Origin of the sequence: Butyricicoccus sp. AF18-9LB (genome assembly GCF_027684505.1) — a bacterium.
GTDB lineage: Bacteria > Bacillota > Clostridia > Oscillospirales > Butyricicoccaceae > Agathobaculum > Agathobaculum butyriciproducens.
In genome coordinates, this window is the sequence record NZ_JAQCWA010000014.1 from 1 (window position 1) to 57671 (window position 57671).

Annotated in this window: 38 protein-coding genes, 1 pseudogene and 1 riboswitch (1 of these 40 running past the window's edge); of the genes and pseudogenes, 5 read left to right on the forward strand and 34 right to left on the reverse strand. The window is 48.2% G+C overall.

Going from position 1 to position 57671, the window contains the following annotated elements; genetic code table 11:
* Positions 1 to 509: 509 nt before the first annotated feature.
* Together PGY33_RS09265 and mtaB are read right to left on the reverse strand one after the other, a co-directional pair.
* Complete coding sequence (locus tag PGY33_RS09265) at positions 510 to 680, reverse strand: hypothetical protein (RefSeq protein WP_199667396.1); 171 nt, start codon at positions 678 to 680, stop codon at positions 510 to 512.
* Between the two features lie 83 nt (positions 681 to 763).
* Positions 764 to 2041: a tRNA (N(6)-L-threonylcarbamoyladenosine(37)-C(2))-methylthiotransferase MtaB gene (gene mtaB, locus PGY33_RS09270; RefSeq protein ID WP_118479303.1), complete on the reverse strand. Its 1278-nt coding sequence runs from the start codon at positions 2039 to 2041 to the stop codon at positions 764 to 766.
* 486 nt (positions 2042 to 2527) lie between these two features.
* On the opposite strand from mtaB, the gene PGY33_RS09275 reads away from it, so the two are divergent.
* The gene (locus PGY33_RS09275) at positions 2528 to 2824 is read left to right on the forward strand and encodes a hypothetical protein (RefSeq protein WP_110437114.1); all 297 of its coding nucleotides are present in this window, start codon (positions 2528 to 2530) and stop codon (positions 2822 to 2824) included.
* A 71-nt stretch (positions 2825 to 2895) separates the two neighbouring features.
* Positions 2896 to 4254, forward strand: coding sequence for a C40 family peptidase (locus tag PGY33_RS09280; RefSeq protein WP_118479301.1), 1359 nt, complete (start codon positions 2896 to 2898; stop codon positions 4252 to 4254).
* 63 nt (positions 4255 to 4317) lie between these two features.
* Here the strand turns inward: PGY33_RS09280 and PGY33_RS09285 are convergent, their stop codons facing one another.
* The 21 genes and pseudogenes from PGY33_RS09285 to PGY33_RS09380 form a co-directional block, all read right to left on the reverse strand.
* Positions 4318 to 4869 carry a hypothetical protein gene (locus PGY33_RS09285; RefSeq protein WP_118479299.1) on the reverse strand — a complete coding sequence of 184 codons (552 nt, stop codon included), beginning with the start codon at positions 4867 to 4869 and terminating at the stop codon, positions 4318 to 4320.
* A 529-nt stretch (positions 4870 to 5398) separates the two neighbouring features.
* Positions 5399 to 6766, reverse strand: a complete 1368-nt coding sequence (locus PGY33_RS09290; protein ID WP_118479297.1) for a sodium-dependent transporter — start codon at positions 6764 to 6766, stop codon at positions 5399 to 5401.
* Between the two features lie 92 nt (positions 6767 to 6858).
* The gene (gene tadA / locus PGY33_RS09295) at positions 6859 to 7359 is read right to left on the reverse strand and encodes a tRNA adenosine(34) deaminase TadA (protein ID WP_270478366.1); all 501 of its coding nucleotides are present in this window, start codon (positions 7357 to 7359) and stop codon (positions 6859 to 6861) included.
* Between the two features lie 7 nt (positions 7360 to 7366).
* The gene (locus tag PGY33_RS09300) at positions 7367 to 8320 is read right to left on the reverse strand and encodes an SHOCT domain-containing protein (RefSeq protein ID WP_270478368.1); all 954 of its coding nucleotides are present in this window, start codon (positions 8318 to 8320) and stop codon (positions 7367 to 7369) included.
* A 221-nt stretch (positions 8321 to 8541) separates the two neighbouring features.
* A complete protein-coding gene (locus PGY33_RS09305; RefSeq protein WP_110437242.1) occupies positions 8542 to 9576 on the reverse strand; it encodes a rod shape-determining protein in 1035 nt (344 codons plus the stop codon).
* 153 nt (positions 9577 to 9729) lie between these two features.
* Positions 9730 to 10647 carry a type II secretion system protein gene (locus PGY33_RS09310; RefSeq protein ID WP_270478371.1) on the reverse strand — a complete coding sequence of 306 codons (918 nt, stop codon included), beginning with the start codon at positions 10645 to 10647 and terminating at the stop codon, positions 9730 to 9732.
* Positions 10648 to 10802: 155 nt separating this feature from the next.
* Positions 10803 to 11024: pseudogene (locus tag PGY33_RS14505) on the reverse strand (zinc-ribbon domain-containing protein); the annotation flags it as partial.
* Between the two features lie 337 nt (positions 11025 to 11361).
* Positions 11362 to 14061 (reverse strand): transporter substrate-binding domain-containing protein, encoded by a 2700-nt coding sequence (locus PGY33_RS09315; protein ID WP_243022889.1) that lies wholly within the window; start codon positions 14059 to 14061, stop codon positions 11362 to 11364.
* Positions 14062 to 14917: 856 nt separating this feature from the next.
* Positions 14918 to 17605, reverse strand: a complete 2688-nt coding sequence (locus PGY33_RS09320) for a zinc-ribbon domain-containing protein (RefSeq protein WP_270478374.1) — start codon at positions 17603 to 17605, stop codon at positions 14918 to 14920.
* Positions 17606 to 17797: 192 nt separating this feature from the next.
* Entirely contained in the window at positions 17798 to 18280 is a 483-nt protein-coding gene (locus PGY33_RS09325; protein ID WP_270478375.1) for a zinc-ribbon domain-containing protein, read from the reverse strand.
* Between the two features lie 94 nt (positions 18281 to 18374).
* Entirely contained in the window at positions 18375 to 19055 is a 681-nt protein-coding gene (locus PGY33_RS09330) for a hypothetical protein (RefSeq protein ID WP_118479285.1), read from the reverse strand.
* Between the two features lie 320 nt (positions 19056 to 19375).
* Positions 19376 to 20710 (reverse strand): hypothetical protein, encoded by a 1335-nt coding sequence (locus tag PGY33_RS09335; protein ID WP_118479281.1) that lies wholly within the window; start codon positions 20708 to 20710, stop codon positions 19376 to 19378.
* Positions 20679 to 22574 carry a hypothetical protein gene (locus PGY33_RS09340; RefSeq protein WP_118479279.1) on the reverse strand — a complete coding sequence of 632 codons (1896 nt, stop codon included), beginning with the start codon at positions 22572 to 22574 and terminating at the stop codon, positions 20679 to 20681. Before PGY33_RS09340 ends, PGY33_RS09335 begins: the two co-directional genes overlap by 32 nt.
* On the reverse strand, positions 22567 to 23883 hold the full coding sequence (locus PGY33_RS09345; protein WP_118753382.1) for a site-specific integrase: 1317 nt from the start codon (positions 23881 to 23883) through the stop codon (positions 22567 to 22569). The genes PGY33_RS09340 and PGY33_RS09345 overlap by 8 nt, the downstream gene beginning before the upstream one ends.
* 74 nt (positions 23884 to 23957) lie before the next feature.
* On the reverse strand, positions 23958 to 25544 hold the full coding sequence (locus PGY33_RS09350) for a hypothetical protein (RefSeq protein WP_118479275.1): 1587 nt from the start codon (positions 25542 to 25544) through the stop codon (positions 23958 to 23960).
* Between the two features lies 1 nt (position 25545).
* Positions 25546 to 28641, reverse strand: a complete 3096-nt coding sequence (locus PGY33_RS09355; RefSeq protein WP_118479273.1) for a type I restriction endonuclease subunit R — start codon at positions 28639 to 28641, stop codon at positions 25546 to 25548.
* A gap of 2 nt (positions 28642 to 28643) precedes the next feature.
* Entirely contained in the window at positions 28644 to 29531 is an 888-nt protein-coding gene (locus tag PGY33_RS09360; RefSeq protein ID WP_118479271.1) for a hypothetical protein, read from the reverse strand.
* Between the two features lie 43 nt (positions 29532 to 29574).
* Entirely contained in the window at positions 29575 to 30558 is a 984-nt protein-coding gene (locus PGY33_RS09365; protein ID WP_270478379.1) for a restriction endonuclease subunit S, read from the reverse strand.
* Positions 30555 to 30758, reverse strand: coding sequence for a hypothetical protein (locus tag PGY33_RS09370; RefSeq protein ID WP_147356958.1), 204 nt, complete (start codon positions 30756 to 30758; stop codon positions 30555 to 30557). Before PGY33_RS09370 ends, PGY33_RS09365 begins: the two co-directional genes overlap by 4 nt.
* Before the next feature lie 11 nt (positions 30759 to 30769).
* On the reverse strand, positions 30770 to 31753 hold the full coding sequence (gene xerA / locus PGY33_RS09375) for a site-specific tyrosine recombinase/integron integrase (RefSeq protein WP_118481401.1): 984 nt from the start codon (positions 31751 to 31753) through the stop codon (positions 30770 to 30772).
* 85 nt (positions 31754 to 31838) lie between these two features.
* Complete coding sequence (locus tag PGY33_RS09380; protein WP_118481400.1) at positions 31839 to 32750, reverse strand: helix-turn-helix transcriptional regulator; 912 nt, start codon at positions 32748 to 32750, stop codon at positions 31839 to 31841.
* Between the two features lie 60 nt (positions 32751 to 32810).
* Between PGY33_RS09380 and PGY33_RS09385 the strand changes: the two genes are divergently transcribed.
* Positions 32811 to 33551: a restriction endonuclease subunit S gene (locus tag PGY33_RS09385; RefSeq protein WP_270478380.1), complete on the forward strand. Its 741-nt coding sequence runs from the start codon at positions 32811 to 32813 to the stop codon at positions 33549 to 33551.
* On the opposite strand, the gene PGY33_RS09390 is transcribed toward PGY33_RS09385, so the two are convergent.
* The 4 genes from PGY33_RS09390 to PGY33_RS09405 form a co-directional block, all read right to left on the reverse strand.
* The gene (locus PGY33_RS09390) at positions 33548 to 34093 is read right to left on the reverse strand and encodes a restriction endonuclease subunit S (RefSeq protein ID WP_199679682.1); all 546 of its coding nucleotides are present in this window, start codon (positions 34091 to 34093) and stop codon (positions 33548 to 33550) included. The genes PGY33_RS09385 and PGY33_RS09390 overlap by 4 nt on opposite strands.
* Positions 34083 to 35585 carry a class I SAM-dependent DNA methyltransferase gene (locus PGY33_RS09395; RefSeq protein ID WP_118480522.1) on the reverse strand — a complete coding sequence of 501 codons (1503 nt, stop codon included), beginning with the start codon at positions 35583 to 35585 and terminating at the stop codon, positions 34083 to 34085. The genes PGY33_RS09390 and PGY33_RS09395 overlap by 11 nt, the downstream gene beginning before the upstream one ends.
* A gap of 462 nt (positions 35586 to 36047) precedes the next feature.
* Entirely contained in the window at positions 36048 to 38327 is a 2280-nt protein-coding gene (gene recD2 / locus PGY33_RS09400; protein WP_270478381.1) for an SF1B family DNA helicase RecD2, read from the reverse strand.
* Positions 38328 to 38347: 20 nt separating this feature from the next.
* Positions 38348 to 38647 carry a hypothetical protein gene (locus PGY33_RS09405; RefSeq protein WP_118480518.1) on the reverse strand — a complete coding sequence of 100 codons (300 nt, stop codon included), beginning with the start codon at positions 38645 to 38647 and terminating at the stop codon, positions 38348 to 38350.
* 1008 nt (positions 38648 to 39655) lie between these two features.
* Here PGY33_RS09405 and PGY33_RS09410 point away from each other — a divergent pair.
* On the forward strand, positions 39656 to 41020 hold the full coding sequence (locus tag PGY33_RS09410; RefSeq protein WP_118480516.1) for a replication initiation factor domain-containing protein: 1365 nt from the start codon (positions 39656 to 39658) through the stop codon (positions 41018 to 41020).
* 55 nt (positions 41021 to 41075) lie between these two features.
* Here the strand turns inward: PGY33_RS09410 and PGY33_RS09415 are convergent, their stop codons facing one another.
* The 4 genes from PGY33_RS09415 to PGY33_RS09430 all read right to left on the reverse strand — a co-directional run bounded on the left by PGY33_RS09415 (position 41076) and on the right by PGY33_RS09430 (position 51882).
* Positions 41076 to 42584: an ankyrin repeat domain-containing protein gene (locus tag PGY33_RS09415; RefSeq protein WP_158575175.1), complete on the reverse strand. Its 1509-nt coding sequence runs from the start codon at positions 42582 to 42584 to the stop codon at positions 41076 to 41078.
* 51 nt (positions 42585 to 42635) lie between these two features.
* Complete coding sequence (locus PGY33_RS09420; protein WP_118480512.1) at positions 42636 to 43058, reverse strand: hypothetical protein; 423 nt, start codon at positions 43056 to 43058, stop codon at positions 42636 to 42638.
* Between the two features lie 66 nt (positions 43059 to 43124).
* Positions 43125 to 49811: an RHS repeat-associated core domain-containing protein gene (locus tag PGY33_RS09425; protein WP_270478382.1), complete on the reverse strand. Its 6687-nt coding sequence runs from the start codon at positions 49809 to 49811 to the stop codon at positions 43125 to 43127.
* Between the two features lie 49 nt (positions 49812 to 49860).
* Positions 49861 to 51882 carry an S-layer homology domain-containing protein gene (locus tag PGY33_RS09430; protein ID WP_270478383.1) on the reverse strand — a complete coding sequence of 674 codons (2022 nt, stop codon included), beginning with the start codon at positions 51880 to 51882 and terminating at the stop codon, positions 49861 to 49863.
* A gap of 109 nt (positions 51883 to 51991) precedes the next feature.
* A riboswitch (cyclic di-GMP riboswitch) is annotated at positions 51992 to 52083 on the reverse strand.
* A 1054-nt stretch (positions 52084 to 53137) separates the two neighbouring features.
* Between PGY33_RS09430 and PGY33_RS09435 the strand changes: the two genes are divergently transcribed.
* Entirely contained in the window at positions 53138 to 54313 is a 1176-nt protein-coding gene (locus PGY33_RS09435; protein WP_118480506.1) for a tyrosine-type recombinase/integrase, read from the forward strand.
* 147 nt (positions 54314 to 54460) lie between these two features.
* On the opposite strand, the gene PGY33_RS09440 is transcribed toward PGY33_RS09435, so the two are convergent.
* The 3 genes from PGY33_RS09440 to fusA form a co-directional block, all read right to left on the reverse strand.
* Positions 54461 to 54679, reverse strand: a complete 219-nt coding sequence (locus PGY33_RS09440; protein WP_118480504.1) for a hypothetical protein — start codon at positions 54677 to 54679, stop codon at positions 54461 to 54463.
* 115 nt (positions 54680 to 54794) lie between these two features.
* Positions 54795 to 55997 (reverse strand): elongation factor Tu, encoded by a 1203-nt coding sequence (gene tuf / locus PGY33_RS09445; protein WP_270478384.1) that lies wholly within the window; start codon positions 55995 to 55997, stop codon positions 54795 to 54797.
* 91 nt (positions 55998 to 56088) lie between these two features.
* Positions 56089 to 57671: the 3' portion of an elongation factor G gene (fusA, locus tag PGY33_RS09450; protein WP_118360477.1), read on the reverse strand. The gene runs 523 nt beyond the window's last position; only the last 1583 of its 2106 coding nucleotides appear in the window; the start codon falls outside the window, past its right edge; it ends in the stop codon at positions 56089 to 56091.

Consider the following 57671-nt stretch of genomic DNA (forward strand, 5'->3'; position numbering starts at 1 on the left):
GGATAAATTGTACCAAACGCTTAATTCGTAGGTGCCGTGCGTTACAACGTGCCAAGGATTTGCGCGACACGGGTATGTCGCGCCTGCGTAGATGAACCCACATATGTAGCAGTAATTTATCTGACGCTGCGAATATGTCGGGACATGGGAGCACACTGTGCTCCCCTACGGTAAAAAAAATCCTCTGCCGTTCCCCTATTTTCGCAGCGGTCACATGTCGGCAATCTGCGCCAGACTCTCCAAGGGAAAGGGGAAATTCACAAGAGGGTGGAAACCGCAGGTGTCTACCCTCTTGTGCCCCCGCCGGGTAGGCGCACTCCCCGCTGAGGTTCAGCGAAAACCTCCCCGCCCGTTAGGGGCGAACACGCTTACGCAGTTCGCGTCCCCCGGTCAGCCGGTGCCGAAAAGACCGCCTGCGCGGTTCGCATCCCCCCGGTTGCCCTATACCGCGAAAACGAAAAAGGCACCGCTCACGCGGTGCCTCTCCCTTCTGCGGATATGTCGGCTGCTCAGCAGCAGCAGTTGCCGCAATTACCGCAGCCGCCGCAGGTATTATCACCACAGGTACCGCAGGAACCGCAGCCGCCGCTGCCCTGACCGCAGCATACCCAGATCAAGATGATCAGGATGATGATCCACCACCAGGAATTTTCGCCCCAGAAGCCGTTAGAAGAACACATACTGTCATTTCCTCCTATCAAAGATTTCATTACATTCTATGGTAAGAGGCCGAAAGTGGTTACACATTCTCCATTCTCAATTTTCAATTCTCAATTTTCGCCAATACGCCGTCCTTGTGCAGACCGATAACCTTTACGGTGACCGGATGATTTTTCTCCGCCTTATCCTCTATATATACAGGAAAGCCGTAGCGTCCGTGCGCCGCCCACAGGCCGCCGGTCGGGTGCTCAGGCAGCGCGTACAGCGTGCGGCCGACAAACTGCTTTCGATAGGCAATGCTGAGCGTTTCTGCCACCTGTTTTGCCCGCTCGGCGCGGGCGGTTTTGGTCTGCTGATCGAGCTGACACGGCATGGCGGCCGCCTTTGTGCCCTCGCGCACAGAATACGGGAATACATGCACGGACGCGAACGCGCATCTCTCCAGAAAGGCCAGCGTCTGCGTAAACTCGTCCTCAGTCTCGCCCGGAAAGCCGACAATCAAATCGGTCGTAACCGAGCAGTCCGGAAACGCACGTCTCAGCCGCTCGACACACTGGTAAAATTCCTCACTCGTGTAGTGGCGGTTCATGCGCCGGAGAACGGTATCGCAGCCGCTCTGCATAGACAAATGAAAATGTCGTGCGAGATTGGCAAAGCCGGCAAGCCGTTCACAAAACGCATCGTCCACCGCCCGCGGGTCGAGGGAGCCGAGCCGGAACTGCACGTTCGGCTGCGCGGTCAGCAGCTTCTCTAACAGTTCGGTGAGCGGCACCTGCGGCTTGAAGTCTTTGCCGTAGGACGCGATCTCGATGCCGGTCAGCACGATCTCGTGCACACCTGCGTCAGCCAGCCGCGCCGTCTGCTCGAGCGCCTGCTCAACCGGCAGAGAGCGCACCCGCCCTCTCGCATACGGAATGATGCAGTAGGTGCAGAAGTTGTTGCAGCCGTCCTCGATCTTGAGCAGCGCGCGCGTGCGGCCGTGCGGAATACCGGCAGGCAGAGTTTCAAAGCCGCTGTCCTCGCTCTCATGCACCTGTACGGCCTGTCCGCTGACGGCCTGCTCGCACAGGTCGATCACCTGCGCCCTGTCCCTGGTACCGCAGATGAGGTCGATCTCACCGGTGGCGCGGACACGCTCCGGGTCGGTCTGTGCAAAGCAGCCGCACGCCGCGATAACTGCGTTCGGATTGTCTCTCCGCAGCTTGTGGAACGCGCGGATATTCTTATGGTCGGACACCGATGTTACCGTACAGGTGTTGACGATTACGGCGTCCGCGTCCTTATCAACAATCTCGTGTCCGCGCGCCTGCGCCAGCTGACTGAGCGCCTGCGTCTCAAATAAATTAACCTTGCAGCCCAAGGTGAAAAAAGCAAATTTCACAAATGTACATTCCTTTGCTCTCAGCGGCCCGACACGCGCTCTGTGAACGCCTATATATAATAGGTAACACCGCATAATTGAACAAGAGCGATTTGCGAGGAATTTTGCGTACTAACGAGGCGTAGTTTTGCGGTAATACTTGATGTATTACCGTGAAATTACAACGAAGTTAGGACACAAAATTACCGCAAAGCGCCGCGGCAGTGCGACCGGAGCCTGCACAAGAAGCCGCAGCTTTAATTGTGGGGTGTTGCCTATGGTGTTTGATTGGGTTACAGCGTCTGTAACCTTACTCTCGTGCGCGTGCGGCCGCTGTGGATTTTCGCTGTCGATTCCTGCGTTTTTTTCGCGTTTGACAGGCTCTATTTTATCACAAAAATGCGAAATTTCAAAACAATGTTTGACAAACCTGTTCAAGCATGCTATACTGTAACCGTAATGTAACTTTGGAATGTAACCATTTTGTAACTATAAGGAGTGCAGATAATGCCTACCACCAAGAAGAATAACCTTCTGGAATACAAGGGTCACCCGCTGATGCGTAAGGAAAACATCATCTATTACGGCTCGATGAGTGACTCTCACATCATTATGATGCAGATCCTCGAATCTAGTGATTACAAGGGTCTGCCGGTTGCAAAGCGTGTATCCGTACAGCTTCAGCAGACCGATCCCAACGTACGTATGAAAGAGCGTATCGTCAAGAAAACCGAGAAGAACAGCATGTGGGCAGCGATGGATATTGCATCCATCTGGCTCGGCAGAGCACTGCACACGAAGTAAGACTTCCCCGCAGCTTGCTGCGGCAGTGTAAAGGCTGTTTTCTCCCATTTTGAAACGGAGGCTTCAATTTCATGTCTTTTTCTAAAAAACTCGCTCGCTTCGCACTTTCCGGTGCACTTGCGATGTCGATGGTCCTGCCGAACTCGCTGGCAGTATTTCAGGCCAAGGTAAACGCAGATTCGCTTTACCTGCGTCAGTCCCCCGGCGGTGCAGTGATCACGACCCTCTCCAAGGGTACCACGGTTGCGGTACTGAATAACAGCTCCAGCTGGTACAAGGTATCCGTAAACGGCAAGGAAGGCTACGTCAGCGGCGAGTACCTGACCGGCACCACCGCAACCGACGTTGCACTCGGCACCGGCACTGTAAAGTGCTCGAGCAGTGTAAATTTCCGTTCGGCGCCGAACACCTCGTCCACCTCTTACGGTGAGCTGAAGAACGGCACCAAGGTAAATGTAGTCGGCGTAAGCAGCGGCTGGTACAAGGTTACATACAATGGCAAGACCGGCTATATCCATCCGGATTATATCACGCTCGCAAGCAGCTCCGCCGGCACCGCCATCGCTCCGTCGAACACCGTTACCTCTACGACCGGCACCGCCGGTACGGTGAAGTGTTCCTCGAGTGTAAACCTGCGTTCCGAGGCCAATACTTCCTCTTCCATTCTGGCAGAGCTGAAGAACGGCACTGCAGTTACCGTTGTCAGCACCGCAAACGGTTGGTGCAAGGTAAACTGCTCCGGCAAGACCGGCTACATCAAGCAGGATTATGTATCGACCACCGGTTCGGCATCCAATAACACGTCCGCGTCCACCGGTACGGCAGCAGTAGTTAAGTGCTCCTCTACCGTAAACTTCCGCTCTGCGGCAAGCACCTCTTCCACCGTTCTCGGTGAGCTGAAGAACGGCACCGCTATTACCGTGCTGAGCACCTCGAACGGCTGGAGCAAGGTATCCTACGCAGGCACGACCGGCTACATCAGTGCGGACTACCTCGTAACTGCTTCGTCCGGTACGGCGATCACCCCGTCGAACACCGCAGCTTCTGTCTCGATCAGCGCAAAGCGCCAGAGCGTGCTGAACTATGCTGCACAGTTCCTCGGTGTTCCGTATGTATACGGCGGCAGCACGCCGAGCGGCTTTGACTGCTCCGGCTTGACCTCTTATGTATTCAAGAACACGGTCGGCTCCATCCCGCGTGTCGCTCAGGCTCAGTATGATGCAACCACCCGTGTTTCCCGCGACGATCTTCTGCCGGGCGATCTGGTATTCTTCGGCAGCAGCACCTCGTCCATCAGCCATGTAGGCATTTATGTCGGCAGTAACCAGTTTATTCACGCACCCAGCACGGGCGATGTGGTTAAGTACTCGTCGCTGACTGGCAGCTATGCGACCCGCTATCAGGGCGCAGGCCGCGTAATTTTTGAGTAAGGTTACATACCAGAAATCCCTTCGGTTTTCCGAAGGGATTTTTCTTTTGCCTGTTGAGAGCAGTTATCCCAGCAGCACCGCTTCCCCGTCCTGCCACTGTATGGTCTGCGGCGTGAAGTCCCGCTGTTCCATGCGGATATTCCACTGTGCGGCGAACGCATCGGAGAGTGCCTGAGCGGTCTGCTCGGGCAAGGTGAAGCCTTCCAGCTTGATGGTCCGGCAGGTAAGGCTGAGTTTGCCGTTTGAAACAGCTGCGCTCCACGCGCCGTACAGCTTGCAGCGCTCCGGCAGAAACAGCAGCGCCGTGCGCAGCTTGCCGGGTACCAGATTGCTTTCCGTCAGTGCTTGACGGGTTACGGCTGCCGTCACGGCAATCGTGCCGTCACGGCTGATTTTGACCGCCGTGTCCTCGACCGGAAACGGCAGCGCTTCGGTCAGCACAGACGCGATATCGTCCTCCGTGATGTGAAATTCCATTGCATCGCCCTCCTCAGGTGCGGCAGGCGCCGTTCCGGTATCCGCCCTGCCCATCAGCATATTTCCCAACATCAGCAGGCACAGGAGCAGGCATACGCCTAAGATTACGGTATAGACTGCGCTTTTTTCCTCCTGCATGGCGGGTGCCTCCTTTTTTTGCTTCTTGCAACAGCTTATGCGGGATTGGGGTTTATATGCGTGCTATCGGATACGGAATTGGAGCCAACCTTTGGCTATGAGGTTCGCCGCACCCGCGGCACAAGGCAAATTGCCCTAAGGGCAAGAGAGGCCACACTGGGGTGCCCCGCCGTGCAACCCATCTGAACATTGCTTTACCGCAGGGTCAATCTCCATTTTCAATTCTCAATCACTGCTCCGGATACGAAAAAAGCACCGCTTTCGCGGTGCTTTCAGCTTGTCGAAAAAGCAATATTCGATTTTTATGCTTCGTGCGGCAGCACGCATTCAATCGAATTTGCTTTGCAAATTCATAAATTCCGGGAGCATGTATCTCGGAATTTATACAAGGGAAGAAAAAATGTGTCCGCAGGACGCGGTTTTTCTTCGAGATTCGCTCGAAAGCGTGGTTTCAATCGAGAGGCTGTTCGGAAAACAAAGTTTTTCGACAGCCTCAAAGCACCGCTTTCGCGGTGCTTTTCGCATTTCTTTAGAAGAACTTATCCTTAATGCCGAGTGCAAAGATGATGAGCACGATAATCGGCAGGATATAGCTTACATAGAAGCGGATATTATCCTTGACCTTGAATCCGCCGCCTTCGTTGGCCTCCTCCTTGAAGTTCTTCCAGCCCCAACCGTAGCGGGAGGTGCAGAACAGCAGGTAAAACAGCGAGCCGAGCGGCAGCCAGATGTTGGACACGAGGAAGTCCTCGAGGTCGAGCACATTCGAGCCTGCGCCGAACGGCTGGAAGCCGGACCAGACATTGAAGCCGAGCACGCACGGCAGCGACAGCAGGATCATCAGCACGATGTTGATGGCTGCAGTCTTTTTACGGCTCCAGCCGGTCAGATCCATGCAGCAGGACATGATGTTCTCGAACACGGCGAGGACGGTCGAGAAGGCCGCAAACGCCATGAAAACGAAGAACAGGCTGCCCCACAGGCGGCCGAGCGCCATATGGTTAAAGATATTCGGCAGCGTAACGAAGATCAGGTTCGGACCGCTGTCCGGTGCCACACCGAAGGCAAAGCACGCCGGGAAGATGATCAGACCGGCAGTAAATGCTACGAACGTATCCAGAATCGCAACATTGACGGCCTCGCCGAGCAGCGCACGGCCCTTGCCGATATAGCTGCCGAAGATAGCCATCGCGCCGATGCCGAGCGACAGCGTGAAGAACGCCTGATTCATCGCGGCAACGATGACATTGGCGATGCCGCACTCCTGCATACGGCCGAGATCTGGAATCAGATAGAAGCGCAGGCCCTCGCCCGAGCCTTCGGTCATGATGCTGTTGATTGCCAGAACGACCATGATGGCCAGCAGAATGATCATCATCACCTTGGTAACGCGCTCCAGGCCGCCCTGCAGACCGAACGAGTTGATCATAAAGCCGATGACAACAACCGCAACCATGCAGACCGTCATAACCACCGGCTTGCCGAGCATTTCCGGGAAGGCTGCCTGCACCTGCTCACCGGTCGCGCCGACAAATCGGCCGCTGACCGTCAGGTAGAAGTAGTACAGCATCCAACCGCACACGGTGGTGTAGAACATCATCAGCAGATAGTTGCCGATCATCGCCAGATAGCCGTGGATATGCCACTTGCTGCCCGGCTTCTCGAGCGCCTGATACGCCCGCACCGGACTTTTCTGGCTCGCACGGCCGATGGCAAATTCCATCGTCATGATCGGCAGACCGAGGATGAGCAGGAACAGCACATAGCACACGACGAACGCGCCGCCGCCGTACTGACCGACCATCCACGGGAACTTCCATACGTTGCCCACGCCGATGGCGCAGCCTGCGGAAAGCAGGATGAAGCCGAGGCGCGAGCCGAGTCTTTCTCTTTGCATTGCTTGTTTTTACCCCTTTTAATTTACATACTATATCAAGCGTCCGAGACGCATGACTTACTCTCGTATAGCAATTTAGACAATTATTGCTATCATTCCGCGTCCGAGACTGCGGATTTTTCGATTTTGCGGATTTCTTTCCGTTTTTTACGCAGCTCGCGGAAGAAATTCCGCAGAATGTCCGCGCATTCCTGCTCCAGCACGCCGCTCACCAACACAGGCTGATGATTGTACGGCAGTGCGAACAGGTTTATCATCGAGCCGCACGAACCGGCTTTCGGGTCGGGTGCGCCGTAGTACACGGTTTTCATGCGCGAGTTGATAAGCGCACCTGCGCACATCGGGCACGGCTCGAGCGTAACGTACAGGTCACAGCGGTGCAGCCGCCAGCCGCCCAGCTTTTTGCACGCCTTCTCGATGGCCTCGATTTCTGCATGGTGCAGTGCGTTTTTCTTTGTTTCCCGTCGGTTGCGTCCGCGTCCGACAATTTTGCCGTCGCAAACAACCACCGCGCCGACCGGCACTTCGCCTTCGTCCGCCGCCTTTTGCGCCAGTTTGAGCGCGGCCTTCATGTATTTTTCCTGTTCGGTCATAAATTCCTCAGATTTTCCCGAGCAGACGCGCCTTCGCCTGCTCAAATTCTTCGCGCGTGACAAAGCCGCGGTCGCACAGTCCGGCGAGGATATCAAGCTGCTCGACCGGCGTCGGTGTGCGGTCGCTCAGCGCCACCTCGTCAAATTCCTTTTCCGGAATGAGCGCGTCAAACGCCGCAAGGCTGTCCGGCGAAAACTGCAGGTCCACGCGCCGGTTTTCCCACTGCACCCGAAGCTGCACATAGCGTTCATCGTGCTGCACCTGCTCGGTGCGGACCGGTTCGGACTGCACCGCCGCTTCGATGGCGCGTCCATGCGGATTGAACGAAAACGGATGTTCCCAGCCTGCCCAGTATGCCGCCGAGCGGTCAACGGTCACGCCGCCGCCGGATACGCGCGTTTCCGTGCGCATGCCGCCGCACAGACGGTAAAACCGGATTGCCTGCACCGGCAGTTCGCCGCTGTACAGGTTGTCCTTGCCCGTGTAAAGGTTTCTGTCCCGCCGGAAAAAGCACAGCGTATCGCCTTCGCGCCAGACCTCCAGCTTGCCCTTTGACAGCAGTTCACCGCCGTCCGCCACCCTCACCAGAAAGGACTTTTCGGGCGGGTTCTTCGGCTCTCCGGCACTGCGGCAGTCCAGTCCCCATTCCTGCAGCACCGCAAGGTTTTCCGCACGGTACGGCACGGAAAGCGCCGCCTTTGTGCCGCGCACATCGGTCAGCGTCAGCGCGATCGGACGCACCTTGTACACGCGGAGCAGACCCTGTATTTCGTCCGGCTCGGTCGGTGCCGCGTCCGCAGTAAGCGTGTACGCGCCCTTGTCCAGCGTGAGCGGCAGCTGCCCGCTGCCCTCGTCGGTCGGCATCAGCGTCCACGCCGCCGGCTCGGAAAATAAGTAATAGCGTCCCGCCGGTACGAACGGTGCGTCCTCTCGAATGGTTGCAACTACGTTTTTACTCATCAAGATTCACCTGCCCCACAATAAAGCCCATCTTAAAAATTTCAATTTGCTTGCAAATTGCATACGATCGGACGCTTTTGCGTCCGTAAAAGTCGGGATATGCGCCTGACTTTTTATGCCTCGACTCAGCTGCCCTTGGGCAGCATCCGGGGGTATCGACAGACAGTTTCTTCCGGAACTGCCTGCCGTATATAAGGGGTATGGATACCCCCTATAAAGCGTCAGCGCGCTTTCATTTGTCTTTGCCGCGAAAGATTCATCGTGCCGTCCTGCATTTTCGACAGGTTTTCCAGACAGTTGCCCGTGCCGTATGCCACGCAGGAGACCGCTTCGTCCGCTACGCGCGTCGGAATGCCGGTCTTGGAGGCGATCAGCTTATCAAAGCCCCAGATCAGCGAACCGCCGCCTGTCATGGTGATGCCGTTGGCGGAAATGTCGCCGGTCAGCTCGGGAGGTGTGCGCTCGAGTACCCAGTGCACCGCCTCGACAATCGCTGAGGAGACCTCCTCGAGTGCATCGAGAATCTCACTCGAGCTTACGGTAAACGTGCGCGGCAGACCGGTCATCAGACAGCGTCCCCTGACCTCCATGATCGCTTCCTCGCTGCGCGGATACACACAGCCGACCGTGCGCTTGATCTCCTCTGCCGTGCGGTCGCCGATCAGCGCATTGTGCTTACGGCGGACGTACTTGACAATGGCCTCGTCGAATTTATCGCCCGCGACCTTGATGGACGTGGACTCGACAATGCCGCCGAGCGAAATAACCGCCACGTCGGTCGTGCCGCCGCCAATATCGACCACCAGATTGCCGTTGGCCCTGTTGATGTTGATGCCCGCGCCGATGGCCGCCGCGACCGGCTCCTCGACCAGAAAAACGCGCTTTGCGCCCGCCTGCGTGCCCGCATCAATGACGGCACGCTCCTCCACCTCGGTGATGATGGACGGCACGCAAATGACCACATTCGGCTTGAACAGGTGGATGCCCTGCACCTTTGCGATGAATTCCTTGATCATGCGCTCGGTCATCTCGTAATCCGAAATAACGCCCTCGCGCAGCGGACGGATGGCGACAATGTTGCCCGGTGTACGGCCAAGCATGCTCTGCGCTTCCTCGCCCACGGCAAGGATTTTGCCGGAAACCTTGTCCACCGCCACAACGGACGGCTCGTTAAGTACAACGCCCTTGCCCTTGACATAGACCAGCACGGTTGCCGTGCCGAGGTCGATGCCGATATCGCTTGAAAAAAGCGACATCTTTTTCGCGATTCTTTGCAGAAAAGAAGCCATATTTCATTCCTTTCTCCGCGCTCTGTTCGCGTGGATTGACAGTATTACCATTATACAGATTTTGTGCGCCATTTGCAAGACTCCGGGGCAAATACCGAAAATTCGACAGAGAAAACGGCATCACTCCGGCAGCGTGTTCTTATACTGCTGGAATCTTACATCGTCTTCCACCTGTTTTTTATAGGCTGCATACGCCTCCGCCAGCGTGTCATATTTCGTTCCTGTGGTATAATCCTTAAAGGTGTTGAAACTGTTGATATGGTCCGCAATCGCAACATAGCTTTTGTCCTTGTTGCTCCGAGCCGCGGTAATCGTTTCGGAGATGTAAAAGCCGCCGCTCGCCCGGCTGACAATGACCGGTATCTGCTTGCCCGCACCGACGGTATCTGTATCGACCGATGTCCAGAACAAATAGCGGTTGCTCTCGTTCGTGGAACTGCCGAGAAACGCCCATGTACCCCTGTTTAGCAGGCTGTCGCTTCCGATCTCTTTCTTCACCTGGGGCACCATACTGGAATTAGGACACTTCGAGTCGATCTCAAAATACTGATTATAGTTCAGTTTCGACAAAATGCCGGTCTTATCGAGTATGCCGTGCAGCTTCTCGTCCCAGTTGATCGTGCTGCCCGCTGTGCTCTTGCCTTGCCAGTCAAACACAATCACAGCCGCTTTGCTGTCATAGTACACTTTGCATTCTCCGCCCGCGGCAGGGGTTCCTTTCCAGTTCGCGGTATCTCCTTGTGTCTTATAATGGGTAACGCCTGCAATTGTAATGGGATCTCTCGACTGCCAGTCATCCTGCTTCTGCTTCAGCCTGACCGTCTTTCTCATGTTGTCGCTGTCCTGCTCCGTAACCGCAGTCAGCACATCGATATACGCCGCCCGCACCTCGATGAGGTCGGATGCCTCCAGACTTCTCTCGATGTACTGTATCAGCGCCGGTATCATAAATGCCGCAAGGATCGCCAGAATGACCAGCACAACGATCAATTCCACCAGCGTAAATCCCTTGCAGGTATTTTTCTCTTTCTTCTGCATTTTATCAGCACCTTTACTGCAACTCGGCAACTCCGGAAAAATATGAACTTTTCGCTAAAACCCCCGAAAAGCTATATACCGTCTATGTTTTTTCGTTTCGTCCATTGCTTTTCAAAATGAACGTTTCATCTATTTTGAACGTTTCATTCCGTTCATTATAACATGCCTTTGCCGTATTCTTCAAGCGCTATGCCAATCTGCTGATTAGAAAAAATGAATCTTTTCCGGCCCTGGCAGTATGGGCACGAATCATCTCCCACTTTTCGTTCTGCAATCGAATACCTGTATTCTCCGTTACATTTAGGGCATCTCCATAACGCATCCATCTTTGTAGTTTCCATAACACTGTTGGTTGCTCTGGTGTTATCGGGAGACCATTCCGCTGCTAATTCTGGATTGCCTGTTTTAACTGTATATAACTCTGCTCTTCAAGGAACTTTAATGCAAATCTCCGAATCAGTGCTTCGCTGTGAAGGCGCCCCAAGACATCTTCATAGTTTCCTCCAATAGCTTCATAGCACTCTCACATTGTCAAACTTTAGTCCTCCTGTCAATTTTATTCCACTAATTCATGAACCTCTGCTAATCAATTATATACATACCTTAAAATTGTTTTTATAACTTCATCAATCACAATCGGCTTTGACAAATGTGCGTTCATTCCTGCATCCAGTGATGCCTGAACATCTTCTGTAAATGAATTAGCTGTCATTGCTATAATAGGAATGTTTTTCCATCCGGTCTGTCATTCATTGTCCTGATTGCTTTTGTCGCTTCATAACCATTCATTTCAGGCATCATGACATCCATCAGGATTACATCAAATGTGCCTTTCGGATGATTTCTGAAAATCTCAACAGCATTCTTTCCATCCACAGCTCTTTCTACATTCATCCCGAGCTCTTCCAATTGCACGGCAGCAATCTCTGCATTCAGTTCATTATCCTCTGCAAGAAGGACATTCACACCTGTAAGATCTACCTTTTCAGAACAACCTGTGTCTGACTTATTACATTCCTGATCTGTAATTTCCAACGGAATATCCACAGTAAATGTGGTTCCCTCATGCTTTTTACTCTGCACGGAAATGGTTCCACCCATCATATCCACATACTTCTTTACGATAGCCATCCCCAGTCCAACTCCGTGGTACTGCGTTCTCACATCGGAATCTTCCTGTGCAAATTCCTCAAAAACTTCTTTTGTAAATTCCTCACTCATGCCAATACCAGTATCCGAAATGCGGTAACGCATATTTATATATCCATCCCCGCCCTTTTCCTGACACCGGGCTTCAAATGTAATCGTCCCTCCATCCGGAGTGTATTTTACGGCATTGCTCAGAATATTGACCAGCACATCGCGCAGGCGTGCAGGATCCGCAAGTACATTTGGAATCTTTGCTTCTTCACGCTGAATCTTAAAGTTGATATCCCTGTTCGTAAGAAAGCCTGTTATAATATCCAATGCAGAATCTGTAATGTTTTTCACATCCGCCGGTACCGGATTGTATTTCACTTTTCCACTTTCGATGCGGGTCAGATCTAATACATCATTGATCAGCGACAGTAAATACGCTGAGCTTTCGTCAATCTTTTCCAGACAATTTTTCACTTCGTCTGACGGATTGTTTTTCATTGCAATACCGGTAAATCCTATGATTGCATTCATCGGTGTCCTCATATCATGGGACATATGTGACAAAAATGCTGTTTTTGCCTTGTTTGCAGCCTGTGCATGCTCTGCCAGTTCCGCCATTTCCTCAGCTTTCTCCTGGGCCGCCTTCTGAGCTTTTCTTCTTGCACTGAGACGCACCATTATCACAGCCATAGCAGTCAGCAGCCATCCAAAAATAAAAAGAACCGAAACAGTCACAACAGGATGCAGACGGATCCAGTCAACAAATGTCAGCTCTGTTGCTTTGTGTGTAGTATACTGTGCTGCAAGATCTTCAATAAGATATTGTGGCATGGCATACATTGCTTTCGTCAGAATACCGGCCAGCGCATGGTTCTCAGTTGATGAAATTACCATGCGGTAGGTGAATGTAGGCTGTTCCAGCAGAGTATATGTCATGGTGCCCGTAGTGTCACTATTCACAAACGCCTGTGCCATGTAATAGTAGACGAAGGCAGCATCTGCTTTACCCTTACGGACAGCTTCCATCATTTCCTGTCGGGTACTGCACATCAGCTTTTCTGCACCGGGTGCCATTGCATCTTCAATTGACTTTGATGCTGTCTGGTCAACAGTAGCAACAACATTAATTTTTCCATCAAAGTCACGCCGTGTCACCCTTGCCAACTGCATCGTAATGAAAGGTGCAGTAATCCCCCATTTTTTCGTTTCAGCATAGTTATCTGTTTCCAGGCGTGCATCGATGCTCATATCTGTGGTTTCCGTATTTTTCTGATAAGCAATATACTCATCTCTGGTGGCAGGTGTAAGAAACTCATAGGAAATCCCGGCATAGTCTGCAATTTTCCGGAAGTAATCCGGGATAATACCCTTCATCTCACCATTTTCATTATAAGAATATGGATAACGGGTCGGATCACACAGAACATGAAGCGGGTTGTCCTTGGAATACTGTGAAATAATACTTTTTTCTTTCTCCGTATATTCCAGATTCTTAGTTTCGATGCTTTCATAATTTTTATTATAAAGTGTCGTTTTCCAGTCACCCTCAACTGCATTCATCTGATCGATTGCATAATTGATCTCATTCAGCAATTCTGTATTACCTTTTTTAACAATGACATAGAAATCGCTGCTGCCAAATTTATCCACGATTCGCTCATTGTTTGTTTTTCTCAGAGAACTGGTAACAATCGCATCAACTTTTTCGTTCTGAAGGGCTTCCTTCATTTCTGCGGTCGTATCAAAATAAGATGGAACATATGTAAATCCTTTGTTGTCTGCAAAATCCGCAAACTCTTCATTCCGGGTGTTTCCGTTCAAAAGCGCCACACGCATACCGTTGTAAGTGCTGTAATTGCCGTCCACAATCGTGCTGTTGTCACTGCGGACGGTCAGCATCCCATAATTGGTTCCGATGGGACGTGAAAAATCAAACTTTTCTTCTCTTTCCGGTGTTTTGCGGGCAGATGTTACCATGTCGATCTCGCCATCTTCAAGCATCTGCTGCATATCATCCCAGCTCTGATCGTATCCGACATATTCGTAATCTACATCCCAATAACGGGCCATCAGACGAAGAAAATCATAGCCATAACCGCTGCGGTTGCCCTTTTCGTCCATCTCGTGATAGCCGTCCATGGCAAAGAAACCGACTTTGACGGTTTCATGCTGCGAACTGTCCTCGGCTGCATATGCAGTCTGGGGAGAAAATATCATACACACGCATACAAAAGCCAGTAATACTGCCACATATTTCTTTGCTCTCGAAATCATATTAAATCTCCTGTCATCTTCTGTTGATAAGTCATTCCTCAAAAAAACACTCTCAGACAGACAGTGCACCTCATTTTACGCAACTGGCTGTCATTTTAAAGGCCCTGTAGCTTTGCATCCCATATCTGTTTTTCAAATCCAATATTTGATGTATTCTTTTCTGCCATACTCTTAACCTCACATGATGTTATTCTTAAAATTTACTGTCCCCAAAACGTACTAAACGACGATAAGTATTACGTATTGGTCATATCTCGTTCTATATCCATAAATTTCTTCGCATCTGCAAGCAGATCTCTATTAGAGAGGAAATCTTATAACCTCTTATTAGTCATTATACACAAAACAAGCATTCAAAGCAATGACTCCGAAGGAGATTTATAGCATATTATGGTAATTACTCTATATATTTTTAAAGATATTGTCTCCGAGAGAAATCCTGCCAGCAAAGTAACAGCCGCAATCTGACACAATATATTTTCTCTATACATTTCTTCTCATCGAAAAATTTGCTCCACGCCCTTACTACATCAATTATTTTCAAATAAATAAGAGGCTGCATTTTCTCTTATTATAAGAAAATGTAGCCTCTAAAACTCGTTATTTTTATCAGTCGCTTTTACGCACTAAATTTGTGAATCATCCATTTTATCGTTCATTCGGTGAAAAATTTTTTCCGGAACTCCGGAAAAATATGAACTTTTCGCTAAAAGCCCCGAAAAGCTATATACCGTCTATGTTTTTTCGTTTCGTCCATTGCTTTTCAAAATGAACGTTTCATCTATTTTGAACGTTTCACTTTGTTCATTATAACATGCCTTCGCTGTATTCTTCAAGCGCTATGCCAATCCGCTGATTAGAAAAAATGAATCTCTTTTATGCGCCTGCCATTGCAATAGGTGCATGCCGTGAAGCCGCGTTTCTGCTTCATCAATCTGTCCTTGATTGACATATAATACTTATGATTGCAGTCTGGACATTTCCACCATACCTTGAACATATTCGTGTCCAGCACAGCATTAGGGCGAATTCCAAGAAGCGTATTCTCCACAACTGACCATTCTGACAGCAAATCGGGATGCAAGGTCGCAAAGTCATTATATCCCTCTAAGGTTCTTGTTCCTCTGCAATAGGGGCATGCATTATCTCCTACTTCTCGGTTGCGAATTCGTTCGCTATATTCGCCACCACAGCGTGGACAAATCCACAGTGCATCAACACTCATCATACGCAAATAACAGTCTGGTGATAGCAGATTATTGCTCGACCATTCTGCTGCCAGTTCCGGATTAGTCGTTGTAAGGTCATTAAACCCTCTCAATGCTTTCTTTCCCCTGCAGTATGGACACGCATCATCACCTACTTCTCGGTCTCGAATCTGGGCACGATAATCTCCACCACATTCAAAGCAATGCCACAAAACATATGCAGTTGCCGATTTATAATATTTATCTGCCGAATCCTCATTTTTCTCAGACCACTCTGCTGCTAAGTCAGGATGTGTCGTTATAAGATCGTTAAATCCCTTCCATACATGCAAGCCATTGCAATACGGGCACACATCATCTCCAACTTGACGATTTTGTATTTTGGCACTATATTCACCTTTGCAGCGTGGACATATCCACAAAGCATAATCACCAGATATCTTTTGATGCAAGTCAGCTGTATCGCTATTGTTCGGTGACCATTCCTTAGCCAGTTCAGGGTCTGTTGTAGTAAGATCGTTCACACCTTTCCGTACCCACAGACCGCGACAATATGGGCATGCACTTACGCCTTCCTCTCTATCACGAATCTTTGCACCGTACTCCTGATGGCATTCAGGACAAATCCAGAGTTTCCGATAGATATCCGTCTTTTTATAACATTCGGGGGAGTCTTCGTTTCCGGGTGACCACTCTGCTGCCAGTCTCGGATGTGTCGTTGCCAAATCATTAAAGCCTTTTAATGTACGCCATCCTCTGCAGTAAGGACAGGAGTTATCCCCAATCTCTCGACTCTTGATTTCCGAGCTGTATTCGCCGTGACAGTTCGGGCAAATCCAAAGAGCATAGTCATGCGAACTTTTCATATAGTTCTCTGGACCAAGTTTGTTATTAGGTGACCACTCTTTCAGCAGATTGGGATGTGTAGCTGTGAGATCATTAAATCCTGCTAATCTTCGCTCACCTCGACAATAGGGGCAGGCCTTATCGCCGGCCTTTCGCCCCCGAATCATTGCACTGTATTCACCATGGCACTCAGGACATATCCAACGAGCATATTCACCCGATGTATTCCGATATTCTGTCGGCGAAGTGGTATTATTAGGCGACCATTCTTTTACCAATTCCGGATCAGTCACTGTCAAATCATTATATCCCACTAATCTTTTCCGGCCCTGGCAGTATGGGCACGAATCATCACCCACTTTTCGTTCTGCAATCGAATACCTGTATTCTCCGTTACATTTAGGACATCTCCATAGCACATCCATTTTTGTAGTTTCCATAACACTGTTGGCTGCTCTGGTGTTATTGGGAGACCATTCCGCTACTAATTCTGGATTTGTATTTTGTAAAGAGATTTCTTCAAAGAACTTTACTCCCTTGCATATAAGACACTGATAATCATTGTCGATCATTTGCTGCACTGAGGCAGAAAAACGGTGACCTTTATCACATGCAAAGCAGTAATACTTACTGCGTGCATCAAAGCAACCCTCCATCGGGCCATTTGCTTCAGCATCCCATAGCTTCTCCAATTCAGGAACCTGAGATTTTAAATCGTTGTCTCCTACGCTCAATACATGGCGCGAACAGATAGGACAGACATTCTTCCACTTGATTTGCATTGCAGGACTGCGACTATACGAATGACCATATTCGCACTTCCAAAATACTTTTTTTAATACATTTTTAGGTGAAATCTGGTTTACGGGCACTTCGTTCCGTTCTGTATCATACATAGCCACAGCTTCCGGATACAATGTTTGCAGATCATTAACTCCGGGCTTAATAATTCTGCCTTCACATATCGGACAGTCGAACCTAACTCTTTGATTGATATTAAAAAAACTATCTTCAAATTCATGCTGCTTGGCTAAACAACGCCACTTTACTTTTGTCTGATCCCTAGCTGTGAATTCTTCAAACGGAATTTCATTTTTCTCACTGTACCAAGCCTTCAATTCCGGGTGCACTTCCGCAAAATAACGTTGATTTTTATTTAACGGCTTGCATTTTCTGCAAAATCCATACCCATATATTCGGGTATAAATTCGAGCATACCATTTATGACCTGCCGCACACTGCCACAACATTTCTTTCTGAGAACCAACTGACACTTCATACGGACTAACATCATTTTCATCAGCCCATTCTTTTGCAAGTTCCGGATAACGGACAGCAAAACTATCTTCTTTTCGCACCTTGGTGCCATGGCAGTATGGACATCCAATATTCCCTTTGCCTTTCTTCAAAGCGCCATATACTTGCATAAATGATGCCGTAAATTCGCCATGCGTCGGACATTTCCAAATCGATTTTTCCTTTTGGTGCAAACGCACTTCGGATAACGGAATTTTATTGTTCTCTGAATAGATTTCTGCTAGCTGCGGTAAATCCTTTTCATAACTTTCTACTCGCTTGTTTCCTGCGCAAACAGGACATTTGGCAATGTATCGTTCCGGCTTGTTCTTACGAATACGTCCGTAAACCGGAGCTGTCCATTCGTATCCGCAGACATGACATCTCTAGTTTAATCGCTCATGCGAGCCAATACCGATACGCTTCGCATCCACACCCGGATTCAGTTCCTGCACATAGTCCAGTCCCAATTCCGGATATACGGTCGCAAAATCGTTTACACCACCCCAGACTGCCAGTCCCGCATCGCAGCATGGACAAACATCATCTTTTCGGCTGGCAACAACAGCCTGCCATTCATATCCACAGTTAGGGCATTTCCAGTATACCGGATTCATAGACTTTGCCATTACATATGCCGGATCTTCTATATTGCGTTCGTAGTCCCAGAACTTCATCATATGAGCTTTGCCATACACGGTCGCTTTTAATCTCTGACACTCTACACAATGTACCCGTCCTTTATAGTGGAAACGTATCGGTGCCGCCTGGAAATGATGTCCCTTATCGCACACCCAGTTTACCGTTACCTTTGAAGTAGCCGAAGTAATTTCTTCCGGTTTGCATGTATTCTGCTCATAATCCCACATCTCTTCCGCTCCCGGCAGCTTTTGAAACAGGAGCGGTCTCTCCTCGGTCTGCAGTACTTGATGCGGTTTATGTTCTATCCATTTAAAACGTTCATCATTCATCGAAATCACTCAACAGTTCATTGACTGCATTAGACCGAAATGTCTTAATTTCCTGATCTGCAGTCATCATGTGGGCATCTATTGCTTCCGGCATAATGAGTTTATTGACTGATTCAAAGATGCCTTCCTTTTGCAGAATCAAGTTTGCCATTTCCGGATATACACGGCTATAGATAATCTCTCTCAGCTTGCGAATCAATTCATTTTTCGTCTGAATCTCTGCATCTCGGTCATGGTTTCTCTTTACAGCTAAATCTTGCTGCGCCTTCTCCAGTTCTTTTTTCAACTGGTTGTTTTCCTGCTCCAGCTTCTCATTTTTCTTTTTCAGCTCTGAAGCATTATTTGCAATTTTCTCATAATATGCATCACGCTTCGTAAGCGCCTCTTTTAGCGCCTGTGGAGAACTGTTTTTCGCCAGAAACGCATCTATATCCAAGCCATGAAATACAATCACAGCATCAATGTTTCTCTGCACAATCGCCTGATTATAAGCCTCAATATGCTCTCGGACTTCTTTATTTCTCCGAATCAGATAATCCTCAACCGCATATCCCTGACTGCGCACATACTCGCCAAAGGCTGGAATTGTAATTTTCATTCCCGCAACGATTTGCTGATAATCAAGTGCCAGCCTGCACAGATCCTCAGAGGTTATTTTCTTTGCTCTCGGCACTATGCTTCTCCTCCCATTTTATCTTTTCCTGGAGATATTGATGGTACGAATATTCAGAACTCTGCAGCTTCAGCAATACCTGAATAATATCTTCCGGCGATCCATTATTCTTTCTTACCTGTGTAATGACCTTATGCAGATTCTCACATTCCAAAACAATTCGATTTCGATACAAATCTTCCGAACCGACAAACTGCCTGTCTTCCGTTCGATAGTAGGTGCAACTTGGACAAAACCCGATTTCACCCGCTGGTCCACTGACCTTATAGCATTCACTTAAATCGCCCTCCAAAAAGCGTTTTGAGTAACATCTGCCGCCGTTATCCAGCCGTGTAAATTTTTCCTACCTCTAAAGTCGGCACATACTGACTGATGGTATACTCCTGTTTGCCTTTAATCAGACGTTTGTACTGATGATACGTTTTGCACTCAATCCAGTTCGTAATATTGCTGAAATAATGTGCGGACATCACCGGATTATCATGTCCTGCCAGCTCCATCGCGATCATCGGCGTTGCTCCCTCGGCAATCAAATTGATCAATGCAAGATGCCGCGTATCGCCAAGATTCATATATTGGATTTCGCCATCCTTCAATGCAGTAGAATCCTTTTCATACAGAACCTTGTATCCGTACCGTTCACATATAATCTGATTGTAAAAATAGCGTAGGCAAGTATTTAAATTTATATAGGTAAAATACCGGCTGTTATATGGCCGGCAGCGTTCCCATTTCATGTAGTGCACATCCGCAGCAAACAGCGTATCAATATCGTTCACCGAGCAGTCCTTGATATGATCCTGATACCACTGAATTGTCTTTCCCAACGTTTCCGGAATAACATAGCTTCGTTCTTCGTAATCGTCCCGAATATGGTAGGATACCCTTTTACGCAATCCTTTTATTCGGTTTCTTCGAATGGTAAGTTTCCATTCTCCATTGACATGATGCAGGCAATTCTTCGGCGTTAAGACAAACTCGCGCGGCCGCAGTGGAAGTACGCCAGAAACCTTCCACCAAAGATAAATCGGGAAGTAAAACAGCTTTTCACTTTCGTCCTCAGTTTCCTTCCAGAACCGGTCGACAATATCTCCGAACCGGAAATATGTATCAAATGATGCCAGCTTTCTCTGTCCGCCATTAGAATACATTCGTGTGGCATCGTCAACCGATTGCAGAGCGTCCTCGATTTCCGCGATTTCATTTTCCCGTTTTTCCGGCGGCAACAGCGCGAAAAAATCAAGCAGATGGGAAGCATTCATGATACTTTCTTTTTCATGGATATGCGCCAGTTCCCGTATCGGGCAGCGAATGACTTTCTTTACGCTGTATATGAACTCCTGCAGCGACAGCAGTGCCAGTTCACCCATACGGAACATTACATACGTTTTCCAGTAATCAATAAACTCGGCAAGAGTCATCTTCAAATAGGCAGCGTACTCTCCGAATTCATCGACTGTTATCCGAAAATCGAAGTTATATCTGCTGTACTCATCACACAGGTGCCAGACATCATCTTCAAATACGCAGTTTTCAATGACCCGTTCTTCTCGATACCCTCGGAAGATCTTCTTTGCCGAGACAACCGAACGCATATCCATATCCGGAATAGACAAAATCGATTCAAACTTGCTGATTTTTTCGACTGTATTCATCGTTCACCTCCCGAATGATCTGTTCAAAATCGTTTTTCACCTTTGTGCCATAAGTCTCATCTATGCAGTACAGTATTTCATCCAAAGTAGGAAGAATAATCTCTTTTAGGATAGCAATATACTTTTTCTTCTGCTGAATATTTCCTGTCTTCTTATATAGTGCTTTCAGACGGTTGACTTCACTGATCATCAGCCACATCGTAGACTTCGTGCTGATTTCATATTGACAGCTAATACAGTTCGTTCTGTCCGTATATGGGCAAACTTTTCCGCAGGCCGTGATCAGACAAAGCGTTTCATCCTGTTTAGATACCGCTTCACCTGCACCAATACGATGTAATACCAGGAGAATATCCTTTGATGAAACTGCAGTATAAAGCTCGCGCGCAGTCTTTACGGCACGTTCCATAGTCATTTGGGCCAGACCCACAGACCGTTCTACTTCCGATGGTGTCAAATTCAGTTCTTGAATCAGCTTTGTCTGCGTATGGAGAGACAGCTTCTGGTACTCTTTTCCCGCCAGTATCTTCAGCAGCGTTGAAGGTATAAACGACAGCACACCGCGTTCAAACAACTCTCTCGCTACAAACTCCGGAGAAAATCCAGACATCTTTGCGTCTCGCAGATAAACGCTGGTCGTCTTTGCAAATTCGCCATATGAACCCTTATGAGAACGCGCCAGAGCAGCCAGCATATATCCTTTGACAGAAAACTGGTCATCATTTTTCAGAATATCATCTGTCAGTACATAGATCATCTGCATGAATGCTTTGTTGGCCGAGCGTGACCGGAAATTAGACTCCAGAAAAAGCTCACCGATTTCTTCTCCCATATAGCGCGAAATCTGTTCATACGTCGCAATCGTCCGAATCAGCGGCTTGTCCTCAGGCAATCCACTAATTTGATGGAATGCCTCTGCGACAGCAAACAGCTTGCCAAAGTGTACTTCTACGCTTTCCGGCACATGGAACTTGATACTCGCCACACCAGTAGTCCCTTGTGTTTTGCTCGGCGTAAGTTGAAGCACAGATAGGCGATATAAAATAGAGTACAGTGTCAGCCGGGCATCAACATCTTCAAACGAGCCATCCTGTACTCGTTCCAGTACCTCTTCCGGCGTCATCGTAAGTTTTGGGTGCGGAATTCGCACAATATCCGTATTCCGTATCACGCTGATGAAATGTACCGAAATAAAAAGCCATGTATCAACAAAGTTTTTTGACGTCGCAGCCTTGGTATACATATCGTTTTCTGCAATATAATTCTCATTGAACATATGGAAAATAATTTTCAGATAATCGTCTGGATCATAGGCTTCTGCATTTTTAGAATTTGTACTGTATGGATTCATAAAATAGTCCCGATAGTAAAGTGTCTTGCAGTGTACCCGAGTCCAGTTGATAAAATCTGCCAGAATATCACCGAAAATCTTTGGAAGATGATCGAAACCGTCTGACATGAGTGAGGCGATCTCCTGATCTGTTGAAGTTTCCAGTTCTCCCGGCAGAAAATACAGAAGGAAATCCAGTACCTTATTGGCTGCCTCTGTTTCCAGTCCCACATCTTTGCAATACCGTCTGAATGCTGCTTCTGTCGCTGGCAACTGCTGTTTTAATTTTTTTATCAGTTTCTTGTTTTTTTCTTCTTCATTACAGTCATAATGCTGACAGAATTCCTCCAATGATTTACGGCACCGCTCAAACTGCGCATCCTCCATCAGGATCCTGCCGTTTTCCGTAACTTCAGGCTGCGTTCCAAACCACTGGTTGCTAACGAAAAACGTGGAAACATCAAACATAAATTCGGTATTGATAATATGATATTCTGTTTTAAGTTTTTCAATTTGGTCAGACAAATCAATCATGCATACCTTCCTTTAGCGCCATTTGCTGCTTCTCCGATTTCCAAAGCGAATAATTAAAAATCTCGCTGCTGACTTTCTCATACTGCCGCTCCAGATCACTTTTATTGTTGATATAAGTAAGCGCCGACTCCGGCGATTTATCTCCGCGCCAGTACATCAAGCCTTCTACGCCTTCTCCATATAAGGTCAGTTTCACTGAGAACCAGTGCCGAAAGATATGCGGACTAATCTGTTTTTCCATCAGCAACTGTCCATAGGTCACTACCTCAAAATCATCACTTGCCAGCATTTCCGGAATACACGCCTCTACAACATCATGGAATGCCTTGCGGTAGCTGTCATAAGCGAAAGCCTTGCCATCTCTGGTTAACGTCAGTGCGCCATATTTTGCCTCGTACTTACGGCCTTGTATGTAACTCATATATCTCTGATAGCAGGCATAGAACACCTCAAGGAATGCCGGATACACGCGCTGTTCGCGTTCCTTTTTGATCTTACCCACACTGACCAGATCTGAGCGCAGCACCAATTCTTTTTTCAAGTCAATAAAGATATTCTTAATGTTACCGTCTGCCATCTCAAAGCGAATACCTGCGCCAAGCGGTGAATCTGTTCGGCGGACATTACAGGCCTCAGACGGACGCAGACCGGCAAAAGCGCCCAGTGCTGCAAGCATCAACAAGTTCGGATAGATGGTCATAATCCGATTGAAAATAATCTGAAAAACCTTTTCCGGCAGGTCACGCAACATTGGACGCACCTCGTTACCGTACAGCACCTCAAAGATTGGTTTTCTAATCGTGATATATCTTTTTTTCTGTTTGCTGTACTTCTTCTCCTGCGTGTACAGATCACTGATTTTCATTTTGCAGCTTGTATTCTGCCGCAGCATTTCCTCCAGAAAATCCATCACATTGGTAATACAGCGCTCTACCGTTGACCTGGCACGATGTGCAGTCTGGGTATCTCCCTGAAGCCGACATAAGCCGTAATCATTCAAGAAATCCCTTACCATCTCTTTCTTTATGTCAGTCAGCTTATCGATATGGTATTGGTCGAAAAACACATAGTTCAGCAGCTTGACGATGTTATTCGCCGCTGGTGCATTATCGCTGGAAACACTTCGGCTGCCGCCGCCACGCACATACTTATGAAAATCCGTCCAGGCGAGAACCTCATCGTCTTCCTTGAGAACAATCATACTCCGCTGTATCAGTTCCGTGTCTTTATAGACTAATTTGTGCTTATAAACCGCAAATCTCATATACACACCCAGCGCGATTGCAACTATTCCAAGCACAATCGTCATACGTTTCCTTATTTTCTATACTCTTATGTCAGAATAACAATCATTGTAGGCATCGAACCAACAATCTTTCATTTTCAGCCATTAGAAATGAATTTAGCCCATACGGACCTCTGCGTATCTAGCCTATATTGATTTACAAATCGAATATCCGACATCCATTTATCGCACGCATCAGCGTATTTATAATTTCCCTCATGGGTATTAACAAGCCATTCGATATGATTCAGTATATCCGTTTTGCTCATCAACCGAGAATCCATCAAATTCTTCAGCAATTCCTGCCGTTGTCCATCAGTCAGTCCCTCATTCTTGCTGACGGTATAGCCATACAGTCGCAAGGTAGACATATCCGAAAGATCAGCCATAGAAAACGATGTACTATTCGGTGCATATGTTTTCAGTTTCATCAAAGGGAATCCATATTGCTTTGCATACTCCAGATAGCTAGTTTCATTGATAAAATACCGATCCCCTTGTTTATCATAATAGACATTGAACGGAACCGGCATATTTCTGTTTGCGCATAGCACATAGGCTGTAACCGGTGTGTAATTCTGCTCAATATTACTGATATGCTTATGCGAATACACATAAACTGTTGTAATTTTATTCGGATTACGGAATGTATCATCACCAAGAATGTCGATAGCTGCATCGCTTAGTATAGTTGCTTCGCAAATATGGTGTTTTTCGCCTTTGTACTCAAAATCCCGTAAACCTTGCATCAAGGTTGCAAGAATAGTCTGCGAAAAACCTCGGTGAATCCAAAAGTTTGTATCCGATTTTTCACGCGCATCACTTATAAGAAATATTTCATGATTTTCATTTTTACTGCCCAAAATGACAGACAAACATGCGCTGGATGGAACCCCGTCTTTTCTAGACAAATTAAATTTTATTCTCAAAACCAAACAACGCCTGTATAGCGCTACCTCTTTTTTATGTTGTATATACTTTTGTGGATCGCTCAAATAATCATCTAATTCTTCAATCTCTCCTTCAAAATCCTCTTGATCTTGAATAAATATTCCTATCTGTTTTCCGTATTTATGAACAGATAAAAAGTCTTTCAGCGTCTCATCTTCGTAAAAATCAGGTTCGTTCATCTCAAGTGTGTATAGCTTAGATTTTAAGACATCCCTTTTATGATTTGCTTCTGCTATACTTAATTGAGATATATCCTCTCGTGACGAAAGTTCCACCATAACACCTTTGACAATATATTTTCCAATGAAAAAGCTAATAGTGGAGAAAGCATATTCCTCATTTTTCAAAAGGCAACTAAACCACTCGCTTGAATTGCTATCGTAATTATTACGGCAGCGAACCTGAAACAAACCACCTGACGATCCAGCATAAGAATAATTAAAAAATGAAGCTACTGCAAGATCAATATGAATTTCCTCGCCGATCAATATAGTTAATTGTTCAGCAATCTTTTCTAATTCACCATAACAATACTCTCGCACAGTTGCTTTTTGTTCGCTTTCTCCTTTTAACCACAGTCGTCCCCAAGTGATACCAATTGCTCGAATTACTTCACAGCAATGCATATATACCGTCAAATATTTATATGTCCACCCAGCATCAATCAGCTCTTTCGGCGTAATATCCCTATCCTTTTCATAGGCATCTACAAATACTTGTGCTACTGCGTTCATTTTAATTCTCCGATCCCATCACATTATCCGTCCACATTTCACACTGACTCATTACAGTCTGGATTGCATCTTCCATGCCTTCCGGCGGATAATGGTGATGTCTCAAAAGTCGCTTTACTAAACGGCGCATATTCGCCCGTGCGCCCTCTTTTTTCTGCCAATCGATGGTACGGTTTTTACGAAGAAGGTCTGTCAGCTCCTTGGTAAGCGCAATCAAATCTTCATTTTTATAAAGATCCTTAATTGCTTGGGGTTTTGTCAGAGCATCATAAAATGCCAATTCCTCTGCTGTCAGCCCTAGCTTTTTACCAGCTGCCGCCTCTGCTGCAATGTCCTTTGCCAATTTCAGCAGCTCTTCAATGACTTCTTCGTTTGTCAGCATACCGTTCAAATACCGGTTCATTGCACTCTGAATGATTTCCGAGAACTTTTCAGACTTCACAACGTTTGTCTTTCGGTAAACTGATACCTGCTCCGCAATCAGCTTTTTCAGCAGTTCGACAGCAAGATTCTTTTCTTTCATCCGCGCGATTTCTTCAAGAAACTTGGGATCGAAAATCGAAAATTCTGTCTGAACATCCGAAAACAGGTTGATCACGCCTTCACTCTTGATGCTGTTCTTGAGCAATTCGTTGATTCGCTCGTTTACCTCTGGAAGTGTGAATTTCTTCCCAGTTCCGCCTGTGAGCAATCGAACAACCATCGTTCTTACAGCATCAAAGAACGCCGCTTCAATGCGAATCTGTTCATTGACTAAACTGCTGCATAGCGAAAGAGCCTGTCGAAGTAACAGTGCTTCCTTGATAAAGATATTCTGTGTCTTTTCCTTATCCGGCAAGTCATGTTCGGCTACACTTTTCCCGAGGATAAAATTCACACCGCCGCTGATTGTTTTTGCCCTTTCCAAGTCTGAACCATTCATAAATTTAGAATAATCAAATCCATGGAAAAAGTCTCGACAAACTTCCAGTTTTTCAAGGAATTTCGGATATGCTGCCTTACTGACATCCGTGTTACCGTAATTTTTGCGATCACGAGCAGTATAGTCATTCATGGCCTGCTTCAAAGCTGAAGCAATGCCAACGTAATCGACAATCAGACCGCCCTCTTTATCCTTGAAAACACGGTTTACACGCGCAATCGCCTGCATTAAATTATGACCAGACATCGGCTTGTACACATACATTGTTGCCAGCGATGGTACATCAAATCCTGTCAGCCACATATCTACGACAATGGCAATCTTCAGCGGTGAGTTATTATCCTTAAACTTCCGCGCCATATCATCTTTATGTGCTTTATTTCCGATAATTTCCCGCCATTCCTCAGGATCGTTATTACCCTGTGTCATGACTACGCCGATTTTTTCTGTCCATGTCGGACGAAGTTCCAGAATCCGCTTATAAATCTTCATCGCAATCGGACGTGAATACGCTGCAATCATCGCCTTGCCCGTCAGAATGTTCTGCCGGTAATTCTCGTAATGATCAAGGATATCGTCAACCAGCGAGTTAATAGTCTGATCAGCGCCTAAAATCGCCTCCATCTGACCGAGCTCTTTTTTGCTCTTTTCGATAACGTATGGATCTGTATTTTCTGCCATAATATCGTATTCACGGTCAATTAGATGCAGCGTTGCTTCGTCAAGTTTGAGATGTATAACACGGCTTTCATAATAGACCGGTCGTGTTGCGCCATCTTCGACTGCTTGTGTCATATCATAGATGTCGATATAATCACCGAAAACTTCTCGTGTACTGCGATCTTTCGTAGAAATAGGGGTACCCGTAAATCCAATATATGTAGCGTTAGGCAGGCTATCTCGAATGACACGTGCAGTACCGATAACGGTCTTCGCTTCAACTTCACCATTATCCTTTTGCGTCACAACAACTTTTTCATTAAGTCCATACTGTCCACGATGCGCTTCGTCTGCCATTACAATAATGTTTCTACGTTCCGACAACGGCTCGCTGCTTTCTTCGAACTTCTGCATGGTCGTAAAGATAATACCATTTGCCTGGCGATTTTCCAGAAGTTCTTTCAGATGTTTGCGGCTTTCTGCCTGCTGTGGAGTCTGGCGCAGAAAATCTTTACAGCGAGAGAATTGACCATAAAGCTGGTTATCCAGATCATTTCGGTCTGTGATAACTACAATCGTAGGACTTTCTAACACTTTTTGCAAGCCATGCGCATAGAAAACCATAGATAAGGATTTACCACTGCCCTGGGTATGCCAGAACACGCCACCCTTACCATCCGTTACCGTCGCATGTTTGGTAGACTCCAGTGCTTTTTTGACAGCAAAATATTGATGGTATCCTGCAAGCACTTTAAACGTATTTTGCCCATCCACATTAAAGCAAATGAAGTTCTTCAGAATATCCAAGAAACGTGTTTTCTCGAACATTCCCTCAAAGAAAGTATCAAACGTTGCATATTGTGTATTCTCATAACTGCCGTCAACCGTCTTCCATGCCATAAAGCGATCCTCGCCAGATGTAATCGTACCCGCGCGAGAAGTTGTCATATCACTCATTACGCAAATCGCATTATAGACAAACATCGACGGAATTTCATACATGTAGTTACGCAACTGACGATAAGCCGCCGATGCATCCGTTTCCTCGCGGGACGGGGATTTCAGCTCAACAACAACCAGCGGCAATCCATTCACAAAGAGAATAATATCCGGTCGTTTTTCAGAATTCTCAATAAAAGTCCATTGATTAACCACCGTAAACTCATTATTGGCAGTATTTTTGAAGTCAATAAGATAAACGAGGCCAGCGCGTTCCTCGCCATTGTCCATATATTTTACAGGAACACCATTTTGCAGATAATCCATGAACACCATATTTTTCTGCAGCAGGGTACCCGTTTCAAAATTTTTCAGTTTATATATTGCTTCATTCAAAGCGTTCATAGATAAGTCTTTATTTACACGCTGAAGGCAGGGTAACAACAAATCTTCATAAAGCGGAGAATGATAATCACGTTCTACATCCGGGCCATAGACATAGGTATAGCCCAAATTTTGATTAAACAACTCAATAATCGAATTTTCATAATCTGCTTCTGTATATACTCCTTGCATGATTACACCCCTTCATACGCTAGGCAACATACTTGCTCTGCATTTAAATCGATTGTATATCTCTCAGCCATGATTTCTAACAGAATATTTTGCTCATATTTGGTTGCATATATGTCTTGGTACTGTAGTTGAATCGTGTATTTACCTGCACATTCTGGCGGACACTCTATAAAAACCTCTAAATCAAATTTGTGCGTTGTCGGCACACAAAACAGCAGTGAACTCAAATCCATCTTCTCATCATGCTCATGTCCACACTTGGCCAAACGACATTTTACATTGATTGCCGCACCATTTCCGCAATTCTGTACAAGTATTTTAATGTATGGCTGCATCACCGGCTTAAGCATCATCCCTGCCTCTCCCGCATTCACCGAATATGGTTGAGATAGTACTCTAGATTGCTCCTCTGTTAATTGATTTGATAAGGTAATCTTGTTTTTTCTAACCGTATAAACCAGTCTGTCAAGTAATATGTCCTCCCGTTGCCATGGCTCCAGCGTCAGTTTTCCCATCTTCTTGCCTTGTTCGCGCATCGTTCCCACCAAAGAGCCACTATATCGTGCAATATATTTATTGAACGAAAAGTATGGAATGACAGCCAATTTTTCAGTTTCTCGAGTTATATTCAGAATTTTGTCATTTGTTGTATTAGCTTGCTTAGCCAATGAAATAGATACTATTCCCAGCATAACTGTTCCAACCAGCGCTTCAAATCCAGCAATATAGCCGATAACATCGCCAGCTGTCCATTCAGCAGTCCAAAAGGTATTGACAGGATGATATTTGAAGAGTGCATGCACGATAATTAACGGACCACAAAACACCAGAAATGCAATAATAAAAGTAATTACTTTATGTTTCTTCAGCCATGTTAGAATATCATCCATAGAAAGCTCCTTTATATTCTATTATAAACGATAATTTAGCGGCTTAGAGCTGGACGGCAGAGACATCAATCTCACCGGACATGAGTTTGGGAAGTAGTGCATCCCGCATAGCACCCAAAGAGTTGTTCTCAAGGAAGTTTGCAGCAATGAGAGAAAACAAGGATTTTAGGGTGTCGGTGAAGACATCGGAGCTTTCACCTTTGGGACAAGGTATTTGACAAGCACCTAAGTCAGATGGTTTTATTGAGGGAAATGTTGAAGTGCTTTGTTCTGCCAACTGCTGCATTTTCTCAATGAAATCTCCTTCTGTCAGGCACAAATATATAAGCTCATTGCACACCAAGGGGGATTTGCTTCTTATGTCCGCAAACCCGGTGGACGCAAGCATATTGGGCAATGGATCGCTGATAATACCAAAGTGCTTTTGATTAGGACGCACCGTTGAGAATAAGACATCGCCTGCTGCGACTTTTCGCCTTGCTCGGCTTGGTAATTTCTCGCTTGAAGGAACAATGTGCTGGACGTCTGCTATAAATCCATCAGTAATGCTGCTTGTATCAAGGTAATTTACATACTCCCATGCTTCTTTCGGAGAATATGTATCAGGGTTGATTGCAGCAACATCGGCAAGAGGCAGCATCTCGTACCCGTCTTCATTTGTTGCAACCCACTGCTTTTTGATTACCTTTGCTTGAGCGAGTAAATTATCGTTTATCTGCCTGTTCACCTCAATCTTTTCGTCGAGAGCGGACAGTAGTAAAACGTTTTTTCCCATTTCTGTTGTGTCGCGAATAGGAATCGGCATCTCCACAAGAGACTTTATATTTAAGGTAGGTTGTACTGTCGTATTGAGGTTCTGTTCGATGTATGATTGTCCGCATGGAGAATCAAAATAATACTTCACCCACTTTGACATAAGCTCATCCTCAATGTCTATAAGTGCTGTTGCCCTTACCAAATTACATCCTGCAAATGATTTTGGCACAATTGCTGTCTTTCCAATAGTTCCAACAACGCTTACAATCATTCTCCACCATGCAAGCGAGTGCGAGAGTATTTAGCTTCATTCTCACGGGCGGTCGTATCTAATTCTGAAGGAGATTTCAATCCTGAGATCAAATTGTTGACTTTAATTACAGGAACCCCATCTGGGACACTTTGACCTGGTTGCACAATCCCATATCCAATTTTCCGATTGACCATGCTCCCCAAAGGCTTGTATTCCATTTTTACCCATCCTATCCGATGTATTTTCTATGTGCCAGCTTCACATTCTGCTGTTTCACCATTGCATAATGCATGGTGGTGTCGATTTTCTGATGCCCTAAGAGCTGCTGGACTTGCTCTATGGGCATTCCTTTGTCTATGGCAGTAGTAGCCAGTGTGCGTCTGAACTTGTGAGGGTGAACCTTCGGAATGTTCAGGCGCTTTCCCAGTTCCCGAAGGCGTGTCTCCACTCCGCCGATCATCAAGCGGTCAAAGGGAGCTTTCAGGGAAACAAACAAAGCTGGGTTTTCATCCGTTCGCCCCTCAAGATAGTTTTGAAGGTGAATCTTCGTCCTTGCGTCAAAGTAGACCAATCGTTCCTTATTGCCCTTGCCGATAACCACACATTCGCGCTCGTTGAAGTTGATGTCCTCGCGGTTTAGCGTGACCAGTTCTCCAACACGCATTCCGGACGAAGCCAAAAGATCAATCATTGCCAAGTCTCGTGCCGTTTTGCAGTTATCGCGCATCAACTCCAACGCTTCATCGGTGTAGGTGTCCTTGACCACCTTTGCTGTTTTGACTTTATGGATCCGGCGCACCGGGCTTTTCACAATGAAATCCTCATCTTCAAGCCACGAGAAGAAGCTGGACAGAATCCGACGAATGTTGTCTATGGTCACTTTACTCGACCTTCGCTGAACCTGATAGTTGGTCAGATAGCGGCGCAAGTCATCTGTGGTGATCTGCTGCACAGCCTTTCTGACTCCGGCAGTCAGAGCCTCAATCGTCTTCCGGTAGTAGCTCAGGGTTTTCTCTGAGCAACCTTCGATCTGTTTTGCCGTGATAAATGCCTCGACTGCATCTGTTTCTTCTGCTGGAATTGAGCCACTATCATAGGTGATCGTTGCCCCAACTAATGTCTCAGTCATTGCATCCCGAAGGTGCATGAGCTGTTCGTTGTTGAGATATGGCAGCATTTTTTGCTGTATCTCCGTGATGAGTTGTTCTGTCATTGTCGCGTCTCCTTTCGAGGTAAGAGAACGACATTCAGTGGCAGTCCCTTTTGTAAAACTCTCGCCACTGGTGAGAGAAACCTATTTATCTGGTATTTGTGTGGATGACAGCTAATGAGTACACTTGTACTCGCCCATTATTCGTAATCCTCACTCGTCCATCCTTAACAAGATTTTTAACAATACGTGAGGTTGTGGCTTGTGATAATTTTACGTCCAATGAAATCTGCTTTAGCGTTACATTGCCGCAGGAGTCTATGTACCGCAACACTCGTTCCTCATTTCCTGTTCTGCTGCTCAAAAATCTCTGGTCGTTACCTTCAACAGCAATATAGCTTCTAAGAAATGCCAAGAAACGCGTTTGAAAGTGTGTGTTAACTTCGTCATGGAAGGCACCTTTAATGAACATATCAAGAGAACGCCAATTCTCTCCCGGATTCCCATTATTTACACAGTTCACTATGCCATTAAAGAGGCTTATCGCCTTAGTTGGCTTCTCATTCAACAGCGCCCAGTATAACGTATTATAATAATGTGGGATCCATCCTGCATCTATTGCCATATTTGTAAAGTTGATTATGTTTTCTGGCTCATTTAGAAAATCAAAATTAAAATATCGCATGACGCAAATGTCTTTACCGTTTATGTTTTCTCGAAAACAGTCAATTGGGTAGACATATGCTTCAATATCCTGAAACACCTCGTCGGTTAAGGCTATCCCAGCAGTTTTGATACTTCCCTCCATTAAATACGCATCTACATAAGCCTGACCAACAATCAAACCTTTTTGCAAGGAGGGAATTTCTCTCGCTTCGACCCTATCAAATTCACCCTTTGCAATAGCGCCTCGAATCAAAATACCGTTGTCTATGAATTCTCGTTGGCATATCTTCTCGACTAATGTAAGTAGTTGGGAGACAGCTTGTGTACTTGTATCACACGTATAAAGTATAAAGGAATCACTTACAATATATCCTTCTACCAATGTAGGACTCATGTTTTCCCACTGTTCAAAGGCAGTTGTAGAAAACCGTCCAATAAATGATTTTGCATCTTATTGTTTGAGTTTTTTCAACTTTTCCTTAAATCCCAATATATCAAGAAAGGCAACATACTTACTCATATTCAACCCCCATCTTGTTTTTTGCATTTTTCGGCTATAAACGATAATTTACAGCAGCAAGCGATGTCATTGTATGCTGAAATGTTCCTCAACAGCTCCGACAGCAATGTTACCTCTGGAACTCTCAGTGACATTGCAGTCATCACAATGGGGCAGTCTCCGAGTGGCAGCAGCTACAACGAAGACGGTGTTGGCGAGGTTTTCTATCAGGGACGAGCCGAATTTGGATTTCGTTTTCCCAAACGGCGGCTTTTTACCACCGAACCTAAACGCAAGGCTGAGGCTGGCGATGTCCTTCTCAGCGTCCGCGCTCCCGTGGGTGATCTCAATATAGCGTACGAGAGATGCTGCATTGGGCGCGGCTTAGGTGCTATTCATAGTAAAACTGGTCACAGTTCGTTTGTTCTCTATACTATGTTTGCACTCAGGTCTCAGCTTGATGTTTTTAATGGCGAGGGTACAGTCTTCGGCTCCATCAATAGGGATGCACTCAATGCCATACCGATTGATATTCCTCCTGTAACTGAAATCGATCAGTTTGAGGTTGTCGCTCATCCGATAGATGAGTTAATCCGCGCCAACTACGAAGAAAACTGCCGATTGGAAGCAATCCGTGACTCTCTGCTGCCCAAGTTGATGTCCGGCGAGATTGATGTCTGTGCTGTCCAACTTTAAGCCGCTAAATTATCGTTTACCTTTATATTACTTTCAATTTTGCTATCCAAAGCAGCTAAAACAGAGGCTATCCGTTGCTGTTCAGCTTTACTAACCGGAACATGAACACGGATCCCTCGCATAGTGTTTCCAGATACTTCCTTGAATGTTGTCCCACTTCCCATTGCTTCGATAGCACTCTTGTTGAATTTAAGCAGATAATACAAAAACATCGGATCATTATCTTCATTTGCAATAATGCTTTTGAATCCCTGATTTGTGCAAACAGGATTTGAAGCAATAGCAACATAGCCGATTGGTGCGCGGGAAGAGAACAATACCGTATTCTTTGGCATTATCTGCGTAGAGCAACTGTGTAGTCCTTTCTCTGTGATATTTCGCTCACCATGCGAAATGAATCGCCCCTTTAATGTGGATAGATCCTTCGGAGTAATCCACGCTATATCACCGCCATAGTTTTGTTCATCTTTTGTTGAAGGCGTTGCTCCACCAACAATTTCTCCGAGTTCTGCCAGAGTACACTCCTTCCAATCAGATGCCATATCCAATCGCCCCCAGTCTTTCTCTGATCTCATTTTCAAGATCGTGAGACTTCACAAAAAGCTCAGACAGTTCAGAAGTCAGACGCCCCATTTTCTCTTCAAACGGCTCACCGTCATCTTCCTGTTCCTCAATGCCAACATAGCGTCCCGGTGTGAGGATATAGTCCTGCTTAGCAATATCCTGCGTAGTGACAACCGCAGAGAATCCCTTCTTATCCTCAAGCGTTCCATCAACGAAGGTATTGTAGGTGTCAGCAATTTTCTTGATGTCTTTATCCGTCAGTTCACGCAGTTTTCGCGTGACCATAGTGCCGAGCTTTCGTGCATCGATGAATAGCGTCTTGCCTTTCTGTTTCTTGTTCTTTGCAAGAAACCAAAGCGATACAGGAATCTGTGTCGTGTAGAAGAGCTGCGTCGGCATTGCAACGATGCAGTCTACAAGGTCAGCATTGATAATGTTCTTGCGGATTTCGCCCTCGCCGCCAGACTGCGAGGACAGCGAACCATTTGCAAGCACCATACCAATACGACCATTTGGAGCAAGGTGCCAAATCATGTGCTGCAACCATGCAAAGTTGGCATTGCCTGCGGGAGGCGTACCATACTGCCAGCGAACATCATCAGTTAGTTTATCTGCACCCCATCCAGAAAGGTTAAACGGGGGGTTCGCCATAATATAATCCGCCTTGAGCTGCGGGTGGCAATCATTGAAGAATGTGTCCGCATTAAACTTGCCGAGATCAGCTTCAATACCACGAATAGCCAGATTCATCTGCGCCATCTTCCATGTGGTCGGGTTGGAGTCCTGACCAAAGACGGAAATCTTATTGATATTTCCGCCGTGATTTTCGATAAACTTTGCGGACTGAACGAACATACCGCCAGAGCCACAGCACGGGTCATAAACACGTCCATTAAACGGCTGCAGCACTTCAACAAGGGTACGCACTACGCAAGAGGGGGTGTAGAACTCACCAGCAAGTTTACCTTCTTGCTCAGCAAACTTGGAGAGACAGTATTCGTATGTACGGCCAAGAATATCCTTGCTGCTTCCATGCTCAATCATCTGAATGTTGGTGAAGAGATCAACCACTTCGCCAAGACGCCGCTTGTCCAGCTCCGGACGGGCAAAGTTCTTGGGAAGAATATCTTTGAGACGCTTGTTCTCCTTTTCAATGCTGCGCATGGCATCATCAATTACCGTGCCTATTTCCGGAGTGTGGGCGGAAGCAGCAATCGTGCTCCATCTTGCATTCTCAGGGACGAAGAAAATGTTCTCTGCCGTGTATTCATCCTTGTCTTCTTCGAAGCCTTCGCCCTCATCGACCAATTCTCTATACTTTGCCTCGAAACGGTCGGATATATATTTCAGAAAAATCAGGCCTAATACGACCGATTTATATTCAGAAGCATCGATATTGCCGCGTAATACGCAGGCAGCATCCCATATCTGTTTTTCAAATCCAATATTTGATGTATTCTTTTCTGCCATACTCTTAACCTCCCATGATGTTATTCTATAAAATTTACTGTCCGAAAAAACGTACTAAACGACTCCAAGTATTACTGTATTGGTCATATCTCGTTCTATATCCATAAATTTTTTTGCATCTGCAAACAGATCTCTATTCGACAGGAAATCTTATAAACCTCTTATTAGTCATTATACACAAAACAAGCATTCAAAGCAATGATTCCGAAGGAGATTTATAGCATATTATGGTAATTACTCTATATATTTTTAAAGATATTGTCTCCGAGAGAAATCCTGCTAGCAAAGTAACAGCCGCAATCTGACACATTATATTTTCTCTATACATTTCTTCTCATCGAAAATTTGCTCCCCGCCCTTACTGCATCAATTATTTTCAAATAAATAAGAGGCTGCATTTTCTCTTATTATAAGAAAATGTAGCCTCTAAAACTCGTTATTTTTATCAGTCGCTTTTACGCACTAAATTTGTGAATCATCCATTTTATCGTTCATTCGGTGAAAAATTTTTTCCGGAGTTGCGTTCAATCTAAGACGGGCTTTCAGCGCGCTGTACCGTCTGCCCTTCTGGTTGTTATTTACCATATACGCTACCACATCCTGACTGCCGACGATAACAAGCAGGCGCTTCGCGCGTGTGATCGCGGTGTAGAGAATGTTGCGCGTGAGCAGCTTGCGCGGCAGACCGTCCGACAGAGCGAGCACCACCGCGTCAAACTCGCTGCCCTGCGATTTATGTACGGTGACGGCATACGCCAGCTCCAGCTCGTTCAGCATATCGAAGGTGTAGGTCGCAATGCGGTCGTCAAAGCGAATCACCATGCACTCCTGCTGCGGAAAAATGCGGATGATCTCGCCGACGTCGCCGTTGAACACGCCGGTTCCCTGCTCGTCGTCCCCCTGCTTTTCCCACACGATGTCGTAGTTGTTTCGCACCTGCATCACGCGGTCGCCCTCGCGGAAAATGGTGTCTCCGAAGCGCTTTTCCAGTTTGCTTTCACTCGGTGGATTGAGCGCCTCCTGCAGACGGCGGTTGAGCGGAATGGTTCCGCTGCCGTGCCGCTTGGCAGGCGAAAGCACCTGTATCTGTGCAGGAGTGAAGCCGTAGTGCTTGGGCAGTCTCTGGGCGCAAAGCTGTGCCACCGTTTCGATAACAGACGCCGGATCCGCCCGTTTCATGATGAAAAAGTCGCCGTCCGCACCGGATGGCCTGGGCATTTCACCCGCGTTGACCGCGTGCGCGTTCATGACAATATCCGACTGCTGCGCCTGCCGGAAGATCTCGGTCAGCTGAATGGTCGGCACCCGATGTGAGGTGATCAGGTCGCGCAGGAAGTTGCCCGGACCGACCGGCGGCAGCTGATCGGCATCGCCGACGAGCACGAGCCGTGCACCGTGCGGCAGCGCATTGATGAGCGCCTGCATGAGCGTGATGTCCACCATGGACACCTCGTCCAGAATGACCGCGTCGCACTCGAGCGGATTGGTCACACTGCGGGCAAACACCGTGCGTCCGCCGCCCGCAAAGCCTGCCTCGAGCAGCCGGTGAATGGTTTTCGCCTCCATGCCGGTCAGGTCGGAAAGACGTTTTGCCGCGCGGCCGGTCGGCGCGGCGAGCAGCGTGTCCAGTCCCAGTGCCTCAAACACCTGCAGGATGCCGCGCACCGTGGTCGTTTTGCCGGTACCCGGTCCGCCGGTCAGGATAACAAGACCATTGCGTGCAGCCGTTGAAATCGCAAGCTGCTGTTTCTCGGAAAAAGTGAACTCACTGCTCTCCAAAAGCGCGGAAAGCAGCTCATCCACGTCAAAATCGTACTCATAATTACGCTCTGCCATGTAGCCGAGCATTTCGGCAAGGTAGGCCTCCGCGTCGTGCATATCGCGCAGATAGACCGCGTCGCGGTCCGCGATGTGCTCGCGCACCAGCCGCCCCTTCTCCTCCAGACGGGAAATGCCGTGCAGCGCCCGGTCCTCGTCCACGACCACGTCATCGTCGCTCAGCAGCATGCACACCGCGTACAGCAGCTTCTCCACCGGGATGAACGTGTGGCCGTTGTTCAGGTTGAAGGTCAGCGTATACAGAATGCCCGCGTCCACGCGCTCATCGCTCAGCAGCGACAGCCCCAACTCCATCGCCAGACCGTCCGCCAGCTTGAAATCCACATCATAGTATGGGTCACACAGCAGATACGGGTTCTCGCACAGCGCGTCGATGGCGCTTTCGTGCAGGCGCTTATACAGCAGCGGCGTGAGCGCGACCGGCAGGCCGTGTTCGCTCAGGAAGTCCATCAGCAGGCGCATTTCGCTCTGTTCAGTGAACTGACGGCCGATCTCCTTCGCCTTGCGGTCGGTAATGCCTCGCAGCTCCGACAGACGCTCCGGCTCGTGCATAAGAATGTCAAACGTGTCTTCACCGAACTTTTCCGCAATTTTTGCCGCCAGCCGCGGACCGATGCCGCGAATCAGACCCGAACCGAGGTACTCTGCGATGCCGCGCACCGAAGTCGGCAGCCGGCGCTCAAACGCCTCGGTCGCAAACTGTTCGCCGTAGGTCGGGTGCGTCACCCAACAGCCGGTCAGAATGACCTCCTCACCCAGTCCAATGTTGGGAAGCGTGCCGGTCGCCGTGACCTCGGCTCCGTTTTCCGCAGCAAGGCGCAGCACGGCGTAGCCGTTTTCATCGTTGTAGTAAACGATCTGCTGCACCGTGCCGCGCACGATCAAATATTCTCTTTCGTCCAACGTCCCACCGTCCCAACTTGTCATTCCAGATAGGTTATGTCCTGCCGTGCCGCCATGTATTTGGCGATGTTCTGTCCCTGTCCGCTGCCGATTTCGACAAATGTGATCAGCAGACCGGAAAAATACTGCCGCCGCACGCGCAGTGCCGCGCGGATCAGATGTTCACTGACGGCATCGCAGCCGTCGCCGTACAGCGTCAGCTCCGCCGAGCCGTGCAGCCGCAGCAGCCGCGCGGAGACGATCTCGTACACCGTGTGCAGCACGGTGTAAAATCCCACCGCGGCAAATACCGCCAGAACCGATTGCAGAAAAACAGACATGAGCGTTCCCTCCTGCTATCAGCCTATGCACGGAGGGAATACTTTGTTAGTATATAGTATAGCACAATTGTTCGGATAAGTAAACCGAGCAGAAAATCAGGGAATAATTGAAAATGAAGAATGGAGAATGAACGTGATGATAGAACGATAACCAAATTTCATTTTCCATTCCTAAAAAAGAGACGCTTTCGCGTCTCTTTCAGTCTGTCGAAAAAGTCGTATAGTCAGCATTTTTCAGCATTTCGCGCGGCAGCGCGCATGAAATAGCATTTGCTCTGCAAATGCTCAAAAAGGGGGAGCATGTATCACCCTTTTTGAACTTCTGGAGGGAGAAAGTTTCTGTATAGGAACTTTCGGACGACTTTGGAACGGCCCACGGTCCGTTCCTGCTTGTCGGCGAAACTGTAGTTCTAATACGAAAAAAACAGAGCCTATTTTCTCCACGCATACTATTTTTTTGATTAAGAACCAAATTACCACTCAAAGACCGCACAATAAGAAATTTTTAACCATTCTAAAAACGATGCACTGCAAAATGCCCCAAATGTTAATGGTTCCATTATCGTCTGATAATGTTCATCTGGTGTTAACTGGTGTTAAATACTTTGGTACATTTTCTGGTGCAAACACCCTGCGGAAGATGGTTCAGTCAGCAACAACAAAGCTAATCACAAATGAATAAATCAAGACGGAAAGCCGTCCTTTGAAGTTACATTCAGAGGGCGGTTTTTGTTTACTCCGAAGTTAGGCTATTCAGCCTGTCACAGCACCCGACCGGCAAGCTGCGGCGTGCAGCGCGTAAGCCGCAAGCGAAGCCAGTCGCGGTGCTGTTGGGACGCGGTGCAGCCGCGTCCCTTGCCTTGAACCCCCTGTATCTAACAGGGGGGTGGAACTACAACAAGAAACTACAAAAACCTAAGACCCCATGCCGGAAACCTCGCAATCAGCGATTCGGCAGTGTCCGAAACTTCCGGTTTGGGGTATTTGACATAGAAAGGAGCCTGTCTTATGAACAGCACTATCAGCGAATATATTAAAACCTCGCGTCTGGAACTTGGTTTAACGCAAGACGAACTCGCCCAGCGTGCCGGTATCAGCGTTCGCTATCTGCGTGACATTGAAAACGACAACGGTATTCCGTCAGATTGGGTATACGAAAGTTTGCAGCAGGCACTTTCCACTCACGAACAGAACCGCATGAAATGGGGCGCACGGCTTCGTAAGACGCGCCGCGCTTACGGTGTTGAGCAGGAATGGTTCGCGCTTCAACTCGGCATGACAACAAAGCAGCTTCGCGCTCTGGAAACCGGCAAGACCGAATTGCCCTATCAGAAGCGTTTTGAAATCATGTCAGCGGTTGAGCGATTCAATCCCGAAAATGAACCGTTGTCTATCATGTTCGACTATATGCGAATCCGATTCAAGACAACGGACGCGCGATATGTACTTGAAAAAATTCTGCGGCTGAACATGAAATATGTAATCTCCGAGGACGGCGGCGTGTACGGCTATTCCTATCGCTTTACGCACGGAAACATTCTTGTTCTGTCTTCGCCCGATGAAGAAAAGGGTGTGCTGCTGGAACTGCGCGGGCGCGGCTGCCGTGAGTTTGAGTGCTACCTGCGCGGACAGAAGCGGTCGTGGTATGAGTTTATGCGCGACTGTGCCGCCGAGGGCTGCGTATTCAAGCGTATTGACCTTGCAATCAACGACCATGCAGGACTGCTCCATGTGCCGACACTGTACCGCAAGCGTGTTACTGGCGAGTGTGTCACGCGGCTGCGGAATGTGGAATACTTTGCGTCCGGTCGTGAAAATTCGTGGGAAACCGACGAGGACTTAAAGATGGAGATGGGTCACACGCTCTATCTTGGCTCTAAGGATTCCGATGTGTACTTCTGTATCTATGAAAAAGCACAGGAGCAAAAGGCTAAATTCGGCAAGTCAATTGAGGACGCAGACATTCTTAACCGCTTTGAACTGCGGCTGACGAACAACGCGGCGGAAAATTCCGCAGACGCGCTAATGGACAGCGAGGACGCGGCAGGAACAGCGTTTTCCATCATCAACAACTATGTACGCTTCGTCGAGCCGCAAACCGATAAGCGGCGTTATGACTGCCCTACGGACAAGCACTGGGAACAGTTCATGCAGGGCGAGGAACGCAAACTGAAACTGACAATGAAGCCGAAGCCGTTCGACTTAGAACGCACGGAAAACTGGATTAACACACAGGTCGCAAAGTCTATCAAAATGCTGCAGGAGATTGAGAAAATGAAAGGTCGGGATTTTGTGCAGCGGCTTTTGGACGGCACAGTGCTGAACGAAAAGCATAGGAAGATTGTCGCGCAGGTGACGAGTGAACTGGAATAAAAGAATAGCCACCGGAGAATTATCTCCGGTGGCTATCTGAATCATTTTGTGTCTTTCACTGCTGATATTGCTCCAACAATTCTAAAATTTCACCAAATCCATATAATTCTGCGCCTTCTTTTGGAGTACGCTCCGCGGAGCCATCATCAAATACAGTACTTTCATCCACAGCAGCACCGTGCTCTAATAGCAACTTGACCAGTGCAATGTTTCCGGTTTCAACAGCCATCGGTAAACATCTCTGTGCTGCGTTGACATCGCAGCCGATGTCCAGTAGATATTGCACGGTTTCTATCTGTTCTGCCCAGCAGGCGTCCTGCAGGACACTGGAATCTCCGTTCGTGTCATCTGAATGGTAGTCCGGATCGTATCCGAGCGAAACCCAATATTGAATAATTGCTGTTTGTCCGGTCCTTGCTGCGTTTTTCATCGCATACCATGCCGTGGTTTCGTTCACGGGATAGCCATGCTGGATCAGCATCTGCGTAATTTCAACATTGCCGTTTTCGGATGCACCGTCCATAATATTATCAAACACTTCCCAGATACTTACTGTCCCGGTAATGACCGGAGTGCCACTGTCCAGTAAAAGTCGGCAAGCCTCCGTGCTGTTGTTTCGAATTGCGGTGCACAATGCCGCATCACGGCTTTCGGTGTCCCATGATCCCTGTTTCAGCAGGAAGTTCATCACATCGGTATTGTTCTGCATCGCTGCGATTTGCAACAGCGTGTTGTCAGCGGCATCTATGGTCTGAATGGTTCCAAAACCATCCGCAAGCAATAATCTGACAGTATCAGCATTGCAGAAGGCAACGGCGTGACAAAGCGTTTGCAATCGCTCTGCCTCAGAAAGATCGGTTTTCGTCGCCAATTCCTGCACCGTCGCATTGTCACCGCGAATCGCAGCATCAAAGATTGGCGTGAGAATTGTGCTCGTCTGCGACGAATCCAGCAAAGCAACTAATTTATGAATCCGCTGATAATGGGTATACGCGCCTTCAAAATCCAGTGCATGAGATAGCACCACAGGTGTCACCTCTGCACCATAGGAAAGCAACAGGTTCATTGCCGCCATATCGTCATCCAGTTGGACGGCGTAATCTAACGCTGTCCAACCTTCTTTATTCTGCTGCGATACATCTGCATCGTATCGTAAAAACAGTTCCGCATAATCAGCGGACGAATAATTTCCCTTTCCCGGCAAAAATCCATATTTCTGCGGTTCATAACCTGACGCATACATCAGCAGGGTGTTGCCGTTCCGGTCCGCATAATTTGCGTCACTTCCGTTTTTCAGCAATTGTTCTATGAACAGTGGACGCGGTGAAGGATTCCAAAGATATAAAATTGGGTTTTGCGAAACACCGTCTATTTTGACTTGATCCATGTCTGCGCCAGCTTCTGCAGCCGCTTGAATGCCGTCATAGTTTGGATGGATCAGAGCATTTGCCAAATTCTTGGATTCTGTGGTTGAATCAGATAGCTGTACATGACAACCACCCAAAATTAACACACCGAAACAGCAAACGAGAATTTGGATCATAGTTCGAATATATCTATTCATCAAGTTACTCCCCATGTAAAGCTTGCCTTTGAATAGTGGTAATTTATTGAATTATACAGTCGAATTTATAGTAGGTGGCAATGTACTCACAATATCAATACGAAAATCCTCCGTTGTCATAATATAATGAAGATACTCTTTGTTATCATATATATTCGACTGAAACATATCGATCTCTTTCACCCGATGAACTAACTCCGATTCATTGGTTATATAGAATCCAATGCACGGAGGAATTGCTCCCGATTTCTGTATATAATCATCATCTATATCTTGAGTAGTCAAATCACTACCTGAATTGTACTCAATTTTTACAATCTCAACATTTACATGAAAATGGATTTTGTATCGTTTGTCACTTAATGATCTCAACTCGATTAAGAGTCCATCCTCATTCCATGAATATCCATCAAGCATCATAGCATCATGATGTTTTTCGTACTCATTTTTGAAATACAACCATTCCTTGAACATTCTATACCTCCGATTCTCAATAGATGAGCATAGATAAATTTATCTATGCTCACCTATCTGTGACTTTTAATACCTAATTTTGATCTTTCCCTGTTGCAAGCACCAACGATTTTCTGTAGAACTCCAGTGAAGATTATAGGTGGTTCCATTTGCACCGGTACCAATATATGTTGTTTTGCCCTTACTATTGGTACTTGTTTTGATATTTGACAAGTTCAAAGAATCAAAATCTTTTTTAGCTGTGGAAAAACCATTGGATTGATTTCTTTCATATATAACATGGCTTCCTTTGGTTACATTTCTTTTGGTGCATTTGGATAGAATTTCATTCCATTTTGCGACCAGCTTATTGCAATCCAATTTATGATAATAGTTGAAATTGTCAGAATCGCCACCAAAACTATCGGCTGCGGCGACAGCAATAGATATTCCCGCGCCTACAGTAATTACGCCATCGGCTGTTAATGCAGTGCCAACACCCATAATCGCAACACCAACGCCTGTGGGTGCTGTGGCGGTACCAATACCAGCCATACCTCCACCAACAAACATCTCAAAAATGGACTTTGCACTTAACCCAATTCCTGCGGCAGCAACAATACCATCGCCTATCATTCTTCCTAAGTAATAGGAATCTTTAAAATTAGACTGATTCAAGAAATACGAATTGAGTTTACTGCTGGTGGTAAGATATGAAGTTAATTCCTGTTGTGTAGGCAGAGAAATGGATATTCGGTGGGTATTTATTAAGGCATTCAACAAATCAGCTTGTTTACCAACCACATTGATAAGGGCAGATGCAACCATGCCTCGCATTACATCTTGCCTACGAGTATAGTCTGTAAAATGCATTGTATAACTTTTAATGGTAGCTATTACAGACTGTACCCGTTCTTTAATCCATGTTTTTGCCTTATTTAATTGCTCAGTTGTCCAACTCTTTGCTGCCGTTCCCCATCTTTTGATCTGCGCGCTGGCATCAGACCATAAAGTCATTCCAGATGGATCAAATCCATTGATCGGATTATTCCCGCAATACCCATACCAATTCTCGCCGTCCTTGATGGGATCCTCCTGCGTGAACCGGTGGTCGGCAGGGTCGTAGAAACGATTCTGCGCGAAATACAGGTCAAGCACTTCGTCCCAAGTGTAGCCGGTGAAATTGTTGGCGTTGTCGATACCGCTGAAATTCGTGTCCGTGTAGGTTTCGGTCAGCGGATTGCCCCACGGGTCATAGATCGTGTGCGAGATTACCTTGCCGTTTTCATCTACGGCAAACAGTGTGCTGCCAAGGTGGCTGGTGCGATACCACACCTTGCGCACATCGTTTGCAGCAAAGTCGCTTTGCAGGTTCTCGCCGCCTTCGCCGCGCTTCGTGCCGGCTGCATAGCCGTACTCTGCGGAGATTCGGGTGCTGTTCTCATCGTACACATAACGCTGTGTGAAGCTGCCGTCCTCTGTTACCAGTATATCACGGTTAGCCGTAGAAAGATAGTCCACAACATAGTTCTTTGTTACGGTTTCAAAGTTGCTCTGGAATGTCGTGCCTACCTCGGTTTCCCATGTGCGCTGCCAGAAAAAGCGGCCGTCCATCAAGAAGTCCAGATAATCGGTGCCGTGCGAACCGTCCTTCAAGTCGGAGTTTGCATGACCGGCGTTCTTGTTGTCGCGCACCTGTACATTCTTAATGCGTGCATTGAGCGCATTGTAAGTATAGGTGCTGCTCTGGCCGTCCTCGGTCTTGCCGGTTTTCAGCTTGTTCTGTGCCGTGTAGGTATATTCGGTCGTGCCGTCCGGTGCAGCCTTCTTAATCAGATTGCCCGCCGCGTCATAGGTATAAGTGGTCGTACCGTCCTTGCCGGTCTTGCTAACCAGACGGTTTTGCAGATCGTAGGTGTAAGTGTTCGTACCATCGGAAAGCAGATTGCCCGCGAGGTCGTAGGAATACTTCGTATTCTTGCCCTCGATATTGGTGCGGATAAGCTGATTGGCCTTATCGTAGTAGTAGCGCACCAGCTCGTCCTTCTTGCCAATATCTACACCGGAGCGGTTCTCGCTTACGATATTGCCCGCGTCATCGTAGGTATACGCAGTCTGACGGCGTGTGCTGTTGCTCTTGGTAACTTCCTTTTGCAGCGTCAGCAGACCAGCGGCGTTATAGTCATACTCGGTCGTGCTGCCGTCGCTGTGGCCTTCCTTGATTGTGCGTCCTTCCGCGTCGCGCGTGTAGGTAATGCCTGTGCCGTCGTGGTCGGTCTGGGACTTCACATTGCCGAGAATATCATACGCGGTCGTAACGGCCTTGCCGTCGGGATAGGTGATGGACAGACGGTTGCTTGCCGCGTCGTAGGTGTACGCCGTGGTCGTACTGTCCTCATTCGTAACCTTGGTAGTGCGGGAAAGTGCGTCGAACACAAACGCTACCGTGCCGTTTCCATCCTTGGCCGAGGTCATGTTGCCCGCCTTGTCATAGGCAAAGGTCGCAGTACCATCCGCGTCCTTGCGGGAAACCATGCGATACAACTTGTCGTAGGTGTACGCGGTCTGCTTGCCGTTTTCGTCAACCTGCGTCAGCACATTGCCTTCCTTGTCATGCGTGTAGGTAGTCACGCTGCCCAGCGGAGAGGTTTCGGTCAGCAGATTGCCCGCTGCGTCATAGGTATAAGTGGTCGTGGCCTTCTCGTCACCGCCGCCGTACATCGTCGTGCCTGCGGTGTTGCCAAACGAATCATACCGGTACTCGAACATACCGCCTTCGGCGTTGGTCTTGGAAACAAGACGATTCAAGCCGTCATAGGTGTATACGGTCTTGTTCTTGTTGCCGTCGATTACCGCCGTCTGGTTGCCTGCAAGGTCGTATTCGTACTCGGTTGCATGGTTAAGCTGGTTGGTTTCCTTGACCTGCCGATTCATGCAGTCATACGCATACTTCACCCATTCGTTGTTGCGGTTGGTATACTGAATGAGATTGTTGTTCGCATCATACTGATAAACGGCATACGCATTATTCGCGTCGGTTTCCTTGCGGAGATTACCGGCTGCGTCATAGGTGTAGGTAGTCGTTGCACCCAGCTTGTCCGTGGTTGCTGCTACTCTGCCGCGTGCGTCGTAAGTGTTGGTAACAACACCAGAAAGTGCGTCGGTTTCGGTCAGCACATTGCCGTTCTTATCGTAGGTGTAGGTCGTTGCGCTGCCATTTTCATCGGTTTCAGAAACGACACGACCCAGTGCGTCATAAGCAGACAAGGACACGCCGCCTTCTGCGTCGGTGGTCTTGAGCAGGTTATAGTTTTTGTCGTAGGTGTACTGTGTTGCATTGCCTTCACGGTCGGTGGAAACCAGCACATTGCCTACGCCGTCATACTGCTTTGTTCCCGCATTACCCAGTCCGTCAATCGTTTTTATCACACGATATGCACCGTCGTACTCGCTCTTTGCGATTACTGTTCCGTCCTTGGTGACAGAAACCGTGTTGCCTACCTTGTCGTAGCCGTATTCGGTCACAACACCTACTGCGTTGGTTTCGGTATGCGTTCTGCCGAGTGCGTCATAGGTGTACTTGGTTGCATTGCCGTTCTGGTCGGTTACTTCGCTGACATTTCCGAGCGCATTGTAGGTATAGTGGGTTTCGCCGCCGTCCGCATAGGTGATAACAGTAATCTGGTCTTTGCGGTTGTACTGATACGAAGTTTTGTTGCCTTTCGGGTCAGTGACGGTGAGTTGGTTGCCGTTCGCATCATAGGTGGTAGCAGTCTTACCGCCGAGTTCGTCATAGCTTTCGGTCGTGCGTCCCAGCGCGTCATACACAGTGCGGGTCTTGCTGCCGTCTGCGTTAATTTGCTCTACGGCGCGTCCCAACAGGTCATAGATATACTTTGTCACATTGCCTTCGGGGTCGATAACACTAAGCTGATTGCCCGCAAGGTCATAGGTGTACGCGGTAACGCCGCCGAGTGCGTCCGTTTCGGTCAGCAGCCGTCCTGCCTTGTCGTAAGTGTAGGTGGTTTCGTTGCCTTCGCCGTCAATCTGCTTTACCGCTGCATTGATGGCGTTGTACTCGGTCTTGGTTTCATTGCCGTTTGCGTCCGTTGTGACAAGCAGATTGCCAACAGGGTCATAGGTATAGGTTGTCTTGTTGCCTGCACCGTCGGTTTCGGTCTTGGTTCGTCCGAGCGCGTCATAGGTGTAGTTTTTCTTGTTGCCTTCTGCATCGGTTTCCGAAACCGTGCGTCCCATGCTGTCATACGCATAGATCGTTTCGCCGTCCAGCGCGTCAATCGTCTTTGCTACACGGTCAAGTGCGTCATATTCATAGGTGGTCGCATTACCTTCTGCGTCCGTAGTCTGGATAAGCAGGCCGCGGTCGTTGTAGGTGTAGCGGGTTTCGTTGCCCTCTGCGTCTGTTACCGATACAAGCTGTGCGGTATCCTTGTCATATTCATAGGTGGTTTCGTTGCCATTTGCATCCGTGCGTTTGAGCGGTTCGCCGTTCGTGCCGTATTCGGTCGTTACCGTGCCGCCGAGCGCGTCCTTGGTCGAGGTGGTAAAGCCGTTGGCATTGTACTCATACGAGGTTTCACCGCCCAGCGCGTCTACGGTTTTCAGCAGCTTGCCCGCCTTGGAGTAGGTATGCTTGGTCGTTGCGGTAGCCGTATCACTCACCTTGGTATGCTCTGCAACGATGCGGCCTACGGCATCGTATTCAAAGCTGGTAACGCCGCCTTCTGCGTCAGTGACAGAAAGCTGCCGTCCCTTATCGTCATACGCATAGGTAGTCTGATTGCCGAGTGCGTCCGTAACCGTAATCGGCAGACCGAGTGCATTATAGGTGTACGAAGTGGTATGTCCGTTCTTATCGCGGAACTCGGTCAAGCTGTGTCCGGAGTAGGTATAGGTTTCCGTATTGCCGAGCGCGTCCGTGATAGACGCAATATCGCCGCCTACCGTATAAGTCAGCGTCATAGCGGTATTGTCCGCATAGCGAACTTTCGTCACATTGCCATTGCTGTCATACTCGTATGCGGTTGCACCGTTCAGACGGTCGCTTGCAGAGTTGGCGCGATAATCGCCGTCATAGGTGTTGGCGGTGGTGTATTCCGTGCCGTCGATAACTGTTCCGATTTTCTGAATGTTGCGGTGGTTATCGTAGTAGTAGCGCGTTTCAAGCCCATTAGCATCTACACAGGTCGTAACACGCGCTTCATCGTCATAGGAAACGTTAGAAACAGTGGGAATGTCCGCATTGATAAATGTCTGCTTTACCACACGGCCTATGCCGTCATACTCGTTCTTAATATAGACTTCGCCTTCAAAGTCGGTAGCACTGTTCAGATAGCCGTCGCCATCGTAGGTATAGTGCAGCGTATCACCGTCCGCATTGGTAACGCCGGTCAGAAGATCGTTGTCATGCTCATACGATACGGTGCGGCCTGCGTTATCGGTCACGGACGAAATATGTCCGTTTGACCATGCCAGCGTATAGCTGCCTGCAATGCCGTCAATTCCGGTCAGTTCATCGCCGTTGTAGGTAAGCTGTGCTACCTGCGTACCATCGGGATTAGAGATGGTTTGCAGCTTGCCGTCATTCGAGAAAATGAACGCTGCGCCGTCCTCGTGCGTCATGCGGTAGCCGCCTGCCGCATCTTCCAGAACAAAGCCGCTGTCTGCCAGAGAATCATAGCCGCCGCCACGGAGCGTAAGGAAGATTTGCTCCTCACCGCCAGGCATTGTCACACGGATAATACCACGGTCATTGATGAGCGAATAGTCATAGCTGTGCGTAAAGCCAGTACCCAGCGCACCCTTGTCGTAGCGCGAGTTGTAAACACGAAGGAAGGTCAGCGGGATAATGCCTTCCAGCTTCAAGTCCTCGTACATGAAGTTGTATGCACCTGTTACCATGTTTACAGGGTCAAGGTTCTGGTAGTCCAGCACCAAGCCTTCCAGTTCGGGGAAACCGGTCAATTCATTGCACGCCAGACTGCCGCTGACAAACTGCTCGTACAGCTTCTTGCGTACTTCATCGGACAAGCTGCCTTCCAGCATGAGGAACGCCGCCGTGCCGTCTTCACCGACAACATAATCACGGTAGTCTACCAGCAGTTCGGTGCTGACAGCAAACTTTTTCTTGCCGTTCTCCTGCTTCTGCGGCCAAGTGTAGTTCTGACCGTGCGTGTGGCTATCATCACTGCCGGTACACTCGACATTCTTATCCGGTCTGCCGAGCGGTTCAATTTCAACAGTCAGATAAAACACATCTTCGTCCAGATTCGGACCGATGATCGGGATACCATCAAGAGAGCCGTCCCATATAAGCGTGTGCTTCATCATGGATACCGGCTCAATATCTTCACCGGCAAAGTTCTTGTCTGCTTGATAAATGCCGTCTTCGGACAGTTTTACCAAACCGCCGTCCGTTTTGGTTGCCGGTGTGTAGGGCGATACCATAGTGTCCGGTGAATCTTCGGGAAGCCATGCTTTAACATCGTTTGCACCGGAGAGAAGGTAATTCTCTACAATCGAGCCGACAAATTCTTTCTTCAATCCATCGTCCGAAGGACTGCGGACATAGACATTGATATTCACATACTGCGTAAGCTGATACCCAAATTCCAGTTCCAGATAACCGGTATGCGGGTCGAATGTGCCGCCCTTGATTTCTGCTGCCTGCGCGTCAATGATTGGCACGAATCCAATCACCATGCAAAAGCACAGGAACAGAGAAACTACTCTGCGGACTAATGCTTTCTTCATAAGTTTACCTCCAACTATTCAGGAGTTCTTCCGTTTCTAATTCTTTCTATCAGTGCTTGTGCGTGATAGCGGCTTCCATGATGTTGCCATACGCCCAGTTGCTCTGGCTGACATCGGGGAACGGACAAGCCATGCTGTGCAGTTCGGTTGCCGTTTCATAGTTTCTGCCGAGCATACGGTTTATCATCGTTACGGTTTCAGCGCGGGTGATGTACTGCTCCGGTCGGAAGGTGCCGTCCGTATAGCCGCTGATTAAGCCGTACTGCACCGCTTGACGAATATAGCTGCTGTACCATTTGCCGTCTGCCACATCAGAGAAGGTCTTGGTACTGCCGTTCATAATCAAGCCTTCCTTCGCTGCGATACGCGACAAGGCTGTTGCCATCTCTGCACGAGTGATTGCAAATTCCGGTTTGAACACGCCGCCGTTATAGCCTACCATGTAGCCTTCCTTGGACGCTGCTTCTACCCAGCGATACGACCAGCGGTTGTTGGCAACATCGGTATACGAGGATTGCTCCGGTTCGGCAATTTCCTTTTCCAGCGCGTCAATCAGCATTTTCGCGGTCTGTTCGCGGGTGATATTGCGTTCGGCATGGAACATACCATCGGTAAAGCCGTTGATATACAGCTTGTGTTCTGCCTTGGGCGTTGCAGGTGTGCCGCCGCCACCGCCGCCGATACCGCCGCCGCCGATACCGCCGCCGCCACCGCTGGTAACATCGGTAGTGAGGGTCAGCTTTACCTTGGAGTATTCAGAGCCGGTGTTGTCCTTGATTTGGATTGTGATACTGAAATTCGTATTCTGCGGAATATCCGTCAATGCCTTCACATAGATACCGCTGCTATCCGCAGTAACCTGCACCTTGGTATCATCGAAGGTGACAACATACTCGTCCGGTCTAAGCAGCACTTTTGCCGTGCTGCCGGTAGTCAGCGACTTGTTCAGCAGCAGCGCATACAGGTTTACCGTGCCGTCCTTGCTGACCGTAACCGTGGAACGAGTGCTGGTAAGCTGATACTGTTCGCTTGCTGCACCATCTGTAAAGTTACCGCTGTTGTTCGGCATATCCTTCAAGACAGCGCCGGTCATGTAGTTATTGTTCAGATAGACCTTTGCGCCTGCGTCATGACGTGCTTTGAGCGTAGCAGGAACTAAACCGCGCAGATAAGTGTTTTCCAAATGAATCTCGGTCAACGCAGTCTGTGTAAATGCGTCCGGTAATACACCGCGCAGAGGGTTCGTGTCCAGCGCGAGATATTGCAAGCCTGCCAGATTAGCAATACCGGCAGAGATTTCGCCTTCCAGCTTGTTTTCGGACAGGTCTAAAATCTGCAAACCGGAAAGCGAGTACAGCGTTTCGGGAATCGTGCCGGTCATGCCGCATTGCCACGCCGAAAGAGAGATAAGATTCGTCAGCGCGGACAGGTCGGGAATCGTGCCGCCGATAACGTTTTCTGAAAGGTTCAAGTATTTCAGACTGCTCATACCGGCAACTGCCGCAGGAAAACCGCCGGTCAACTGATTTCCCATGAGGTTCAGCACCTCAATCTGGGTATTGCTCAAAATCGTATCCGGTATCGTACCGGTGTACTGATTGTCTTTGAGAACCAGCGTTTTCAATGCGGGCATTGTGCCAAATTCGGAAGGAATCGCACCTGCATAATCATTACCGCCTAAATCCACATTCTGCAATTTCGGGAGCGTATAGAGCGCAGATGGAATATCTCCGCTCAAATGATTATCCGAGAGGAACAGATACCGCAATTCACTAAGTTCCCCGATTGCAGCCGGTATATGTCCGGTGATGTTTCGGCCTTTCAGACCAATGCTCTTGATTTCTACAAGGTCTTCCGCTCCGGTGATGGTATCCAGTGTGCGTTGCTGTGCGTTCAGAAGACGCTCAATCTCATTGATGAACCATGTCTGTCCATCACAGGCGGCAATAAACCGTTTGGCATATTCCGTCTGTGGGTTTGGCGTAAAGTCCGCTGCGCCTGCCGTGAGTGGTGCGTATAGCTGCAACAGCAAGGCTATTACAAGCAATACGCTGATTCGTGTGCGTTTCATTTTTCGATCGCTCCCTTTCTTTTGCGCCCAAACAGTTAAAAAAGGGCGCAGTACCGCATGGATAGTAGTCCACACAGTATTGCGCTGTTTCTTAAAATGCGGGGACTGGTTAGGTAACTGGCTGTCATGCGATTGCAGAGCAATCGTTTAGACCCTATAGCTTTGCGCCGCAGAGTTTCCTCTGTTTTGCCATTTCTGCCATTCTCCTAAGAGTTTGGGTTTTTAGTTAATTAAATTGTACTAAGTTGCTTGGCATTTGTCAATTATTACTTTGTCAATTTCAACAAAAGTCCTTTTGTACTTAAACAAGTAATTGTTCAAAATTGCAGACTGCTTACGTCGGAAAGGGTCTACTGTTATAGACTTCAAAAGATTTCTCTCTGCGTTCGCCGCCGCGAGAATGGTGAGGGGGTGCTGCGGCTGTGGGTAACTGCCGCAAGGGAGTTATCCATAACCGCAGCAGGGGGAGAGGAAAGACGCGGGCGGCGCGGATTTCGTTCCTCTCCCCCTTAACGCGCCGCTGTACATCTGTTCTGTACAGGTGCGTTTCGGAATTTATTTGTCCGAATTGTCGGGAAAACCAAAATATTTTTACGGAAAGTGGTCAATTATTTGACCACTTTTGCTTTGCCGAAACTGCCGATTTAGGACTATGCAACAAATGTTCGATTGCAAAGTGTTACGAGGACAAGAATATTGCATTTTTGCAACTTTTCTGTGTACCAAAGTTTAATTATGAATCAAATGTGAACAATTTCTGCCCCGATTGACTTTGTTCTGTATATACGGTATGATAGAATCCCAATCAAAGATGAAAGCCTAAACTCCATACTTATCTTAGCTTTCTTTAATTTTGGTTTCGGTGATACATGGCTTGTCAGCAAATATGCATAGTAACGCAATGCACAGACAGGCCGAATAGCAAAAAGCAGGAGGTTAATTGGACTTTGACAACTGAATAAAGCTCCATCTGTAACGAATTTTCCGTGTCGGGCAACCGACAAGCCGCTTCGATAAAACAGCCGGTCAGCTACCGGCGTGGCGAGAACAGCGGAAAAGGATACTCCCCACCGGCAGAATAGGATTCGGGTGAGAGGTGTCGTAAGTCAATCGGCAAGTGTAAGAATACGAGCGTGAATAAACTGTTCACGGCAGTATGGAGTGTAAATATGCCGCTTACAATTTTATGATTGTTATGATATAATATTAGCGTTGTTGGCTGTGCCATCACCGTTACAAACACAAGGAGTAAACGATGATTACAGCAATACAGAAACCCAAAAGAAAGTATGGAGAAGGCAGTATATACCAGCGAAACGACGGCCGCTGGGTAGCAAAGTATAAGAGCGTGAATATGCTCAAACCGTGTGTTGTGTACGCTAAGAGCGAATCCGAAGCAAAGCGCAAGCTGCGCGAACTCAAAAAGGACGCTGCAAAAGGTCTTGTCAAAAGCACAAGCAGGCGTTTCGGTGATTACGCCGACCAGTGGTTATACACTTTCAAGCTGCACTCGGTTGAGGACAGCAGCTTCGACAAATACGAAAGTGCTTATTTGACGCATATTAAGCCTGCGTTTGGCAAAATGCAGCTTGCGTCTATTCACAGTGAGCAGTTGCAAAAACTGCTTGTTGAAAAGAGTCAGACGCTTTCGCTCACTGTTGTCAAAATCATTTATATCATTCTTTCCGAAATTTTTTCTTATGCTCATTCTGAGGGCGATCTCTCACGGAATCCTATGCACAATGTCAAGATGCCGAAGAAAGCGACCTTTAAACCGGAACGCGAAATTGTTGCGCTGGAAAGCGACGAAGTGCGGGCAGTCGAACGGATTGCAGAAATGAAAAATAAAAATGGTAGACCCTGTATCATGCAGGCACACGCATTGGTCTTTCTGGTGCATACCGGTTTGCGGTGCGGTGAGTTTTTAGCACTCAAATGGTCTGACATTGATTTTGAAAGCAGAATTGTTACGGTGAACAAAAATCTGTCGATGGTCTACGACCGCGACAAGGACGGCGTGCGTATCAAGCATAAGAAAGCACGGATTAAGTGTACCAAAACGGCAAGCGGCAACCGCATTGTGCCGTTGAACACAAAAGCGATTGCCGCTTTGAACAGTCTGAAAGCTGTCTATCGTGAAATGGATATTGTCAGCGATTCCGTTGCGGTAACGCGCAAGGGTACAACACTGAGCAGCGACCAGCTTCGCCGTGTTCTGCGTCGCGTATTGGCGTATGCCGGTATCGACAAGCCGTTCACACTTCACCAGCTTCGTCACACCTTTGCTACACAGGCACTTAACGCCGGTATTCCGATTACCGTAGTAAGCAAGTGGCTCGGACACGCGAATATATCTGTTACTTATAACACCTATATTCATGTGTTGGAATCCGCAGAAGCTGCAGCAGTAGAGCTTCTTGAAGCCATTTGAAAAATCTAAAATCCGTTTGGTTTCATTTTGGTGTCACGACCAAATCAAAAGGTTGAAATCGGTAGATATACTGTGGATATTTCGGAAAGTGTTAAGAAAACTGTAGTTTCGCGACAGCCTCAAAAGAGACGCTTTCGCGTCTCTTTTTCAGGTTTCATGTTCTTTGCACCACTCATTGAGCGTTTCCCGATCGGTGCCTTGCATGGAACAGGCGGTGCCGCAATCCCGTTCATTGGGCGGCAGCGCGATACCCTCGCTCATCTTTTCCTGTTCCCTCGCGGCCACTGCCGGTTTGCTGCGGCGCAGCCACTCGAACGCCTTCTCGGCCGCCCGTAGCTGATAGCGGTTTTCGTGTTTTTCCGACATAATTGCATCCCTCCCTCGCATAGTATGCGCAGGAAAGAAGATTTTACGCACAAAAAAGCTCCCATGCCGAAGCATGGGAGCTTGTAAATTGCGTTATGCTATTGCTTAACTGAAATTAAGCGTTGATAGCGGTTACAACGCCGGAACCTACGGTGCGGCCACCCTCACGGATAGCGAAACGCAGGCCTTCCTCGATAGCGATCGGGGTGATCAGCTCAACGTCCATCTCAACGTTATCGCCCGGCATGCACATCTCAGTGCCTTCCGGCAGAGTGATAACGCCAGTTACGTCGGTGGTACGGAAGTAGAACTGCGGACGGTAGTTGTTGAAGAACGGAGTATGACGGCCGCCCTCTTCCTTCTTCAGAACGTATACCTGACCGTGGAACTTGGTGTGCGGGTGAATGGAGCCCGGCTTAGCCAGAACCTGGCCGCGCTCAACCTCGTTCTTCTGGATACCACGGAGCAGAGCACCGATGTTGTCGCCTGCTTCAGCGTAGTCGAGCAGCTTGCGGAACATCTCGATACCGGTTACAACGGTCTTGCGCGGAGCGTCCATCAGACCAACGATCTCAACTTCCTCGCCCATCTTCAGCTGGCCACGCTCTACACGGCCGGTAGCTACGGTACCACGACCGGTGATGGAGAATACGTCCTCGACCGGCATGATGAACGGCTTGTCAGCAGCACGGTCCGGGGTCGGGATATAGGTGTCAACAGCTTCCATCAGGTCGCGGATGCACTTGTACTCCGGAGCGTTCGGATCGGTGGAGTCAGAGGTCAGAACGTTCAGAGCGGAGCCACGGATTACCGGAACGTCGTCGCCCGGGAAATCGTAAGAGGACAGCAGCTCACGGATCTCCATCTCAACCAGGTCGAGCAGCTCCTCGTCGTCTACCTGATCAGCCTTGTTCATGAAGACAACGATATACGGAACGCCTACCTGACGGGACAGCAGGATGTGCTCGCGGGTCTGCGGCATCGGGCCGTCAGCAGCGGATACAACCAGGATAGCACCGTCCATCTGAGCAGCGCCGGTGATCATGTTCTTAACGTAGTCGGCATGGCCCGGGCAGTCAACGTGAGCGTAGTGACGGTTAGCGGTGTGATACTCAACGTGTGCGGTGTTGATGGTAATGCCGCGCTCCTTCTCCTCCGGAGCCTTGTCGATTGCGTCGTATGCCTGATACTCAGCATCGCCCTCGAGAGCCAGAACCTTGGTGATTGCAGCGGTCAGAGTGGTCTTGCCGTGGTCAACGTGGCCGATGGTGCCAATGTTAACGTGCGGCAGAGAACGGTCAAATTTTTCCTTTGCCATTGTGGATATCCTCCTCGTAAAATGAATTAAAAGTCATGTTGCATTTATTTTACTGCATTTCGAGAAAAAATGCAATAGGGTGCAGCAGATTTTAGTCGTTGTTTTTGTTACGGTTGTCGATGATCTTCTCCTGAATGCTCTTCGGCACTTCAGTGTAGTGGCTCGGCTGCATGGTGTACTGGCCACGGCCCTGGGTGCGGGAACGCAGAGCAGTTGCGTAACCGAACATCTCGCTCAGCGGAACGCCGGCAGAGATAGCCTGTACGCCGCCGCGCGGCTCCATGCCCTGGATCTGACCACGACGGGAGTTCAGGTCGCCGATAACGTCGCCCATGTACTCCTCCGGTACCATTACGTCAACCTGCATGATCGGCTCCATCAGAACCGGATCAGCCTTCTTCATAGCTTCCTTGAACGCCATAGAACCAGCGATCTTGAACGCCATCTCAGAGGAGTCGACTTCGTGGTAAGAGCCATCATACAGGGTTACCTTAACGTCAACAACCGGGTAGCCTGCGAGGATACCAGCCTGCATAGCGCCCTGGATACCCTGATTAACAGGCTCGATATATTCCTTCGGGATAGCACCGCCAACGATCTTGTTGATGAACTCGTAGCCCTTGCCGGACTCGTTCGGCTCAACGATGATCTTAACATGGCCGTACTGGCCCTTACCACCGGACTGACGAGCGTACTTCTGATCAACGTCAGCGGAGCGGCGGATGGTCTCCTTGTAAGCAACCTGAGGAGAACCTACGTTAGCCTCTACCTTGAACTCGCGCAGCAGACGGTCAACGATGATCTCCAGATGAAGCTCGCCCATACCAGCGATAATGGTCTGGCCGGTTTCCTCATCGGTGTAGGTCTTGAAGGTCGGGTCCTCTTCTGCCAGCTTAGCCAGCGCGATACCCATCTTCTCCTGACCAGCCTTGGTCTTCGGCTCGATCGCAACACGGATAACCGGGTCCGGGAACTCCATAGACTCGAGGATGATCGGGTGCTTCTCATCACACAGCGTATCGCCGGTGGTGGTGTTCTTAAAGCCGATGCCCGCAGCGATATCGCCGGAATATACGCAGTCGATATCCTGACGATGGTTAGCGTGCATCTGCAGAATACGGCCCAGACGCTCGCGCTGATCCTTGGTAGCATTCAGTACGGAGGAACCAGCGGTGATGGTGCCGGAGTATACGCGGAAGAACGTCAGACGGCCAACGAACGGGTCGGTAGCGATCTTGAACGCCAGCGCGGAGAACGGCGCGTCATCAGAAGACGGACGGGAATCCTCCTCGTCGGTCTGCGGGTTTACACCCTTGATGTCCGGGATGTCGGTCGGAGCCGGCATGTATTCGATAACAGCGTCCAGCAGCGGCTGTACGCCCTTGTTGCGGTATGCGGTGCCGCAGAGTACCGGAACGATCTCGTTGGCGATACAGCCCTTGCGGATTGCAGCCTTAACTTCCGGAATGGTCAGCTCTTCGCCCTCGAGGTACTTCATCATGAGGTCCTCGTCGAGCTCAGCAACATGCTCCCACAGTTCGTCGTGGTACTGCTGAGCCTTCTCCATCATGTCAGCCGGAATATCCTCGTCGCGGATATCCTTGCCGAGGTCATCGTAGTAAACCTCAGCGCGCATGGTGATCAGGTCGATGATACCCTTGAAGGTATCCTCAG

Coding starts and splice junctions, on each gene's coding strand:
- PGY33_RS09395 (WP_118480522.1), bottom strand. CDS start 35,585: ATGGCAGAAAAGAATACATCAAATATTGGATTTGAAAAACAGATATGG.
- PGY33_RS09430 (WP_270478383.1), bottom strand. CDS start 51,882: ATGAAACGCACACGAATCAGCGTATTGCTTGTAATAGCCTTGCTGTTG.
- PGY33_RS09390 (WP_199679682.1), bottom strand. CDS start 34,093: ATGGCATCTGATTGGAAGGAGTGTACTCTGGCAGAACTCGGAGAAATT.
- PGY33_RS09315 (WP_243022889.1), bottom strand. CDS start 14,061: ATGATTTCGAGAGCAAAGAAATATGTGGCAGTATTACTGGCTTTTGTA.
- PGY33_RS09275 (WP_110437114.1), top strand. CDS start 2,528: ATGCCTACCACCAAGAAGAATAACCTTCTGGAATACAAGGGTCACCCG.
- PGY33_RS09345 (WP_118753382.1), bottom strand. CDS start 23,883: ATGACGATTGTGCTTGGAATAGTTGCAATCGCGCTGGGTGTGTATATG.
- PGY33_RS09415 (WP_158575175.1), bottom strand. CDS start 42,584: ATGAATAGATATATTCGAACTATGATCCAAATTCTCGTTTGCTGTTTC.
- PGY33_RS09310 (WP_270478371.1), bottom strand. CDS start 10,647: ATGCAGAAGAAAGAGAAAAATACCTGCAAGGGATTTACGCTGGTGGAA.
- tadA (WP_270478366.1), bottom strand. CDS start 7,359: ATGACCGAACAGGAAAAATACATGAAGGCCGCGCTCAAACTGGCGCAA.
- PGY33_RS09290 (WP_118479297.1), bottom strand. CDS start 6,766: ATGCAAAGAGAAAGACTCGGCTCGCGCCTCGGCTTCATCCTGCTTTCC.
- PGY33_RS09300 (WP_270478368.1), bottom strand. CDS start 8,320: ATGAGTAAAAACGTAGTTGCAACCATTCGAGAGGACGCACCGTTCGTA.
- PGY33_RS09340 (WP_118479279.1), bottom strand. CDS start 22,574: ATGATTGATTTGTCTGACCAAATTGAAAAACTTAAAACAGAATATCAT.
- PGY33_RS09420 (WP_118480512.1), bottom strand. CDS start 43,058: ATGTTCAAGGAATGGTTGTATTTCAAAAATGAGTACGAAAAACATCAT.
- PGY33_RS09370 (WP_147356958.1), bottom strand. CDS start 30,758: ATGGAATACAAGCCTTTGGGGAGCATGGTCAATCGGAAAATTGGATAT.
- PGY33_RS09355 (WP_118479273.1), bottom strand. CDS start 28,641: ATGCAAGGAGTATATACAGAAGCAGATTATGAAAATTCGATTATTGAG.
- PGY33_RS09305 (WP_110437242.1), bottom strand. CDS start 9,576: ATGTCGCTTTTTTCAAGCGATATCGGCATCGACCTCGGCACGGCAACC.
- tuf (WP_270478384.1), bottom strand. CDS start 55,997: ATGGCAAAGGAAAAATTTGACCGTTCTCTGCCGCACGTTAACATTGGC.
- xerA (WP_118481401.1), bottom strand. CDS start 31,753: ATGACAGAACAACTCATCACGGAGATACAGCAAAAAATGCTGCCATAT.
- PGY33_RS09380 (WP_118481400.1), bottom strand. CDS start 32,750: ATGAGTCCTACATTGGTAGAAGGATATATTGTAAGTGATTCCTTTATA.
- PGY33_RS09265 (WP_199667396.1), bottom strand. CDS start 680: ATGTGTTCTTCTAACGGCTTCTGGGGCGAAAATTCCTGGTGGTGGATC.
- PGY33_RS09365 (WP_270478379.1), bottom strand. CDS start 30,558: ATGATTGTAAGCGTTGTTGGAACTATTGGAAAGACAGCAATTGTGCCA.
- PGY33_RS09405 (WP_118480518.1), bottom strand. CDS start 38,647: ATGTCTGTTTTTCTGCAATCGGTTCTGGCGGTATTTGCCGCGGTGGGA.
- PGY33_RS09360 (WP_118479271.1), bottom strand. CDS start 29,531: ATGGATGATATTCTAACATGGCTGAAGAAACATAAAGTAATTACTTTT.
- PGY33_RS09325 (WP_270478375.1), bottom strand. CDS start 18,280: ATGTGGGATTATGAGCAGAATACATGCAAACCGGAAGAAATTACTTCG.
- PGY33_RS09440 (WP_118480504.1), bottom strand. CDS start 54,679: ATGTCGGAAAAACACGAAAACCGCTATCAGCTACGGGCGGCCGAGAAG.
- PGY33_RS09425 (WP_270478382.1), bottom strand. CDS start 49,811: ATGAAGAAAGCATTAGTCCGCAGAGTAGTTTCTCTGTTCCTGTGCTTT.
- PGY33_RS09350 (WP_118479275.1), bottom strand. CDS start 25,544: ATGAACGCAGTAGCACAAGTATTTGTAGATGCCTATGAAAAGGATAGG.
- PGY33_RS09280 (WP_118479301.1), top strand. CDS start 2,896: ATGTCTTTTTCTAAAAAACTCGCTCGCTTCGCACTTTCCGGTGCACTT.
- PGY33_RS09335 (WP_118479281.1), bottom strand. CDS start 20,710: ATGAATACAGTCGAAAAAATCAGCAAGTTTGAATCGATTTTGTCTATT.
- PGY33_RS09435 (WP_118480506.1), top strand. CDS start 53,138: ATGATTACAGCAATACAGAAACCCAAAAGAAAGTATGGAGAAGGCAGT.
- PGY33_RS09410 (WP_118480516.1), top strand. CDS start 39,656: ATGAACAGCACTATCAGCGAATATATTAAAACCTCGCGTCTGGAACTT.
- PGY33_RS09285 (WP_118479299.1), bottom strand. CDS start 4,869: ATGCAGGAGGAAAAAAGCGCAGTCTATACCGTAATCTTAGGCGTATGC.